Consider the following 57,671-nt stretch of genomic DNA (forward strand, 5'->3'; position numbering starts at 1 on the left):
AGGATCGTGGCCGAGCCACATCACCGTCGCGGCCGCTTTGGTTCGAAGCCTCCATCGCTGCCAGTCGGCGCCCGTTGGTGAAAAATGGCCCTGACTGTCGGTGTATTGGCCCGGGTCCAGATCGTAGCGTCTCAGGTAGGCCGGATTAAGGCGCTCATCGAGCGTAACCTGCCCACCATGGGCGATGCGTGCCCGTTCCCGTGTCTCGTCCTGATTGAAATCGCTCACCGCGCGGCTGACGACCGACAACTCGAACAGCAGCGCTGCACCAGTTGCCAGACATGTCGCGGCAATGCAGAGCATGAGCACCCAAAGAATCCGCCGTCCGACTGTCAGCGTGCGTGCCATCAAATCCCCTGGCGTCGCAATGTGATGAAACGAACCCGTGCCGTTCCAGCGCGGAATTTCAGCAAACGTTTCCGCTCCCCTCTTCAAACGATACAACTTCACGTGCCGGTGGTCCAGACCGCTGCGATGTTCCGGGGCCTCGACACGGGCGGCAATATGCACTGAAGTGGCATGCGTCAGGAAACCACGCAATGGTGAGCGCCAACGTGGAATGGCGCCGCGGATTTTGCATCGGAACGGCAGTTAGTTCGGATGGCAGCTTTTCACTCTGCGTGAGGGGATCAAGACAACGAGCATCTATCTTTATGCCGACGATGACCAACGGCATACCGAGACGGAGAAAAAGCATCGCGTCCACTGGCAATGTCTCGCGGCGTTATCCCCTTATCCCCGTCGAGGCCTTGGACAACAGCGATTGACCGCCTGGTGACGTTACCGACTATCTGGCAGTAGTCGGCCGATTCTGTTGAAAAAGTCGCCGTAGATGCGGATTGTTGGGTATCCTGGAAGACATCGAACGACGGGAGTGAATCGTCATGATGGGTCGATTGGACAGCGGACAGGACAAGCTCTTCTACTCGTTCAACCTCGACAACCACGTCCCGCAATCACACCTGTTGAGAGGCATTGATCGCTTCCTTGATCTGCGAGATCTGCGTCAGCACCTCGCACCGTTTTACAGCCCGATAGGCCGTCCATCAATTGACCCGGAGCTCATGATCCGGATGTTGATCGTGGGTTACTGCTTTGGCATCCGGTCCGAGCGACGTCTATGCGAAGAGGTGCATCTGAACCTCGCATACCGCTGGTTCTGCCGGTTAGGTCTGGAGGATGCCGTACCGGAACACTCGACGTTCTCAAAGAATCGTCACGGACGCTTTCGCGATAGCGATCTGTTGCGTCACGTGTTCGAATCTGTGCTGAGTCGCTGCATGGCCGAGGGCCTTGTCAAGGGTGAGGGATTCGCGATTGACGCAAGCATCATCAAGGCCGACGCGAGTCGTGCGAACGGAGTGCCGGGAACAGAACCTATCGACTGGGGACGTGCCGACGGCCAGAGCCGGGCTGTGCGGGAATATCTTGAGGCACTGGCGCAAACCAATCCGGTGGAAGCGGACACGTCAGAGCCAGCAGTGTCTTCGACACCTCCAAAGAAGATATCCCTGACTGATCCTGCTGCACGATGGACGGCTGCACCTGGTGGTCCCGCGTTCTTTGCCTATTCGACGAATTACCTGATTGACCTGCAGGCAGGGATCATTGTTGACGTTGAAGCGACGCCGGCGAACCAGTCCCAAGAGGTCGAATCAACCAGGACAATGATCGATCGTGTTGAACACCAACGGGACCTGAAGCCTCGCCGACTGGTAGGTGACACTGCATACGGCACAGCGGCGCTGCTTGGCTGGATGGTTGACGAGAAACACATCGAGCCGCACGTCTCGGTCTGGGATAAAACAACGCGCAAGGACAATACGTTCTCACGTAGCGAATTCATCTGGAATGAACAGGCCAACGAGTATCGATGTCCTGCGGGAAACGCGCTACGCAGCGACTGGCGTCCACTGAAGAATCCACGCACGCACATCACGAAAGCAGACACCATCGTCTACCGAGCAAGTCAGATGGACTGTGATGGCTGTTCGATGAAGGATCGATGTTGCCCGAATATGCAGTTTCGCAAAATCGTGCGCAGCATCCATGAAGCTGCACGTGATGAAGCGAGGCGCATCGCGACAACCCCAGAATACAAACAGTCGCGCCGGCAGCGAAAGAAGGTGGAAATGCTCTTCGCCCACCTCAAACGCATCCTCAAACTTGATCGCTTGCGACTGCGTGGTCCAAGCGGTGCCCATGATGAGTTTCTGATGGCAGCAACTGCGCAAAATCTGCGAAGAATGGCCAAATGGCTCATGCCTGACGGTAAGCAGACAAACCAGGCAGCTACATGACGAGAAACGGGGGCGTCGCGCCTTGCAGGAACGCCGCCTCCCTGAATTTTCCAGCTCGAAACGTATTGCCAAAGCCCGTGCCCCAAATCAAAACTCGACTTTTTCAACAGAATCGGCCAGTTTCCGTCGTTCGACCTGTCGATCTGCTTGGCCACAAAGCGGACATTGCCAATAAACCTCCTGCTCTACACCCCCGGGCACACTGATTTCTTGTAATGGGTGGCCCCATTCCTACCAGACATGCGGGATGAGACGATAGCGCACACGGCTTGCGTATTCGTTGTAGCCGTAAAGGTCGCGGCGCAAGATCTTTTCCTCATCAAGAAGCCGCCAGAAAAGCACCGGCAGGATTAGCGGGACGAGACAGATCGTGAGCCAAGAGCCGAGTGCAAGCGGCATGCCGATGAAAAGCCAGAGCGCGCCAGCGTACATCGGATGACGAACATACGCGTAGGGGCCCGTGTCGATCACTTTGTGATCATCCGCAACACTAACGTTGGCGGCTGCATAACTGTTGACCTTCAGCACCCAGAAAATAAAGAGGAATGACAATACGATCACCATTTCCCCTACAAAGGACAGGTAAGCAGGTACGGGTGAAAGTCCGACGCGATAGTCGAGTGGAGGTAGGGTGAGGAAGAGAAAAAAGGCTAGGATGATGAGCGACACGATGATCTTCTGCGACCATTCTTTCTCATGCTGTGGTCCGGCATTCATGCGGCGCTCGAGAAGCGGCCTGTCGTAGAGGGCGAGATAGACGGTGAAGCCAATGGTCGAGACGGAAAAGATTGCGATAAAGAGCCATCCTTGCCAGTAGCGCCACGTGCCCGCAGGCAAGAAAATGAAGGCGACGAATACAGCCATCCCCACTACTCCTTGGGCGATGGCTTTCTTGTAGAGCGGATCCATGACATGAATCGTATCCCCTCCGCTCCACCCCTGCAATGCGCGGCCTAAGCACGATCCGAACTCGGAGCGAACCTCGTTCGGTTCGGGTAAGCACGCGGGTTGCGCGGATAGATCTTTTCCCACATGACTTCTTGAACGGCCCCCGAGGCGCCCGAGATCTCTTTTGCCTCGCGGAAGATGGCCCGGCGCGAGTCCCTGAACGGCCGCTTCCTTGATTACCGACGACCGCTCTGGAGGGCGATGACCGATAGTTCAGGGTCGGACAGTGCCCGCTCACGACTCGCGCAGACTACATCTCCCTTCACTTGAAAGGAGATAGTCATGAAAGCAACTGACGAAGGAACCGCCGCTAGAACACCGTGGAACAAGGGCAAGCTCACTGGGCAGAAGGCTCCGCTGAAGCTTAAGGAAATCTGGGCCATTCGGATCCGTCTCCAGCTTTCGGAGCGAGTCCGCGACCTCGCAATTTTCAACCTGGCGATCGACAGCAAGTTGCGCGCATGCGATCTGACCAGGCTGCGAGTTTGCGACGTTTGCCATGGCACCAGGTCGCCAGCAGGGCTACGGTCATGCAGCAGAAAACGCAACGACCCGTGCAGTTCGAGATTACGCAGCAGACGCGGGACAGCGTAGAAGCGTGGATCAAGGCGGCGACACTGACTGCGCCCGACTTCCTGTTCCCAAGCCGTCTCCACGGATCGCCGCATATTTCGACGCGTCAGTACTCGCGGCTAGTGCACCGGTGGGTCGCATCGATCGGACTGGATGACTCCTCATACGGCACGTACACGATGCGTCGGACAAAGGCGTCGCTGATCTATCGCCGCACGAAAAACCTGCGCGCAGTTCAGTTGCTCCTTGGGCATACCAAGCTTGAGAGTACCGTGCGGTACCTTGGCATCGAAGTCGAAGATGCGCTTGAAATGGCGGAACAGACCGAGGTTTAATGTTCGCCCAGCCAGGCAGCGATCGACCCTTGGTCGCTGTCCGGCCAAAAACGGCCGGTCGACAAGCCAGGCTGAATCGTCGACAATTTAGTGCATCAGCATTTTGCCTACGTTCTCGACGATATTGACCTTTCCAAATCTACCTATGTCGTTTGAAACGGACCGTCTGGTCATCAGGTGCCCTCGGTCTGGTGACGGTCCTGAGCTATTCGACGCGACCGTCGACGCATTAACGGAACTGAGGCGCTTCCCAGCGTCCATGCCATGGGCGCTCGGAACACCATCAATTGATACGTCCGAGTCGTTTTGCCTTGCGGGTTCCGCAAATTTTCAAGCAAGAAAAGACTTTCCGTTTCTGTTTATCGATAAGACGTCACGCATCGTTGTGGGCTGCGGCGGTCTTCACCGGCCCAGATGGGCCGTTCCAGTTTTTGAACTCGGTTTTTGGGGAAGGTCGTCGCTTGTGGGGCGGGGGTTGTTCAGTGAAGCCGCCCATGGCTTGGCAAACTATGCTTTTTCCCGTTTCGGGGCGAAGCGAGTCGAGGCGATCTGCGACGATTTGAACGCAAGGAGCATTCGACTTTGTGAGCGCATTGGGATGCAACTAGAAGGTGTGTTGCGGCAGGAACGGCGCGCCCCGGACGGTAGTTTGCGAAACACGCGAGTCTATTCAAAACTAGCTTGAACTTGCGCTCGGTTGGGCAAGTGTCGGCTCATGAAGAGCCAATCATGAGGCGGCGCCGAACGGCTGATCATCGGTCCACTGGAGTCATTCAGAGTCAGGTTTCGCGCCCGTTGTCAGAGTAATTGGCAATAATCGTCCGTAGCGGCGCCATGCCGATGATCAGGGGGGGCGGCCCTTTTTTTCGGCTCTTTCACGACGCAGTTGCTCACACGACGATTTTTGGTACTTTTGAACAAGGTTGTCGGCGATCATATCCATGATGGGATACTGAGCGACGGCCACATCGGCGAGCAGCAACCCCGGTACCATCGCGAGCCATAGCAGACGCCTGTTCATCAGTTTGCGCCTGTGTCGTGATCAAACGGCTACTGGAATTAAGACGGGGTGCAGGCCCCAAAAAGCACGAACACATCTTCGCGGTTGACGAGCGTCGTGGACATCGTGCCCGCTTTTGTATCGAGCGCAACGCTCCAGGCATAGCCCAACTCGGTGCCTTGAAGAAGCAACTGCCCATCGCTGCGTTCCATGTGTTGGATTTCGGTCGTGCGCTGCGGCCCAGCAATGGTCTTCTTTGCGAAGTTGATGCGGATGAACTGCGGTGCGCCGAGCGTCGCGGGTAGCGTCCGGTAGCAAACCTCACCCACGTCACAGAAGTGCGTGTCGATGGTAGCGCACAACAACGGCTTGCTGCCGTCGAAGTCTGCGCTGAGCACCGTTGACGGCGTGGCACAAACCAGGACCGCGAGAGCGGTGGCCGACACAATCTTCAGCATGATGGCTCCTTCTGTCCTGGACGAACCAGTAAGCGAAAGCACAGTCACAGGTTCGGTGAGTGAAGTGCGACGGTTACTGGACGGTATAGCCGCGTCCGGTCATGCAAGCTGCGACTGCGCGGTTATAGGTAGCAAGCTGACTCGACGCCTGCTGCTGCATGCCTTGCTGCTGCGCGGCCATTTGTTGCTGCTCGCGCCGCATGCGCATGCCGCTCCCCATCGTGCCCACGAGCGCACCGATTCCTGCTCCCTCACCCCAGTGCCCCCCGGCCGCGCCGCCTATTAGTGTGCCGAACAGTGCGCCGCCTGCCGCGCCGCGCATCATCTGGCCCTGCTGCTGTGGGGGCGGGCTGTTCGCCATTCGCTCGGCGAGCGCGACAGGGTCGACCCCGGTAGTCTGCTGTGCCCACGAGTGGCATTCCGCCGTGTCGGTTTGCTGGCGCTCCAAGCTCTGACCGCGAGCGGGATAGATAATGGGTTGCTGCGCCTGTGATGCGAAACTGAGCGTGAGCATCGCCAGGCCAATCCAGTACCGAACAGTTCGTTGCATGGCTCAAAGTCCCATAAATCCTGGCGACCGGACGCCCACCTGAATGACCGGTGCTCATGCTCGGGCACCGATGCGAGCAACTCCAGAATGCCGCCCTCTTCACTACCCGGTGATGCACTTCGACGCAATCAACTCAATGGTCGATTGTCACGCGGCATGCCGGATCGCTCATCGATCTGAATGCATAGCGCTGCCGGTACCATTCTCAATGATGGTCGAAGAGCGTGATCTGGCCGCTTTTATAGAGCGCTCGGACCTTGGCCTTGAACGATGCCTTCGGCGTCTTTTTGCATTCGCCGACGATTAAGGCGACGGGCGTTGCGGTGTCGACTACCATCGTGTCGGTCTCGCGTACCCCGAGATGATCGACGCCCGCCACCCAGTAGACGAGGGCCGGTCGGTACACCTCATCGACCGCGACAAAGTCCTCGCATTTCATTTTCGCGGGACTTATTTCCTTGCCCGTTTGAGCCAAGGCGGAGAACTCTAAGCCAAGCCCTATGGCAAGTGCAGCAACAACGCTATATTTCATGATGCTTTCCTTACGACGGTGGTTCTGAGAGTTTGTCTGGTTGACATAAGCAATCGTCTTGCGGCCGCCGGATCTGGTCGCAGAACTTGCCGCGCTGTACGGCGACGCGGGCCGGGATCGCGTGGAAAGTTGAGGGAGGCGAGCTCGCGCGGGGGCGTCGCGATGGCAGCGGCCACCGCGAAGGTCGACTTTTTCCCGGAGTTGGAGCGAATAGCCTGACGCCCTAAGCGCTGATGCGATCGACGCCGGTGCGCTAACCTCTGAGACGCGTGATTTTCTGGCCTTGCAGCCCAAGACCGGCCATTAACCCTTGCTGCCCGAAAATGAACGCATAAACGTCGGACTGGAGCGTGGTCGTGGTCAGTGATCTCGCCTTTCCTGCATCCACGACGACGACGCTTGGGCCCATGCCGAGCGACCATCCATCGCTGCTATGGAGGTAATTCACCGCAGCGTCAGTCGTCAGGAACATGGCTTCCGCGAACGTCTGGACGCCGGCCTGCAACCCATACGACACGGCCGTGTTGTTATAAACGCCAGTGATTTTCCCGTTCTCGATCAGCACGCCGTCCCCCCCTTGCACGCCGGCGATAAAGCCTGCCTTAACCAGGTTTGGAAAGACGAGTATCGCCTTCGATCTATCGCCAATTTCTTTTGCCTTGGGTTCCTTTGCGTACAAGGTTTGCAGCGCAGCGAGACTGTCCTGCTTGAGAACGGCGTCCTCCGCCACCGGCGTGGCTGTCGTCGACTGGGACCCGGACATGGAACTCCCGCCAGTCGAACAGGCTGCGGCGACGGTCAGGAGTGAAAGAACTGCGACGTAGCGAACTGATTTAAGCATGCGCACTCCCTTTGGCGATTGCAACGCGGTAGCGAGCCGTCATCTGGCCTGCGACCCTTATTGGTTGGAATCAATATATGTAGCCGCGCCATTGAAAGGCAATTGGCCTTTGGTCTCATACAGGTCGATACGCAGTCGCACTGTGCATGCACTTCACGTACAAATTCGTGGGGGGCCTCACCAGAGGCGGCGTTATCGGCAACAGACGAATGCCGTGATACCCCTGACGCTATCCCGAATCCGGGAGGTACAGCGACAGACACAGCATCTAAATGCTGGTAGCGCACGCTACGTGGAGTGCGAACTGACGCTGACAATACGTGAACCACTGTCCGACCGCGATCCTGTTACTTCGGAAATCCCGTGGCAAATAGATGCGACAAAGCAAACTGTGTGCCGTCTGATGAGCGCGTGGACGAGGGGTACTGCTTGTTTCTATCGTATTTCTCGGAAGGCGAGCGCGTGACGGTCGGACAGACCTTCAATTGGGAAATGGTCGAACGAGCAGCCTTTGACGGTTTCAGACGAGATGTCATTTGATTTTGCCGCGTCAAAAATCAACCGGCTTCGCGTCCGCCAGTCGACGCACTCCAGTACGAAAAGCTTGCCCTTTCCGCGTTCGATTTATGTGACCGGCAGGTGGGTCAACTGGACACTTTGATCACACTTGCGTCATCGATAGTTAGAAATCCTGCGATTACACGCGACGAAAGAAAGCGTCATCGGACGCTGTTGGAATTGCTAGTGGACACGGCCGAGCAGTATCAGCAGGAACTCGAATGCGACCGCGAGTTGTTCCAGGTGATTGCACTCGACGCGAAGGGCATCCCGCGCAGCCGCCTCACGGCGCAACATGCGACGAACTTGCTGGCTGAAGCATCGCAGAGAGCAAGAGCGCCCATCGAAGAAGCAAACGCTTCGCCCCGCAAAAAGCCATCCACGAAAAGCGCGATGATCAGGTTGTCCTCCACTAGCGTGCAACAACCGTCCACTGCACCGCACTAAGCGATCAAATCAAGCACGACAGAACAGGCACAGCAGGAAGCACAAATAAAAAATGGCCGCAGCATCCGCTGCGGCCATCAACTCATCAACCAGCAATTTCAAGCTCTCAAACCAGCGCACCAACAATCACACACGCGCCGCTCAAAAAACCCTCAAACGATATTCATCGCCAACGCACTCTCGCGATAGTGCTGGCTCGCCTTGTCCGCATCGCCGAGCTGCTCATGCAAACGCGCCAACGCGCGATGCGAGCGAATCTTCAGCGTCTCGTTGTCCGCGAGTTTCAGCGCGCGTTCGAGGAACGATTGCGCCTTGCCCCACAATTGCTGATGCAGACACAAGCGGCCCAGCGCGAACATCAAGTCCGCATCTTCCGGACGATCCTTCTGCCACGCTTCGGCCTTCTGGATCAGCGGCAACGCGTCGCCTGCGGTCGTATCCGGATAGCGGCGCAGCAAGCGCGCGTCCCAGTTCTGCGCGAGCGCTTCCTCGACGATCTTGCGCGCTTCCTGCGGGCGGTTCAGCGCCACCAGCAGTTCGGCTGCGAGATCCGCGAGACGCGGTGAATGACGCTCGATGGGCGACAGCGAATTCCACAACTCCAGCAGCGCATCGGCATTGTGACGCCGGTCACGCAGCAGGTTTTCCGCCGCGAGTTGGCGCAAACGCACCGCCACCGCCGGATGAATCGCTTCGCGCTTTTCCAGCATCTTGACGAGCTTGAGCACTTCGCCCCAGTTCTTCAACTGCTGTTGCGCGCGCAACATGATCTGCTGCGCGTGAATGCGCCGCGCACCCTGCGACTGCATTTCAGTCAGCGCGGTCAGCGCGCCGTCCGCGTCACGGCCGTCGGCGCGCATGTCGGCGGTGGCCATCAGACGTGCGTCCTGCCAGTCGGCCTCGTTGATCTGAGCGAGCCATTCGTCGCGCCGCGCATATTCATGCATGCGATGCGCCGCGGTGGCCGCGATCAAACCGGCCGCGCCCTTGTTGTCGCCATTCGCGAGCGCGTCTTTGGCGGCTTTCTCAGCACGCGAAAAACGCCCGGCGTACAGGTTGCCGATCGCGTCACGCAGCGCGGCATGCGCTTTCGCGACACGCGAGCGCGCACGATAAGCGGCCACGCGTTGCGGCATGCGCCAGATATTGCGGAAGATGCGCAGCAGTGCATACATCAGGATGAATAGCACCACCAGCCCGACCACGAACAGATTCAGCGATATATCGACGCGGTACGGCGGATAGATCAACAGCACCTGCCCCATGTCGAAGCGTCCGACCACCGCCAGCACCACCGCGATGGCGAACAGCAACGCAAGCCATAGAAGTCCCCGGATCGCCATGATTAACCTCGGCTCCGGTATTGATTGACGGCCTGCAGGCTCGTGTTCAGATTCGGCAGTTCAACCGCGGCCGAGCCCGCTTGCACCTGCTTGACGAGATCCGCGACGGTCTGCGTTTTCTTCGACGAATTGTCGAAGTAGCGCGTCAATGCATTTTGCGCCGCCTGCAGGTCGGACTTCAGCGTGGTCTCGTTGCGCGAGAGCAAGGCGAGACGCGCCGACAGCAAACGCAGCTTGAGATTCTCGCGCACGAAGTAGCCCTGATCGGGCGTGACCAGCATCGCGTCGGCGTTGTCGATGCGGCGCACCTGCACGAGGCTCGTCAACTGCTGGCCGATGCCGGTGCTCACTTCACGCCACCACACCTTCCAGCGCGGCTCGCCGGTGGCGGCGGCCACCTTCGCCGTGTCGGCCCAGGTCGCGGCTTGCGGCGTGGCATGGGCGATCGGTGCTTCGCCCGAGAGCGGCAGCTCGTCGACCTGGTCGATCGCGTTGTCGAGCTTGATGGCCATGCCCGTGAGATCGGTGGAAGGCGCGGCCTTGAGTTTGTCGATGTCCTGCGCGATGGCCTTGCGCACGGTCGCCGCTTGCGGACTGTCCGAGGCGGCGAGACGCGTGTCGGCGCTTTGCAGCGCGAACAGCGCGAGCTGCGTGTTGCCGGTGAGCTGCAACTGCTGGCTGGCTGCGGAGAGCATCTGGCCGACTTCGGCGAGCGTCCAGTCGTCGCGATTGCGCGCGAGATCCGCGTACTGCTGTTGCAGCGCCTGCTGCCCGGCTTGCGCATCGGCGAGCTTGCCTTCGAGTTGCGCGACCTGCGAGTCCGACTGATGCACGGTGGCGAGCGCCTGATCCGTCTTGATGCGCAGCTCGTTGGTCTGCGTGTCGTTGGCTTGCTGGCGCTGCACGATCTGCTGCTCCGTGCGCTCCACCTTGCGATTAAGCGCATAGCCGCCCACGCCCGCGGCACAAGCAATGATCACGACGACAAACCACAGCAGCGGTCCGCTCGCGCTATGGCGCTTTTGCGCTTCGTAGGGCGTGAAGGGTTGATTCGGCGGCAACGCAGTGGTCGCGGCCGGCTGGGGTGAAGCGTTCGTGGATGCGTTCGTTTCAGTCATGCGTGATTTAGCCGGTGAATGAGCCGGATTGGACGATACCGGTTGGACTACGGGCGGGACGGCGGCAATCAGCGCTCGGGCAATGCGCTCATCGCCCGCGCCGGACACCGTCATGCTATCAAAACCCAATGCCCGCGCGGTCTGCGCGATACGGGGATGCGGCGTGACGAGCGTGGCGCGTTTGAGCTGCACGATCTCGTCGGCGGTGAGGTGGTCTTGCGCCAGTTCGTGCAGATTGCGCACGCCTTCGGAACTGGTGAGCAGCCACACGTGCGGCACGCCCGCGAGCAACTCGTGCACGCGCGCCCAGCCGCCGATCGACGGTTCCGGCACGAGGCGCCGGTACGCCGCGACCGTGTCGACTTCGGCGCCCGCTTCGCGCAGACGGTCGGCCAGCCACTCGCGGCCGCCGTCGCCGCGTACGATCAGCACACGCTTGCCTTCGAGGCTGGTCGCATCAAGCGCGGTGTCGATCGCCGCGAAGAGGCCTTCGGAATCGAAGCGCGCGGTGTCTTCATCGGCGCCAGACGGCGGACTGATCACGTTGTACGCCGGTGCCGCGACGCCGTGGCGCGCCAGCGCCTGCACGCTGCCCGGTCCGACGACGCCGATCGGCAGCGCATGCGGCCAGATCGCGTCGCTGCGGGCAAACGCGTGATCGACGGCATTCGGCGATACGAACACGACAAGCGCATAGCGTTCGAGCGAAGCCAACGCGGCGCGCAACGGCGCGTCGTCGGTGACGGGCGCGATGTCGATCAGCGGAAAGTCGAGCGTGGCGATGCCGGCCGCGGCGAGTCGCGCGATCAGTTCGTTCGACTGACCGGCCGGTCGCGTAATCACGACCGTGAACGCCGCCTTGTCGACGGATGGGGATGTGTTGCCGGGGATATCGGCCGCCATCACTCGCCGGACGCCGCGCTGTCCGCCGCGCCGTCTTCCGCCGTGCCCTGCTTCGCAGCGGCGGGACCGCCGGCGGTGCTGAGCGCGCGAACGATCTCCATCGCCCCCTGCTGCTCGAGCGCGCTCGCCACTTCCTGGCCGAGCGCAATGGCGCGTTCGACGCTGGGCGCGGGCGCCGACGCCTGCGCGCTCAACACACGCTGCCCGTCGGGCGTGGCGACGATGCCGCGCAGATGCAGCGCGCCGTCACGCCACGTGGCATACGCGGCGAGCGGCACTTCGCAACTGCCGCCGAGCGCGCGCGAGACCATGCGCTCCGCTTCGACGGCGGCTGCCGTGTGGTCGTGATGCAACGGTGCGAGCCATGCCGCAAGGTCCGCGCGGTCGGCGCGAATCTCGATGCCGAGCGCGCCCTGGCCTGCCGCGGGCAGGCTGTCTTCGGGATCGAGCAGCGCGCGGATGCGCTCGCCCAGACCCAGACGCTTCAGACCGGCTGCGGCCAGAATGATCGCCGCGTAATCGCCGCGATCGAGTTTCGACAGACGCGTGTCCAGATTGCCGCGCAACGGCCGCACTTCGAGGTGCGGATAACGCATGCGCAGCATGGCCTCGCGCCGCAGGCTGGAGGTGCCGACCACGGCGCCGGCCGGCAGCGCGGCGAGCGAGTCGTAGTCGTTGGAGACCAGCGCGTCGCGCGGATCTTCGCGCTCCATGATGGTGGACAGCGCAAAGCCTTCGGGCAATTCCATCGGCACGTCTTTGAGCGAGTGCACGGCGAGGTCGGCGCGGCCATCGGCGAGAGCGGCTTCCAGTTCCTTCACGAAGAGGCCCTTACCACCAACCTTCGACAAAGTGCGATCGAGAATTTGATCGCCACGAGTTGTCATTCCGAGGATTTTTACGTCACAAGATGGATATAATTTGTGCAGCGCACATCGCACATGCTCCGCTTGCCACATGGCCAGGCGGCTTTCTCGCGACGCAATCACAAGCGTGTGGGGTGGCGTGGAAAACGTCTCGGTGTTCATTAGCTTGCTGATCGAATGACGGGATGTAATAACGAACAATGTTAGCACGCGCCCTTGCGTCTCAAGACGCGGCCAAGCGCCGTGCTGAAGCGGTATCGATGGAGGAGACGGGCTTCGCGCGGCGCGCGCGTGCCCCATCCCAGCCTGTTCACGCACGGTCGTTCGCGCACCGGGCCGCCGCATGCGGGATGATGCAATGCGGCCTGACGTCGCTCAGGTGCCGCAGGTGCCTCGAACAAGTGTCGTGCGGATGCGCGGCACCGTTCAGGCGCACAGTCTCCTCTCAGGCGTATCGCCATCGGCGCATGCCGTTTCGCGCAGTTCCCTTTGCAGTTCACGTTGCAGTTCATAATGCAGTTCCGCAGTAGCAGTTCATCACTCAACAGACCCTGGCTTCCCTGAGGAAACCCATCGTGACGTCTTCCGGATCGGCGCGCCCTGCCCGCCGCAACACTGCATCGCCCAACGCTCGCGCGGCCGACGCCGCCAAGCCCGCTGCCTCTGCCGCCGCATCGGCTACAAACGCTGCTGAGCCGACATCGGCCAAACGCGCCGGCAAACCCGCCCAGGCTGCTCACGCCGCCAAAGCCGGCAAGGCCGCCAAAGCCTCCACGCCCGTCAAGACGGACAAGGCTGTGAAGGCAGTCAAAACGGATAAGACGACGCAAGCCGCATCCACCGCCAAGACGCAAAAACCCGCCAAGGGCGGCTCCACGAAGATCAAGGTTGTTGCCGACGCGCCGCAAGCGCCCGCGCTGCAGGCTGTGTCGGAGGAATCGTCTTCGCCCGCTTCCGCTTCCACGCCGAAGGGCAATGGCCGCACGCGCGAGGACAAGGACCATCCGCTGTTCCAGGACATCCGTTACCTCGGACGCCTGCTCGGCGACGTGCTGCGCGAGCAGGAAGGCGACGCGGTGTTCGACGTCGTCGAAACGATCCGTCAGACCGCCGTGCGCTTTCGCCGCGAAGACGACAGCGCCGCCGCGCAAACGCTCGACAAGAAACTGCGCTCGCTGAGCCCGGAACAGACGGTCAGCGTGGTGCGCGCGTTCAGCTACTTTTCGCATCTCGCGAACATTGCTGAAGACCGCCACCGCAATCGCCGCCACCGGATTCACGCGCTGGCCGGCTCGACCTCGCAACCGGGCACGATCGCCCATGCGCTCGAACGCCTCGTCGAAGCCAACGCGGCCGCCACGCCCGTCCTGCAGCAGTTCTTCAACGACGCGTTGATCGTGCCGGTGCTCACCGCGCACCCCACCGAAGTACAGCGCAAGAGCATTCTCGATGCGCAGCACGACGTCGCGCGCCTGCTCGCCGAACGCGACCAGCAGTTGACCGACCGCGAACGCGCCCACAACGAAGCGATGCTGCGCGCCCGCGTCACGTCGCTGTGGCAAACGCGCATGCTGCGCGATTCGCGCCTCTCCGTGGCGGACGAAATCGAGAACGCGCTGTCGTACTACCGCGCTACCTTCCTCGAAGAAATCCCGGCGCTCTACGCCGATATCGAAGAAGCGCTCACCGAGCACGGCATCGACGCACGCCTGCCGCCGTTCTTCCAGATGGGCAGTTGGATCGGCGGCGACCGCGACGGCAATCCGAACGTCACGGCCGAAACGCTCGAAAACGCCATCACCCGCCAGGCCGCGGTGATCTTCGAGCACTACATGGAGCAGGTGCACAAGCTCGGCGCCGAGTTGTCGGTGTCGAACCTGCTGGCCGGCGCCAGCGACGCCCTGAAGGAACTCGCCGCCGCCTCGCCCGACCAGTCGCCGCACCGTACCGACGAGCCGTATCGCCGCGCCTTGATCGGCATGTACACGCGGCTCGCCGCGAGCGCGCGCGTGCGCCTCGGCGAAGGCAGCGTGCCGGTGCGCAGCGCGGGCCGCGGCGCGGCACCGATACGCGCCAAGCCGTACGCCGACTCGTCCGAATTCGAGCGCGACCTGCACGTGCTGATCGATTCGCTCGCCGAGCATCATGGCGCGCCACTCGCCGCACCGCGTCTGTCGCCGCTCGCGCGCGCCGCCGAAGTGTTCGGTTTCCATCTGGCGAGCATCGACTTGCGCCAGAGCTCCGATATTCACGAAGCGGTGATCGCCGAACTGCTCAAGCGCGCGGGCGTCGAGGACGACTACGCGGCACTCACGGAAGAAGAAAAGCTCAAGGTGCTGCTCGCCGAACTGGCGCAGCCGCGTTCGTTGCGTCTGCCGTACGCGGAGTACTCCGATCTCGTGAAGAGCGAACTCGGCGTGCTCGAAGAAGCGCGCATCACGCGTGAAAAATTCGGCGCGCGCGCGGTGCGCAACTACATCATCTCGCACACGGAGACCGTGAGCGATCTGGTCGAAGTGATGTTGCTGCAAAAGGAAACCGGCCTGCTGCACGGACGCCTGGGCGATGCTAACGATCCGGCGCAAGCAGGGCTGATGGTGATCCCGTTGTTCGAAACGATCCCCGACTTGCGCAACGCGCCGCACATCATGCGCGATCTGATCGCGCTGCCGGGCGTCGATGCGCTGATCGAGCATCAAGGCAACGAGCAGGAAGTGATGCTCGGCTATTCGGACAGCAACAAGGACGGCGGCTTCCTCACGTCGAACTGGGAGCTGTACCGCGCCGAACTCGCGCTCGTGTCGCTCTTCAACGAACGCGGCGTGACGCTGCGTCTGTTCCATGGACGCGGAGGCACCGTCGGCCGTGGCGGCGGTCCGACCTATCAGGCGATTCTGTCGCAGCCGCCGGGCACCGTCGACGGCCAGATTCGTTTGACCGAACAGGGCGAAGTGATCGCGAGCAAGTTCGGCAATCCGGAGATCGGCCGGCGCAACCTGGAAACGGTGGTCGCCGCGACGCTCGAAGCATCGTTGCTGCCGCACGGCATCGCGCCGGCGCAACTGCCCGCGTTCGAAGAAACGATGCAGCAGTTGTCCGACGCGGCGATGGCTTCCTACCGCGCGCTGGTCTACGAAACGCCGGGCTTCAAGGAGTACTTCTTCGAGTCGACGCCGATCGCGGAGATCGCCGAATTGAACATCGGCAGCCGGCCGGCTTCGCGCAAACTGCAGGATCCGAAGCAACGCAAGATCGAAGATCTGCGTGCGATCCCGTGGGGTTTCTCGTGGGGCCAATGCCGTTTGCTGCTGACCGGCTGGTACGGTTTCGGCAGCGCGGTGGCCGCGCATCTGGACAGCGCGCCGAGCGACGCCGAACGCACGCGCCGTCTCGCGCTGCTGAAGAAGATGCACAAGACGTGGCCGTTCTTCGCGAACCTGCTGTCGAACATGGACATGGTGCTGGCGAAGACCGATCTCGCGGTCGCCTCGCGCTACGCACAGCTCGTGTCGGACAAGAAGCTGCGCAAGCACGTGTTCGAGCGGATCGTCGCGGAGTGGGAGCGTACGTCGAAGGTGTTGTCGGAGATCACGGGCAAGAGCGAGCGGCTCGCGGAGAATCCGCTGCTCGCGCGTTCGATCAAGAACCGCTTCCCGTATCTCGATCCGCTGAATCACTTGCAGGTGGAGTTGCTCAAGCGTCACCGCGGGGGTGACACCAACGCGCGCGTGCGGCGCGGGATTCATTTGAGCATCAACGGGATTGCGGCGGGCTTGCGCAATACGGGCTAAGCGCGAACGCGGTTAATCGCACGCATTTGAGCACACAAGCCGGGCGCGACGCAGTTCGTCGCGCCCGGCTTTTTTCATTGCGCTTCGATCATCAACGCGTCGAGCTTGAATGAGCCGTCTTCCTGCACGTCGAAATATTGCCGGACTTCATCCGGCGAGTGGGCCCACAGCGAGCGAATCGCCACCACACGCGGCTCCGGCGTGCGCATGCGCGCCACCCACGAACTGAACTCGATGTCGATACGCCAACGCTCGCGAATCGATGCACTGAACCCGGCCGCTGCAAACAACGCGATCCACTCGTCGGCACGGTAATCGCGAATATGCGAGCCGTCGCGCAACAACTCGATGGCCTGAATATGCGTGTCGAGCAACGGATGATCGCTGCCGGCGATATCGATGAACAACACCCTGCCGCCCGGCTTCAGCACGCGCCGCACTTCGGCGAGCGCGAGCGGCACGTCGTGCCAGTGATGCGAGCTCATCCGGCTGATCACCCAGTCGAACGAATGATCGGCGAACGGCAGCACCTCGGCCGCGCCCTGTTGCGTGCGAATGTTGGCAAGACCGCGCTCCTTCGCGGCGCCTTCCACCGTCGCCAGCATTGGCGGCGCGATGTCGTAGGCGACCACTGCTTTGGCGTGCGGCGCGACCGCGAAACTCGCGTGGCCCGCACCGCAACCCATGTCGAGCACCGTCGCATCCGCCGTCGCCGCGATCGATTCGGCCAGCGTCCGCAGATCGGCGCCGGTGGCATGGGTCTGGCTCGTCAAATACGCGGCGGCGGTCGAGCCGAAAGCGTCGGCGACCTGATCGTGATGCTTCATGGGAGGCTCCAGTTATGTATTCGGGGTAGCGCAGGAAGGCGTTGCGCCATTCCAGCCGCTACAATAGAGCCGGCTGTGTACCAGTACAAGTTAAGCAATTATTCTGGTATCTCTATTACCTCCCTCCACTTCGTCCACCTGCGCCGAACAGAATGACCACGCCGTCTTCCGCCGACAACCCGCCGCCGCTCGACGCCACCCCGGCCCGCGCGCTCGGCGACTTCATCCGCGCTCACCGGGAGCGGCTTTCGCCGCAAGCGGTCGGCCTCCCGCCCGGTCCGCGCCGCCGCACGCCCGGATTGCGGCGCGAGGAAGTGGCGCAACTGTGCGGCGTGAGTCCGACCTGGTACACGTGGATCGAACAGGGGCGCCCGGTCTCCGCTTCCGCCGACGCGCTGGCGCGCATCGCGGTCGCATTGCAACTGTCGCGCGCCGAGCGGGCCTATCTGTTCGAACTGGCCGCCCAGCGCGACCCGGCGGAGCCCGATCCGGCTGCCGCCGACGCGCCCGCTACCCTGCTGGAAACCGTGCAGCTCGTGAGCGCGCCGGCCTACGTCCTCGACCGCCAGTGGAATGCGCTCGCATGGAACGAGCGCGCCACGGACCTGTTCGTCGGCTGGCTGGACGGCGCGCACGACCGCAACCTGCTGCGCTACACCTTCACGGAGCCGGCCGCGCGCGAGCTGATCGCCGATTGGGAGACGCGCGCGCGGCGGCTCGCCGCCGAATTCCGCGCCGACTCGATCCGCCATCTGAACGACGCGCCCACCCGCGCGCTGATCGACTCGCTGACCGCCGCGAGCGACGCGTTCGCGCGCTTCTGGGCCTCGCAGGACGTGGGCGGTCGCGAAGGCGGACGGCGCGAGTTCAACCATCCGCGCGACGGCCGCATCGTGTACGACCAGATCACGTTCAAACCCGCGCATCGCGAGGATCTGAAGCTGGTGGTGCTGGTGCGCGAGTAGGCGTCGGCGGCGCGACGGCCGTGGCGTCACACGCACTCGACGTGCGCGCCCCAGCCGCCATCTGTATCGCCCGACCTGGGCTGTGCCGGCGAGGCGCCGCCCGTGTTCGCGTAAGCTGCCCGTGCCAACTTCGGCTGTGTCGCGTACGGGACTTGAAAGCCTGCCGAGTCTTTCCGGCCCGCGCCCAGTGTTAAAATCCCTGTCTTTCCTCGCTTCGGCGGCACCTTTGCACGGCACGTGCATTTGCGTCGTCAGCCTCCTCACCGCTCGCTTAACTGCCCAACACCATGACGTCCCAACTGCACAAAAAAGGCGAAGCCTGGTCGGCTCGCTTCTCGGAGCCGATGTCGGAGCTTGTCAAACGCTACACGTCGTCGGTTTTCTTCGACAAGCGTCTGGCGCTCGTCGATATCGAAGGGTCGCTCGCGCACGCCTCGATGCTGGCCGCGCAGAAGATCATCGCCGCCGACGACCTCGCCGCGATTCAACGCGGCATGGCGCAGATCAAGGGCGAAATCGAGCGAGGCGAGTTCGAGTGGCAACTCGATCTGGAAGACGTGCACCTGAACATCGAAGCGCGCCTGACCGCACTGATCGGCGACGCCGGCAAGCGCCTGCACACCGGCCGCTCGCGTAACGACCAGGTCGCGACGGATATCCGCTTGTGGCTGCGCGGCGAGATCGACCGGATCGGCGGCTTGCTGACCGAACTGCGCACGGCCTTGCTCGACATGGCGGAGAAGAACGCCTCGACCATCATGCCGGGCTTCACGCACTTGCAAGTGGCGCAGCCGGTCACGTTCGGCCACCACCTGCTCGCTTACGTCGAAATGTTTTCGCGCGACGCCGAGCGCATGATCGATTGCCGCAAGCGCGTGAACCGTCTGCCGCTCGGCGCGGCCGCGCTCGCCGGGACGAGCTATCCGATCGACCGTCACGCGGTGGCGAAGACGCTGGGCTTCGACGGCATCTGCGCGAACTCGCTGGACGCGGTGTCCGACCGTGACTTCGCAATCGAATTCACGGCGGCGTCGGCACTCGTGATGACGCACATCTCGCGCTTCTCCGAAGAGCTCGTGCTGTGGATGAGCCCGCGCGTCGGCTTCATTGATCTGGCGGACCGCTTCTGCACCGGTTCGTCGATCATGCCGCAGAAGAAGAACCCGGACGTGCCCGAACTCGCGCGCGGCAAGACCGGCCGTGTGAACGGCCATCTGATCGCGCTGCTGACGCTGATGAAAGGCCAGCCGCTCGCGTACAACAAGGACAATCAGGAAGACAAGGAGCCGCTGTTCGACACCGTCGATACGGTCGCGGATACGCTGCGCATCTTCGCTGAAATGGTCGCCGGTATTTCAGTGAAGCCGCAGGCTATGCGCGACGCTGCGCTGCAAGGCTTCTCGACGGCTACCGATCTGGCCGACTACCTCGTCAAGCGCGGCCTGCCGTTCCGCGATGCGCACGAAGCGGTGGCGCTGGCCGTGCGCGTGTGCGCGGATCGCGGTTGCGATCTGGCGGATTTGACGCTCGACGAAATGCGTCAGGAACTGCCGAACGTCGCGCATCTGATCGGCGAGGACGTGTTCTCGTATCTGACGCTGGAAGGCTCGGTGGCGAGCCGCAATCATCCGGGCGGCACGGCGCCGGAGCAGGTGCTGGCGGCGGTGAAGGCGGCACGTGCAGCGTTGAAATAAACGGCTGCTCGGCATGCGGTGAGCAGGCATCACGCGCTCGTCGCTTGCTTGTCTCTTGTTCGCATCTTGCGGATAGAAAGGCGAATTCGTTGTCGGGTTCGCCTCTTGTTTTTTGCGCCGCACGTGCCCGCGTGAACCGCGCCGCAAAAAAGAAAAAGCCCGCGCGAAGCGGGCTAAATGAAAGACTTCCACCGATGCCTCTCGAAAGAGGCCATCAAAGTGTAGGCGCGTTTTCGCCGCGCACCAACTCGTTCATATTTCAGCCTATTACAGACGGTTGGGCCACATACACCGGGCGAACGCCAATTGCTTCCTGGCGGTTTTTGACTACCATCAAATTACATCCTGCCCCGAGTTTTTCCCCGACCATGCTCACCCGCACACGTCACCTTCGCTGCCTAACCGGACGCCGTGTGCGCGGCACGCTGCTCGCAGTGGCGCTGGGCATCGCCGTGGCCGGCTGCACCATCACGCCACCGCCGCGCGCGACCGTATCGACGCCCGCGGCCGCCGTCAACAGCGCGACGCTCGATCAATACCGCGATGCCGTGGCCAGGCGCATCATCGAACGCAACCCGTCTTATGTCCTGCGCGGCACGCCGCAAGCGATGCTGCGCTCGCTGGTGGTGGTGTCGTTTACGGTCGATAGCAACGGCCACGTGGTGGAGTCGTCGGTGTATCGCACCAACGGCGACGACGAAGCCGAGAGCACCGCGCTCGCCACCTTGCGGCGCGCCGCGCCGCTGCCCCAACCGCCCGGCAAATTGCTGAACGGCCGTGGTCAGCTCGAGCTATTCGAAGACTGGCTTTTCAACGACAACGGCAAATTCCAGCTTCGCGAGTTCGCCTCGCCTCAAGCGCAGACCATCGATTGAGCGCGGTTCGTTTCGTGCAAAGCACGCGGCGAACCCGGCGCCGCCTTGCCGCGGCGCGGCCGCGCTCGCTATAATTTTCCGATTCCCTGCGCCGGAGCCTTCCGGCATGGCTCTCGCTGCCTGCTCACCCGCGGCGTGGCAAGAGCCCGATAGCAGCGCCGCCGCGCCATCCGCGAGCACCGCCTGCTTGATGCACGATGCGCGCGCCGCTGCCCTGATCGCAAATCATCAAGGCGTCGCACCGCACCGGCCACCTTACCTTGCTCGCTTCAAGCATCCCGCCTAGGTTATTCGCCTGGTTGGAACGCTTTCGCGGGCTGCCGTTGTAAGCTGTCGCATCGTCGCCCGCGCCGCGCGTGGCCACCCACCGGTCCGCGACCGACGCGAGGCGCACGAACCTGAACAAAGACGCCGCCCACACACGCGCACCACCGGCTCACGAACCGGGCGCCCAACGGCATCACGACACATGGAGACCCTGCATGTCCACTTCGCCGATTTCCGCGACCCAGCCCAATGCGGCCGGGCAGAACAAGAGTTCGCGGATCATCTTCGCGAGCTTTATCGGCACCGCGATCGAGTTCTACGATTTCTACGTCTATGCGACTGCCGCGGCGCTCGTCATCGGACCGGTGTTTTTCCCGCACGGCTCGGCGACGGCGCAGGCCTTGTCGGCCTTCGTCACGTTCGGCATCGCCTTCGTGGCGCGGCCGATCGGCTCGTTCCTGTTCGGCCACTTCGGCGACCGGATCGGCCGTAAGTCGACGCTGGTGGCGTCGCTGTTGGTGATGGGGCTGTCCACCACGCTGATCGGTTTCGTGCCGGGCTACGACTCGATCGGCAGCCTCGCGCCGATCCTCTTGTGCATCTTGCGCTTCGGCCAGGGCATCGGCCTCGGCGGCGAATGGGGCGGCGCGGCGCTGCTCGCCACCGAGAACGCACCGGCCGGCAAACGCGGCTGGTTTGGCATGTTCCCGCAACTCGGGCCGTCGATCGGCTTTCTGGCTTCCAACGGGCTGTTCTTCGCGCTGGCGCTGTCCCTGAGCGACGAACAATTCCGCAGTTGGGGCTGGCGCGTGCCGTTCCTCGTGAGCGCGGTGCTGGTCGCGCTCGGCTTGTACGTGCGCTTGAAAATCGCCGAGACGCCGGCGTTCCAGGCGGCGATCGACCGTCAGGAACGCGTGAAGGTGCCGATCGCCACGCTGCTGTCGCAACACTGGCGGCCGACTTTGCTCGGCGCGCTCGCGATGGTGGTCTGCTACACGCTGTTCTACAACGCCACCACGTTTTCGCTGTCGTACGGCGTCTCCGTGCTGCATATTCCGCGGCCGACGTTCCTCGGCCTGCTGTGCATCGCGGTAGTGTTCATGGCGCTCGCCACGCCGCTGTCGGCGTGGGCAAGCGACCGCTATGGGCGCAAGCCGGTGCTGATCGTCGGTATCATCGCGGCGATCCTGTCGGGCTTCACGATGGCGCCGCTGCTCGGTAGCGGACAGACATCGCTGGTGCTGCTGTTTCTCGTCATCGAACTGTTCCTGATGGGCGTGACCTTCGCGCCGATGGGCGCGCTGCTGCCGGAGTTGTTCCCGACCAACGTGCGCTATACCGGCGCGGGTGTGGCGTATAACCTCGGTGGGATTCTCGGCGCGTCCGTCGCGCCGTATATCGCCCAGATGCTCGCCGCGCGCGGCGGGCTGCCTTGGGTCGGCGCGTATGTGTCGATCGCCGCGGCCGTCAGCATGATCGGCGTGCTGTGCATGCGAGAAACGCGCGACACACAGCTGATGTAACGAGAGGCGCCAGTATCGGCGCCTTGACTCTTCGCTCGATGCCGCCCGGCGCGCGATTCTCACGCCACGGCGGCATCGGCCACCTCTTCCACCTCCCGCCGCTTCACGCCCTCCGCTTGCCGAGCATTCCTGAGTAAATTCCCTGCCTTGCGCGTCTTTTTGACATGCCTATACTCGACTCAAATAACCCTATCAGTAGCAGGGAGGCACGGATGAACGTTCATCTTCACAACGCGGATGTCGTGATGATCATTGCGCTGGCGCTGCTATGTTCGCTGTTGCTTGCATTGCGCTTTCGGCCGGCGACATGGAAAGGCATCGTCGTGGAAGCGCTGGCCGCGAATGCCGCTGCCATCGCCGCGGTCGTCGCGTTTGAAATGCTGCTGGCCTGACGCGGGCGGATGCCGCAGCGCCATGACAGGCGCCGCGGCGCTCAGCCCGGACGATTACCGGTAGTAATACCCGCCGTGATGGTAGTAACCGCCGCCGCCGTAGTAGCCCGGTGCCGGCGCGACGATGCAGCCGCCGAGTGCCGTTGCGAGTAGCGTGCCTGCGATCAGGCTGAGGATCAAACGTTTCATATTGTTCTCCATCGAGTCAGAGTCATTCGAGCCGAAACCCCGAATGACTCGATTGAACACGACGGCGCGTCGCGCGAGCGTTGCGATTTGTAAGGGAAGATCACCAAGGTGTTACATGATCGACGCGCGCAACACGCTGCGTCCGAGCACGATCACGACGAATTCACATCAGGGGAAAAACACCGCCTATACTGGTTTGAACGTGTCAGTCCGGCGCGTGCCTTGCTGGCGGCGTATACGCGGCGCAAGGTGAAGATGCCGGATAGCGTGCAGACGAATGCGCGCACCGCGCCAGCGCCTTTGGCGACGTGAAAAATGCGCGAGTTGGCAATTAGGCACTCAACGAAAAGCGACAGATTTAACAGGCGTGTAATGTGCGACGCCTTTTTGGATCGGCGGCTGCGGGGAAGCCGAAGCGCTGCACGACACCGTGCGGACATTCGCATCCATACCCCGCAGATGAACCTGAGATGAACCCGGCCGGCCGCCAGACGGCGGTCGTCGCGTCATCACTGAGCACGTGTGCGTTGTCACCGCTCAGTGCGTACCGGATGTGTTGTTTGCAACGATTCCTCTCCGCCCGCTGTTCCCCGACACGGGCGTTTTCGGAGGCGTTACGAGGCAGCGCTCATTTGCTTGAGCGGACTGCGCGTCACGCCTCTTTTCTTTTCGAGCAAACGATTGCGCAGGATCGCCCCGCGAGAAGACGCGCTCAGACGGCAGCGGACCCGTGCTGTACAGCGACGTCGTGCGTCTCGGTGTGAACGTAGTCGATCGCCTCGAGCGCGGCGCTGATGGGCGGCACTGACTGGCCGTCGCCGATGGAGATGGAGCGGAACGGCGATTCGATGCCGAAATGCGACGGCGGGGTCGCCACGAAGATCATCACAGTGCGCTTCTGCAGCGCGTGCGCGAGATGGACAAAGCCGGTGTCGGTGCCGATCACCAGCGAGCACGCGTCGATCATCTGCGCGATTTCCGTCACGCTCAGTTTCGGCAGGACGGTCGCGCCCGGCAATTGCGATGCGATCTGCTCCGCTTCGAGCCGCTCGCCTTCCGAGCCCCACGGCAGCACCAGTTGAAAACCGCGCTGCGTCAGCTCGCGGCCGATCGCCACCCAATGGCTCACAGGCCATTTCTTGTCGTCTTTCGAGGTGGCGTGAAAGAACGCCGCGACCGGGGCGCCGTTCGACTCGAACGGAAGCGTGGCCGGCTCCGGCAGCCGCAGATTGAAGACAGCCGGGCCTTCTATCTCGTAGCCCAGCGCCTCGCCCGCGCTGATACGCATGCCATGCCACGCATTGCATTTCGGACGCGGGCCGAATCGCCCGGTATAAGCGAACGCGGCGCCCTGCTCGCCCAGATCCGGAGCCTGGTAGCCGATGCGCCGCGACGAGCGCGCCAGAAACGCAATGATCGCGCTCTTGTACACGCCTTGAATGTCGATGATGAAATCGTAGCGATAGGCGCGCAGTTCGGCGATGGACGCCCAGATCGATTTGAAATCGGCCCAGCGGCGCGCTTTCTTGAAGCGGCGCAACGGCGCGCACAGCACGCGGTCCACGTTCTGGCTCCAGTGCACCACTTCGGCGAATGCTTCGTCGGCGGCCCAATCCACCTGAACGCCAGGAAACGCGCGTTTGATATCGGCGACCACCGGCAGGGCCTGCACGATATCGCCGAGCGAAGTGACCTTGACGATAAGGACGCGCTTCATTGAAGACCTATCAGTTGTTCGAACATCAAAGCATTTTAGCCGACGAATCGGATAATCATTGCCGAACGAGGCTGCGTGGTTCGGTCATTAATGCAGCGGGCTACGTCCAGCGGCTTACACGCAGCCCTTTTACACCATTTCAAAATACTTTCATACCGGTTTATGGACCCGGCGCGCCTTATACTGCAGCCTTTGCGCCAGCATTCGCTCATGTCCCGGCCCAACCCGCTCCGATCTTCCGCCATCGTTCGACGCGCGAGGCGACTCTGGCGCCAATATGGCATCTTCTGGCTCGGCGCGATTGCGGTCGGGCTCGTCGCGGTGCTGTACGCGAGACTGATCGACTGGGGCTACGGCGAGTTCCGCTCCGTGCAGCAACGGCATGTGTGGGCGCCCTTGATCATCACGCCCGCGGTCGCCGCGCTCGCCGTCTGGCTCACGCGCAAATTCTTCCGCGGCGCCGAAGGCAGCGGTATTCCGCAGGTCATCGCCACCCTTCACTCGAAACCCAGCGAATACGGCGCGCGGCTGCTGTCGTTTCGAATTCTGTTCGGCAAGATCGTCGTGTCGTTTCTGGCGATTCTCGGCGGCTTGACGATCGGCCGCGAAGGACCGACCGTGCAGGTCGGCGCCGCACTGATGTTCAATCTGCGGCGGCTCTATCCACGCTCGAACGCGCTGATCGAGCGGCAACTGGTGCTGGCCGGCGCGGCGGCGGGTTTGTCCGCGGCGTTCAATACGCCGCTCGCCGGCATCGTCTTCGCAATCGAGGAATTGACGCGCAGCTTCGAGGCGCGCGCGAGCGGCGTGCTGATCACCGCGATCATCATCGCCGGCGTGATCGCACTCGGCATCAATGGCAACTACACCTATTTCGGCACCATTCAGATCGGCGCGCACTTTCCTAATGTGCTGGCGCTCGCGGTGCTGCTCACGGCGATCGTCACCGGCCTCGCGGGCGGTTTGTTCGGCTGGCTGCTGCTGAATACCGCGCGCTGGATTCCGGCGCCGCTGCATCAGTTGCACAGCGAGCGGCCGGTTGCGTTCGCCGCGCTGTGCGGGTTGGTGATCGCGGTGGTCGGCCTGATTTCGGGCGGCACGACCTTCGGCAGCGGCTACGCGGAAGCGCGCGGCTTGCTCGACGGGCACGAGCAGTTGTCGGTGTTCTATCCGTTCATGAAAATGATCTCCATGGTCGGCTCGTATCTGCCGGGCATTCCGGGCGGCATCTTCGCGCCGTCGCTGTCGATCGGCGCGGGTTTCGGCGATCTGCTGCACAGAGTATTCCGCTCGATGGATCTGCCGATGCTGATCGCGCTCGGCATGGTCGGCTATCTGGCCGCCGTCACGCAGTCGCCGATCACCTCCTTCGTGATCGTGATGGAGATGATCAACGGACACGCATTGGTGATCTCGCTGATGGCCACCGCGTTGATTTCGAGCCGCGTGTCGCGGCTGTTCGCGCCGCCGCTGTATGAGTCGCTGGCGGCGCGCTATATGGCGCCGCTGCCGCAGCCCGCGCCCGCGCCAACACCGGAAGTGCCGGAAGTCGAAGCGCCGGATCCGGCCGCGGTGCAAGCTGACGGTGAGCCGCCCAGCGCGGATGCCGGCAGTGGCGCTCCGCAAGTCGACGCGCCCGGTCCGGTTGTAGAGAAAGCCGACAGCGAGCCTGCTGTAAACGCCGGTGGCAGCGCTCCGCAACTCGACACGCCCGGTCCGGCCGCTGCGCGAGTCGATGGCGAGCCGTCCGCCGAAGACGCCGACGGCGGCGCACCGCGTCAGTAAACGACGACGGCTGGCGCACGCAGATACACCGGCCGCGCCGGCACGACGACACAGCCGGCCAGCATGACCGCCAGCACGGCGATCAGAAGCAGATTCTTTTGCATCACATGGTTTCCTGAAGCGCGCGCAGGCGAGCGCTTCGCCGAATGCGTGCGCGGCGACTGCGTTTGTCTGTGCTTGTCGAAATGGAAGGAGCGGCAAGCGCGGTATTCACCACGCCGTGCCGCGTACTGTGTGAGCCTGTGGCGTTACGCCCAGTGGCCTTGAACCCAGTGATAGTTCGGGCCGTGCGCGACCCAGTGGCCCGGCACCAGTGATAGCCGACACGTTCGGCTTGCCAGTGACCGCCAACCCACACATAGCGGCCGTGATCCCAGCGCCAATGACCGTGATCCCACACGTAGCCGACGCGCGGCGCCGGCACGGCTTCGTAGCGCACCGGCGGCGGCGCGGACGGCGCGATCACGACGACTTCCGCGGCCGAAGCCGATGCCACGGCGGCTGCGCCGGCAGCGATCAATACGGTGTTGGCAAGCAGCAAACGAAAGGTCTTGTTCATGTTTCCCCTCTGTAGGTGAACACCGAAGGCGGCGTTATCCGTTTAATGCGCGAGGGAACGAAGCGGCTGACCGTGGCCGTGTAACGCCACACGCTGAAGTGCAACGGATTATTTCGACGCGCGGCCGACACGCGCGAGAAAGCCCACGCACGCGCGCACGAACACAGGGGAAGTCGGAATAACGAAGAGGCACAACAGAGCAACGCAATCGCGCCACACTGCATCACGTCATCTCGACGCAACGCAGCGAAGCGCGCAGCACGTCATAAGAAACCGGCCGCGAGAGGAAACAGACCTTGAGCGATCAGGCCTGCGGTATTTCGATCTTGACCTCGAGCACTTCGAGATCGTCCTGACGTTCGAGACTCACGCGAATATCGTCATTGGAAATCTTCACATACTTCGAGATCACGGCCACCAGTTCGCGTTGCAACGCAGGCAGATAATCGGCAGGCGCATGGCCGCCGGCGCGCTCATGCGCGATGATCAACTGCAGGCGCTCCTTCGCTACCGATGCGGACTTCTTCTTCTCGCCCAGCAAAAACGAAAGAATCGACATTACGTGCGCTCCCCTTACTTGGTGCCGAAGAGGCGCTGCAGCAGCCCGGGCTTCTGGTAGTCGGTAAAGCGAAGCGACTTCTGCTCGCCGAGGAAACGCGACACGACGTCTTTATAGGCTTCGGCCACATCGGTGCCGTCCAGGTGCACCGCCGGCAAGCCCTGGTTCGATGCGTGCAGCACCGCTTCCGATTCCGGAATCACGCCGATCAGATCGATGCGCAGGATTTCCTGGATATCGGTCAGCGACAGCATTTCGCCTTCGCTGACGCGCTTGGGGTTGTAGCGGGTGATCAGCAGGTGTTCCTTGATCGGTTCCTTGCTTTCGATTGCGCGCTTGGTCTTCGACGACAGGATGCCCAGAATGCGGTCCGAGTCGCGCACCGACGAGACTTCCGGATTCGTCACGATCAGCGCTTCGTCGGCGAAATGCATGGCGAGCAGCGCGCCCGATTCGATACCGGCCGGCGAATCGCAGACGATGAATTCGAAGTCCATCGCGATCAGGTCGTTGATGACCTTCTCGACGCCTTCCATCGTCAGGGCGTCTTTATCACGCGTCTGCGAGGCCGGGAGGATAAAGAGGTTCTCGCACTTCTTGTCCTTGATGAGCGCCTGGTTCAGATTGGCTTCGCCCTGGATCACATTGATCAGGTCATACACCACGCGGCGTTCACAACCCATGATGAGGTCGAGGTTACGCAGGCCGACGTCGAAGTCGATCACGGCGGTTTTGCTGCCACGCAGTGCGAGGGCCGATGCAAAACTCGCGCTCGTGGTCGTCTTGCCCACGCCACCCTTGCCCGAAGTCACCACAATGATTTTTGCCATTACCCTTACCTTGTGTTCGTCAAATTCGTCAATTATGTGCGGCCATATTTGCCGTGAAACGCAGCGTGCCGGAATTGATTGAGGCAGCGCGCTTCACGTCGCTTAGGTGAGCCGCAGCGGTTCGATCATCAACTTTTCTTCTTCGAGCCAGATCTGCACCGGCTTGCCGAGGACATCCGCCGGCAAAGGGTTCTCAGTCGTTCGATAGATGCCTGCGATCGAGATGAGTTCCGGCTCGAGACACGTGCAGAAAATGCGCGCGTCGTGATTGCCTTGCACGCCGGCCAACGCCCGGCCGCGCAGCGGCGCGTAAATATGGATGTTGCCTTCCGCGATCACTTCCGCGCCGTAGCTCACGAGGCCGAGCACGACCAGGTCGCCCTTGGCGTAAATGCGCTGGCCGGAGCGCAGCGGCTTGTCGACCACCATGGTTTGCGACGACGTGGCGAGCCGCACCGGCTCCGCGGCGGGAGCGGGCTCGACGGCGGCGGCCGTGGCCGGCGTGCCGCTTTCCGGCGTGGCGGCGGCGAGCTCGAACAGATCGGTCGGCGGCGCAGCCGTGGCGGCGGTGACGACCGGCGCCGCTGCGGCGGCGCTGTCTTCGTCTCCGGACTTGGCGGCGTTAGTGGCGCCACGGCGGTCGCGAGCTTCGAGCAGCGGCAACTGCGACTCCGCCGCCCACGCTTGCTGCGCGTTGGCGACCACGCCGACCGGGCGCATGCGCACGCTGTCGAGCAGTTGCGCGATGTCGGCGAGCGGCACGCGTTCGTTCTCGGCGAGACGGCGCACGTCGATTGCGACGACGTCGTTAGCGAAAAATTCGGGGGTCGCCTCGAAGCGCCGGGTCAGTTCGGCACGCATGGCGTCGAGGTCGGTTGTCTTGACCACGAACAGGAGCGTGTCGACAGAGCCGCTGCGAAGTTCGAAAAAGGGCGATTTCTTGGGCGACATAGCGTTCGGCAAAAAATTTTGCGTATTTTACAGGCGTCGACGCGCGCGGCCAGCTTTTTTGCCGGGAGAACGGGCCGCGGCGATGACGACGCGGCCCTGCACAGGCAACGCGACGGCCTCGCCGTGGCCATTCAGGCCGCGCGTCGTGCCGATGACCCGGCGACAGACCCTGAAGAGACGCGGAAGGGAATCGAGCGGCAGACTGTTGCGCCGCTCGCGAGATCACTGCTGAAATACCTGGGACGTGGTCGGCACGTGGCGCACCAGCAGGCTTTCGGCCTGATCCGGCGCACGCATGACGCGGCGGTGTTCGCCCGTCGGACCGAAGCCGAGCGCCTCGTAAAAGCGCATGGCATTGCGGTTGGCGTCGGCGACCCACGCATAGATTTCCGTGGCGCCTTCATTTGAGAGCCACGCGGCGGCCGAGTCGACCAGCAGCTCGCCACCCCGCAGATGACGCACGGCCGGCGCCACCCACAGTTCGCAGACGAATGCGCGGCGCGCCGCGGTGTCGTCGAAGTGCGCTTCGATCAGTCCCGCTGGATGGCCCTCGGTGTAGAGGATGAAGGCGGTGACGGTGAAGGAAACCGCGTGATCCGCGGCGGTGGCATCGAAACTGGCGGCGTCGGCCGACAACGCGTCCTCGAGCGTGGCGCCGAAGGCATAGGGCGCCTCCCGCAGCGACGCAGTACGGAGTTCGCGGAAAACAGCGCCCTGATCAGCGGCGATACGGCGAACGGTCAATGACGGACTCATGCAGACGAAAACCCCTTGAAACCCTAAGGCGTAGCTTTAACCGAACCGGCGCGAGAGTCAAATCATTCTTTACCGGAATGTGGCACGCGCCGCAGGAATCTCCTTGGGAGGGTACATATGGAGCGTATCCAGACTCAGCAGCATGTCGCGCGGCCGCCCCCGACGCATGTGGCCGGACGCAGTACGCGCCACGCATGGTCATGGCGCTTCGTAGCTACCGGTGCCGTCCGGCCATGGTGTCAGCAGTTCATAGCCGTCGTCGGTCACCGCGATCATGTGTTCCCATTGCGCCGACAACGAACGGTCCTTGGTGACAACGGTCCAGCCGTCGCGCTGGACCGCGGTGCCGGCGCGGCCGGCGTTGATCATCGGCTCGATCGTGAAGACCATGCCCGGCTTCAGACGCACGCCCTGCCCCGGCTGGCCGTAGTGCAGCACTTGCGGGTCTTCGTGGTAGACCTTGCCGATGCCGTGCCCGCAATAGTCGCGCACGATCGAGAAGCCGTCGCGCTGCGCGACCTGCTGAATCGCATGGCCCACATCGCCGAGCGTGGCGCCCGGCTTCACTTCGCGGATGCCGGCGAGCATTGCTTCATAGGTTGTGTCGATCAGCTGGCGCGCCACCGTGCTCGGCTGGCCGACGCAATACATGCGGCTCGTGTCGCCGAAGTAGCCGTCCTTGATGATCGCGACGTCGATATTGATGATGTCGCCGTCCTTCAGGATCTCGCCGCGATTCGGAATGCCGTGGCACACCACCGAGTTGACCGAGGTGCAGACCGTCTTCGGAAAACCCAAATAGCCGACATTTGCCGGAATCGACTTTTGCGTGTTGACAATGTAGTCGTTGCACAGTGCGTCCAGTTCGTCGGTGGAGACACCGGCCTTGACGTGCTCGCCGATCATCGCCAGCACGTCGGCCGCGAGGCGGCCGGAAATGCGCAGCTTGGCGATGTCGTCGGGAGTCTTGTAGGTAATGGCCATGAATTCGGTCGATGTGGGTCGAATGGGAGGTCGATGTTCAATCGATCGGCCAATTGTACAGAGGATCGCCGCCGAGCCTCCGCGAGCCGCGCTAGACTCGCCGCGCCGGGGATTTCGTGGCGACGTTTTCCGGAAGAATGGAGGCTTCTTTGCGTCCGCGTTTTTGGGTCGTCGCGTCGCGTGAGAAGCAGATGTCCGCGGCATCGGCATGCGAACCATTTGAGGAGCATGGCCCTGTCGGAGTCCGGCGACAAATCAGCATGACTTATTGATGCATTCGATCGAAGCACATCGCGTCTGCATCCGCTCGTGCGGTTCACGCGTACATGGTTCGGAAGCCTCTCTTCGGACGGACCCGACTCTCATGCCTCGACGCCTGCTTACCTTGACCGCCGCGCTGGCGCTCGCCGCTCTCGGCGGCTGCAGCGCCGCCGGCGTGCTCAACGCCGCCGTATCGCACAAGCATTTCCGCGCCGAGAACGGCGTTGCTTATGGCAACGCGCCGCGCCAGAAACTCGACGTGTACGTGCCCACCGGCGACGCGCCGTCAGCCGCTTCTTCACAGGGCCGCCCGGTCGTGGTGTTCTTCTACGGCGGCAGTTGGCAGAGCGGTTCGCGCAGCAGCTATCTGTTCGTCGGCGCTGCCTTGGCCTCGCGCGGCTTCATCGCCGTGCTGCCGGACTATCGGACGTGGCCCGACACCGCCTTCCCCGGCTTCGTCGACGATGCGGCCACGGCCGTGCGCTGGGCACGCGATCACGCGGCCGAGTTCGGCGGCGACCCGTCGCGAATCTTCCTGATGGGACATTCGGCGGGCGCGCATATCGTGATGCTGCTCGCCACCGACGGCCGCTATCTCGCCGCGCAGCAGATAAGCAAAAGCGACATCAGCGGCGTGATCGGCCTGGCTGGTCCCTATGATTTTTTGCCGTTGCACGACGCCACGCTCGAGGAAATTTTCCCGCCCGCGTTGCGCGCCGCGAGTCAGCCGATCGACTTTGTCGTTGGCGACGAGCCGCCGATGTTCCTCGCCGCAGGCCAGCGCGATACAACCGTCGATCCTGGCAACACCGATAGGCTAGCGGCGAAACTGCGTGCATCGGGCGACGCGGATGTCGAAGTGAAGCACTATCCGCGCGTCGGGCACGCGCTGCTGGTGGGCGCGTTTGCCGGGCCGTTGCGCGGCTTCGCACCGGTGCTCGATGATGCAAGCGCGTTTATCGATGCGCAGGCGAACAATGAAGCGCGGCGTTCGTGTGACGGTGCGGGTGGTGTGCAATCGTTGCCTGCCTCTTCCGATGCGCAGGGCAACGTTTATCAGATGCGCCGGCAGCGCGCGAAGGCAGCTACTGCGTCGTGTGACGGTTCGGCGTCCGCCGCCGACACCGATTGCCGGAAGCAAAGCAACCTGGGCCACAACGAATAAACACCGCTGCAACGCAGCCGCACAGCGACGGCGGGCTTGCGGGCGATGCTGCCGGTTCGTGGCGCGCCCCAGGTTCCGGTGCTCGATCCGGTGACCAACAGCAAGGTGGCGCAACGCGCCACGAACTACCGCGTCGCCGTGCCCAGCAATTGCTTGCGTAAAGTAGGCGCGCGCGTCGACGGATCGAGCCAGATGCCGAAGAACGCGCGCGCGAACGCGAGATCGTCGAACTCACCGGTCATACGGTCGCCGACATAGAAACGCACGCCTTTGTCCGGTAGATACACCGCACTCAACTGATCGCCGGGACCGACATCCACGAACGCCTGCAACATGTCCGCGCGCCAGCGTTCCAGCGTGTCGGCCGGAATCGGCGCATCCGCCAGACGCTTGATCTCGCTGATACCGGTGTCCGCGAGGCGCTCGCGCTTGATGCCGCGCGCGTAGACGATGTGCAGCGCGAAGCGTTCGTCGTAATCGACCGGCACGCGTTCGCTCCACATCTGCGCGCGATAGAGCCGAAAGCCGAACACGCTGAAATCGCCTTCGCCGACGAGTTGCGCGGACTGCAGGTCGCCGCGCCAATCGGCACAGGCGGCGCTTGCCCACAACATCAGCGCGAGAGCCGCGAACGCGCGCATGTTAGTCGGACTTCGAGAGCACGAACTGCATCACGTCCGTGCGTCCTTCGTCGAAGCCGGCTTCGCAATACGCCAGATACAGCCGCCACGTCCGCACGAAAATCTCGTCGAAACCTTGCGTGCGGATCGTGTCGAGTTGCGCTTCGAACGCGCCGCGCCAGCGGCGCAAGGTCTCCGCGTAATCGCGGCCGAACGCGAGCGACGTGCGCGTCGCGAGCTTGCCGCGCCGCGCCGCGTCCGCGAAACGCTGCGGACTCGGCAACATGCCGCCAGGAAAAATGTACTCGCGGATGAAGTCGCTCGTTGCGCGATAAGCGGCAAAGTGCGAGTCGTCGATCGTGATGGTTTGCACCAGCGCGTGAGCGCCCGGCCGCAGACGTTCGCGCAGAATGCGAAAGTACGTCGGCCAGAATTTTTCGCCGACGGCCTCGAACATTTCGATCGATACGATGCTGTCATACTGACCGGTCAAGCTGCGGTAGTCGCGCAATTCGAGTTGCACGCGATCGCTCAGGCCTGCTTCGTTCACGCGCTGTTGGGCGAATTCGAGTTGTACCGGCGAGATCGTCACGCCATGCACGTGGATGCCCAGACGCGCCGCGTGCAGCGCAAAACCGCCCCACCCGCAGCCGATTTCGAGCACGTGCATGCCTTCGCGCAAACCGAGCGTATCGATGATCCGTTGATATTTCGCACGCTGCGCGTCTTCGAGTGATTGATGGAAATTGCCGTCGAACACCGCGCTCGAATAGGTGAAGGTCGTGTCGAGCCACTGCGCGTAAAACGCGTTGCCGATGTCGTAATGCGCGTGAATGTTGCGCCGGCTGCCCGAACGCGTGTTGGGCCTCAGTTTATGACGCAGCCCGTACCAGAGTTGCGCGAGCCAGCCGCCGTACACCGTGCGTTGCAGCGCACGCTCGTTGCGGATCGCCACGCGCAGCAGCGCGGCCAGATCGGGCGTATCGACCCAGAAGGAGCGCCACGCGTCCGCGAAACCGATATCGCCTTTGCGCAGAATCGCGCCGCACGCGCGCCAGTCACGCAATTCCAGGCGTGCGCCGGGCGCCGCGTGCGGATCGCCGAACACGCGTTGTTGACCGTCGGGCGTGAGCAGGATCAGATGCCCCACCTGGATCCGCTCGAGCAAGGAGAGAAACAGACGGCCTGACGCGGAGGCGGTTTGGTGTCCGCTCAGGGTTCTTGAAAGCGCCATGGCTGAATCTCCTCAATCGGACGAAATGGGGCGCGCGGCGGCGGATGGTTGGCCGGCTGCGGCGTGGTCGGTGGGCACGTCGGCGGTGCGGGCCGGCGCGGGATGCTCGCCGTAAAACGGCGCTTTCTTGAGAGCAAGGCGCAAGGCCTGCCAGTGAATTCTCGCGACGACGCCAACGGTCAACAGCGGCTGACGCAGCAGCGCGGCGAGTGCGCTCGCACGTGTTAGCGGCGTCAGGCGGCCGCCCAGAGCGGTGCGGATCAACAGACCGTCGGCGTCGTGATAATCGATCGAGACCGACGCGCTGTTGCACGCTTCCTTGACGCGGAAGGTGTAGCCGCCTTCCACACGGCAAAACGGCGACACGTGCAACACTTTGCGGCACATGAGCCGCGTATTCGCGGTGATCGGCGCGTTGTCGTTTGCGCTCAGCAGATAGCTGTGGCGCTCGCCGAATGTGTTGCGCACTTCGGCCAGCAGCGCGCGCAGTTGGCCGTCGCGGTCGTGACAGAACCAGAAACTGACCGGATTGAACGCATAACCGAACACGCGTGGGAAAGCTTGCAGCCAGATCCGGCCGTTTGCTTCTTCAATGCCCGCGGCCGATAGTTGCTCGCGCATCCATGTGGCGAGGCCGCTGCCGTCGCGCGGACCGTGGTCGCGTCGATACACACTGAGCGGCCGCCAACGGTCGATGCCGAACCAGGCGCTGTCGAGCGAGGCCAGTCGATCCAGGTCGCATCGCACGCAAAACACCGGATATGTGAAGCGATGATGTTTTGGCCGCTGTCGCTCGTGCATCACCTTGCCGGTCAGAAGCCAGGCTGCCGGAACCGTGGCGGACGTGTCGCTATCACTGTCGCTCGGCGGTTTCATAGCCTGGCCCATGCCGGCGATGCGTCGAAATCGGCGGCGACGCGCAGCGCCGATTTCAGACCATCCTCGTGAAAACCATAGCCCGTCCACGCGCCCGCGAACCACGTGCGGCGCTTGCCTTGCAGTGAAGGCAGACGATACTGCGCGTCGATGGCGGCCAGATCGAACAGCGGATGATCGTAGATGAAGCGGCGCAGTTCGGTGCCCGGCGCCGGCTGGGTCACCGGGTTGAGCGTGACGACGAGCGGCGTGCTGAATGGCAGCGGCTGCAACTGATTAACCAGATAACTGACGCACACCGGATGCATGCCGTCGATACCGCGGCTGCCCAGGTAATTCCACGCCGACCACACGCGTCGGCGACGCGGCAGCAGATTCGTATCCGTATGCAGCACCGCGACGTTCGGTTGATAGCGCACCGCCGCGAGCACGCCGCGCTCGTCCCGATCGGCGTCTTCCAGCAGGCGCAGCGTGGTCGGCGCGTGAGTGGTGAGCACCAGCGCGTCGAAGCGCTCGGTGCCGGTGTCAGTGAACACGTCGACGCCGTCGGCGCCGCGCCGCACGCCGCGTACTGCCGTGCCGATGCGGACGTCGTCGAGCGTGCTTGCAATGCGCTGTACGTACTCCCGGCCGCCGCCGACCACGGTCTTCCACTGCGGCCGGCGATTCACCTGCAGCAGCGCGTGGTTCAGGCAGAAGCGCAAGAAGGTGGTGGCGGGGAACGCGAGGATGTCGGTGGTGGCGCTCGACCAGATCGCGGCGGCCATCGGCAACAAATATTGACGCTGGAATGCGCCGCCGTAGCCGCCTTCGGTCAGCAACTCGCCCATCGACGCGCGCGTTTGAATCGCCAGTTCGAGGTTGCGTTGCGCGCTGCCGTTAAAACGCACGATGTCGCGCAGCATGCCGATGAAGGTCGGCGAAAACAGGTTGCGGCGCTGCGCGAACACCGTGTTCAGACTGGTGCCGGCCCATTCGAGGCGGCCGTCGTCGAGCGAGACCGAGAAGGTCATGTCGCTCGGATGCGACCGCACGCCCAGTTCGGCGAACAGCGCGATCAGGTTCGGATAGGTGCGGTCGTTGAACACCAGGAAGCCGGTGTCGACGGGATGCGTGTGGCCGTCGAGCGTGACGTCCACTGTGTTGGTATGGCCGCCCAGGTAGCCGGCCGATTCGAACAGCGTGACCCGATGGGTGCGCGCCAGCAGATAGGCGCTGGCAAGACCCGAGATCCCGGCGCCGATGACCGCGACCCGCGAGCCGCGCGGTAGGGGTGAGGTCGGTGCGGAATGGGGCATGGGCGCGTCTCCTGGTCGGGGACGCGCGGTTGGTTAGTGGGGCGTGGCAGTGGCGGGGGTTGCGCGTCCTTGAGGGGATTTACGCAGCGAGGAAGGGAATGGATGCGTTTGGCCGCGATCGCGGAGTCGATTCAGTTTGGCGACTGGTCTGCGGCCGACAATGAGCAGTGAGTCGTTACGCTGTCAGTCGGAGCAATGGGCCGAGATCGATGTGAAGTTGGTATCGCGGAATGTTGGCGGTGCGATTGATCGCGCGGCGACCGCGAAACGAAGCTGATGAGGTAGCTGCGGGTGCTCTCGCTGCGGTCAACGGCTCGATACATTGATCGATCGCCACGAGAATTTCCAAACGCGCAGGTAGAAACGAAAACAGGCCCCGAAGGGCCTGTTTTCCAAATTGGCGGAAAGGGTGAGATTCGAACTCACGGTACCCCTAAAGGTACACTGGATTTCGAGTCCAGCGCATTCGACCACTCTGCCACCTTTCCGGGTCTTCCAACGGGTAGCGATAAGGCTGCTACGTCAGATCCAAGCGGGTCGTTGCTTGGGAGAAAAAGATTATAAAACAGCTGAATTCGATTTCCAAGCCCCTCGACAAAAATTTTTCAAAGAGACTTGGAAACGACAACGGCGACCAGCCGCGCTCCAATCAGGCAGCCGGCAATTCCAGCCGCTCCACGCCGCTGAGGTACGGACGCAACGCTGCAGGCACGGTGACCGAACCATCGGCGTTCTGGAAGTTCTCGAGCACCGCCACCAGCGTACGGCCCACGGCCAGACCCGAACCGTTCAGCGTGTGCACCAGCTCCGGCTTGCCCTGCGCATTGCGATAACGCGCCTGCATACGGCGAGCCTGGAACGACTCCGTGTTCGAGCAGCTCGAAATTTCGCGATACGTATTCTGCGCCGGCACCCACACTTCCAGGTCGTACGTCTTGGCCGCCGAGAAGCCCATGTCGCCCGTGCACAGCGTGATCACGCGGTACGGCAATTCCAGCTTCTGCAGAATCGCCTCAGCGTGGCCGACCATCTCCTCCAGCGCGTCGTACGATGCTTCCGGCGCGACGATCTGCACCATCTCGACCTTGTCGAACTGATGCTGCCGGATCAGACCGCGCGTGTCGCGGCCATACGAGCCCGCTTCCGAGCGGAAACACGGCGAATGCGCGGTCAGCTTGACCGGCAACGCGTCCGCTTCGAGGATGCTGTCGCGCACCGTGTTCGTCAGCGAAATCTCCGACGTGGAGATCAGATACTGCGTGACCGTGTTCTCGTCACCGCCCTTCTCGACACGGAACATGTCGTCGGCGAATTTCGGCAGTTGGCCGGTGCCGTACAGAATTTCCGGATTCACGATGTACGGCGTGTAGATCTCCGTATAGCCATGCTGCTGCGTATGCGTGTCGATCATGAACTGTGCGAGTGCGCGATGCAGCCGCGCAATCTGGCCGCGCAGCATGGTGAAACGCGCGCCCGAGAGCTTCGCGCCGGTCTCGAAGTCGAGCCCGAGCGGCGCGCCGACGTCGACGTGATCCTTCACCTCGAAGTCGAACTGGCGCGGCGTGCCCCAGCGGCGCACTTCGACGTTGCCGGTTTCGTCATCGCCCATCGGCACGCTTTCGTGCGGCAGGTTCGGCACGCCGAGCAGCAGGTCCGACAGACGCTTCTGGATCTCGTCGAGCTTGGCCGCCGACGCCTTCATTTCGTCGCCGATACCGCCCACCTCGGCCATCACCGCCGACGTGTCCTCGCCCTTGCCTTTCATCGCGCCGATCTGCTTCGACAGGCTGTTGCGGCGCGCCTGCATCTCTTCGGTACGGGTCTGGGTATCGCGGCGTTCCGCTTCGAGCGCGGCGAAGGCCGCCACGTCGAGGGTATAGCCGCGGTCGGCGAGGCGTTTGGCGACGCCGTCGAGGTCTTTGCGCAGCAGCTGAATGTCGAGCATGGAATGGGGCGGGTGTTCGTTGTATGAAGGTGGGATTTTAGCGCACCGGCGCGGGCGGCCGGTGCGTTAGATGGTGAAGGCGTGCGGATGCCGCCGCAAAACCTCAACCCTTCTTCGGCTTGTTCTCGCTGCGCCACTGCGCGTCGAGCTCGGCCAGCCGCGCCATCTTGTCGCCGATCTTTCCTTCGAGACCGCGCGGCGTCGGCTCGTACCAATGTGGATCGCGCATGTTCTCCGGCAAATAGGTCTCGCCGGCCGCGTAGGCATCGGGTTCATCGTGCGCGTAGCGGTACTCGTGACCGTAGCCGAGTTCCTTCATCAGCTTGGTCGGCGCGTTGCGCAGATGCACCGGCACGCCGCGCGACTGATCCTTGCTCACGAAGCGGCGCGCCTCGTTATACGCGTTGTACCCGGCGTTCGACTTCGGCGCGACCGCCAGATAAATGATGGCCTGCGCCAACGCCAACTCGCCCTCGGGTGTGCCGAGGCGCTCGTAGGTTTCGGCGGCGTCGAGCGCGATGCGCGCGGCGCGCGGATCGGCGAGACCGATGTCTTCCCACGCCATGCGCACGATGCGGCGCGCCAGATAACGCGGGTCCGCGCCGCCGTCGAGCATGCGGCAGAACCAGTACAGCGCGCCGTCCGGGCTGCTGCCGCGCACCGATTTATGGAGCGCGCTGATCTGGTCGTAGAATGCGTCGCCGCCTTTGTCGAAGCGGCGCAGATTTTCTGCCAAAGCGCTGCCGAGCAAGGCGCCGTCGATCTCGGTGGTCTTTTGCTGCGAAGCCGCCCGGGCGACGATTTCGAGGTTGTTCAGCAGCTTGCGGCCGTCGCCGTCGGCGGAACCGATCAGCGCGTCGCGGGCTTCCTCGGTGAACGTGAGGCCGCCGAGTTCCTGCTGTGCGCGCTCGAGCAGCTCGCGCTGCTCTTCGTCGGTCAGGCTTTTCAGCACATAGACGGCGGCACGCGAGAGCAAAGCGCTATTCACCTCGAACGACGGATTCTCGGTCGTCGCGCCGACGAACACGAACAGTCCCGACTCGACGTGCGGCAAGAACGCGTCTTGCTGACTCTTGTTGAAGCGATGCACTTCGTCGACGAACACGAGCGTCTGATGCCCGTTCGCGCGATGAATCTGCGCGGTCTCGACGGCCTCGCGGATATCCTTCACGCCCGAGAGCACGGCGGACAGCGCGATGAACTCGGCATGAAACGCATCGGCCATGAGCCGGGCGAGCGTGGTTTTACCGACGCCGGGCGGACCCCACAGGATCATCGAATGGGCTTCGCCGGATTCGAACGCGACCCGCAGCGGCTTGTTCGGGCCGAGCAGGTGCTTCTGGCCGATCACTTCGTCGATATTGCGGGGCCGCAGGCGTTCGGCGAGCGGAACATTGGCACGGGTTTCTTCAAACATGACGTTTTGGGGATAATCTCGGCTTTTCCGGACGCGGTCCGTGTGAAGGCGGCGTACTGCCGGTGAGCCACGCCAGCACGCGAAAGTGCGGGCAACGTCCTGCATTATGACAGTGACGGCGCCCGGACGAAGGCCGCGCGGCGCGCCGGGACGACTCGGGCGGCTTAGCCTGAGAGAAAATCCGGCAATGAAGACGCGACTGAGTACGCAAGCCAGGACAAAGCAGCAAACGCAACCGCCGACGCAACTTCGCAGGTAAATTGCCAAACGAGTTGGCAAGCAACACCAACAGGGACAAGACCAGATGGCACAAGATCCACTCGCCGGCGACGCCGGTTCCACCTACGCACCGCTCACGCCGGTGCCCGACGCGCGCCGCGCGTTCCGCACCGGCGACGCGTTCGCGCTCTGGTTCTCGCTCGGCATCGGCCTGCTGGTCGCGCAAGCGGGCGCGCTGCTGGTGCCGGGGCTGTCGCTGCCGCATGCGTTGCTCGCCATCGTGATCGGGAGCGTGATCGGCGTGGTGCTGCTGGCGCTGGCCGGCGTCATCGGCACGGATACGGGGCTCGCGGCGATGTCGTCGCTGCGGCCGACGCTCGGCGTGCGCGGCGCGTCGGTGCCCGCCGTGCTGAACGCGGTGCAACTGGTCGGCTGGGGCTCGTTCGAGGTGATCGTGATGCGCGATTCCGCCGACGCCCTCGCCAAACAGGCCTTCGGCCTCTCCATGCCGCTCATCTGGACCGTGATCTTCGGCTTACTCGCGACGCTGCTGGCGATCAGCGGCCCGCTCTCGTTCGTGCGGCGCTTTCTGCGCACGTGGGGCATCTGGCTGCTGCTCGCGGGCGCGGCGTGGCTCACGTGGAATCTGCTCGCCAAGCACGATCTGGCCGCGCTGATGCGCCGCCCGGGCACGGGTGAGATGTCGTTCGGAGGCGCGATCGATCTGGTGGTGGCCATGCCGCTGTCATGGTTGCCGCTGATCGCCGACTACACGCGCTTCGGCCGGCGCCCCGGCGAAACGTTCCGCGGCACGCTGCTTGGCTACGGCATCGCCAACATCTGGTTTTACGCGCTCGGCGCGATCTACGGCCTCGCGGCGGGCGGCGGCGACGCGCTGCTCACGGGCGCGCTGGCGCAAGCCGGCGGCGGCCTCGCCTTGCTGCTGATCCTGATCGACGAAGTCGACAACGCCTTCGCCGATATCCACTCGGCGGCGGTGTCGACCGGCACGGTCTGGGCGCGTGGCAGCGTACCTCTGTTGTCGGCGGCGTTCGGCGCGCTGTGCACGCTGATCGCCGTGGCCGTGCCGATGGCGAAGTATCAGAACTTCCTGCTGCTGATCGGCTCGGTGTTCGCGCCGCTGTTCGGTGTGGTGCTGGTGGATCACTTCATCGTGCGCAAGCGCCGTATCGAAACCGCCGCGCTCGCCGACGTGCGCGGCCGTTATGGCTTCTCGGGCGGCTGGCATCTGAGCGCGTTCCTTGCGTGGGCCATCGGCATCGTCGCGTATCAGGCGATCAATCAATGGCTGCCGAATCTCGGCGCGACGCTGCCCGCGCTGGTGATCGGCGCAGTGTGTTATCTGATGTTCGTGTCGACGCGCAAGACGGCGTATGCCTGAGGCTTGAGCGAGTCTCATCCGGAAGCCAGAAACGCGAAAAGGCCTGCAAATGCAGGCCTTTTCTTATCACGCAAGTCGCTTCAGCGGGTGGACGCCCGATACTCGACGCCTGGCAGCACACACAATAATTCGAACGCGAGATTCGCACCGAGCAGCGCGGTCGTGCCGAACGGATCGTACGGCGGTGCGACCTCGACCAGATCACAGCCGACGATGTTCAGCCCACGCGAGCCGCGAATGATTTCCAGCGCCTGCGGCACCGTCAAGCCGGCGATTTCCGGCGTGCCCGTGCCCGGCGCAAAGGCCGGATCGATCCCGTCGATGTCGAACGTGATGTACACCGGGCCGTCGCCCATGCGCTCGCGAATACGCGTCATCAACGGCACGAGCGACTGGTTCCAGCACGCCTCGGCCTGAACCACTTCGAAGCCCTGATCGCGGCACCAGTCGAAGTCTTCCGCCGCGTAACCCGTGCCGCGCAAACCGATCTGCACGACACGATCGCAATCGAGCAAGCCCTCCTCCACCGCGCGGCGGAACGGCGTGCCGTGCGCGATCTTCTCACCCATCATGGTGTCGTTGACGTCGGCGTGCGCGTCGACGTGAATCAGGCCGACCTTGCCGTGCTTGCGATGAATCGCGCGCAGGATCGGCAACGCGATGGTGTGATCGCCGCCCAGCGTGATCGGCTTGCAATCGTGCTGGAGGATTTCGTCGTACGCGGTTTCGATGCGCTTGATCGAATCGTGCAGGTTGTACGGATTGATCGCGACGTCGCCAAGATCGGCCACGCGCAGCGAATCAAAAGGCGCCGCGCGCGTCGCCATGTTGTACGGGCGCAGCAGCACCGACTCGCTGCGGATCTGACGCGGACCGAAGCGCGCGCCGGTACGGTTCGAGGTGCCGAGATCGAACGGCACGCCGACGAAGCAGGCGTCGAATCCTTCGGCCGAGCCGACGTTCGGCAGCCGCATCATCGTCGCGATGCCACCGCAGCGGGGCATGGCGTTGCCGGACAGCGGTTGCGGCCGTTCACCGGCTTCTGGGGAAATGAAGGAAGAGGTATTCATCGTGTCTCGGCAATGAAAAGGGGGCAGCAAGCAAAATCGTGCAGACCGGCCGAGGAGAAGCATCAGAACCACACCTTGCCGGGCGAATCTCGATTCTTGAGCAGTTTTCGAGAAGTTAAAATACCGACGGAATAAACTTCACATTGATTCTCAGCGATGTATCCTGACGCATGTTCTCTCAACTCACCGATCTCGACCTGCGGCTGATCCGCGTATTTCTCGCCATTGTCGACGCAGGCGGCGTGTCGCCGGCCCAGGCGACCCTCAACGTCGGCCAGTCGACCATCAGCACGCAGCTTGCCACGCTGGAAACGCGCCTCGGCTACCGGCTGTGCGAGCGCGGCCGCGGCGGCTTCAGCCTGACCGCGCGGGGCGAACAGTTCATCGACGCCGCCCGCGCCCTGCTCTCAGCCGTCGATACCTTCGGCATGCAGGCGCGCAACGTGGGCCGCAAGCTGGTCGGCACGCTCGATATAGGCATGATAGGCCACACGCCGGTGTCGGCGAGCGCGCGCATCAGCGACGCGATCGGCCGGTTCCGGGCGCGCGATCAATCGGTGCGGTTTTCGATTCTGGTGCGCTCGCCGGGCGAACTCGAGGAATTGCTGCTCAATGGGCGGATTCAGATCGGCATCGGCTATTTCTGGCATCGCGTGCCGTCGCTCGAATACACCGAGGTGTTCGCGGAAGATCAGTTCGCTTATTGCGCGAAAGGGCACCCGCTGTTCGCTCAGGCCGGCGAGGTGCCACCCGCCGAGGCCGCGCAGCATGAATGGGCGTGGCGCAGCTATCCGCTGCCCGAAGCCGAGAGCTCGACCACGCCGCAGAACGTCACCGCTCTCGCCGACAACATGGAAGCGGTCGCGATGCTGGTGCTCTCCGGGCATCACCTCGGCTATCTACCGGGGCATTTCGCGGCGCCATTCGTCAAGCAAGGGCTGCTCGCCGCGCTGAATCCGGCGCAGATGCGTTACCGCGTCGCGTTTCACATGGTCACGCGGGCGCGGCAGCATCGAACGGATATCGTCGAAGCGTTTATCGACGACATGAAGGCCGCGCATCCGGTGCAGGTTCTGGAAGTGGACGAATAAAGCGCGCAATGAAAAGCCGCGCTCTGGGGCGCGGCTTTTGTGCCAATCACACGCTACCTGCGTAGCGGCTTATCCGTTGATCACGTCCGCGCCCTTCGGCACCGTGAACTTGAATGCATCGGCAGGCAGCGGCGGGTTCTTCTGAATGTTCGAGAAGGTCAGCAACGTCACGTTGCCGAACACGTCGTGCAATTCCATCGCTTCGAGATTGCCGTCCTTGAAGCCGATACCCACGCGCTGAAACTGCGTGTCCTTCGCCTTCGGCGTCAGTTCGAGCCAGTCGATGCCGGCCTTTACGCCCGCATCGCGCAGCGTGAAGTTCTTGTCGAGATCGTTGCTGCCGAACAGGATCGCCGCCGGGCTCGCGCCAAGCGCGCCGCCGAGGCTGCGCACCGTCACCTGATTCAGATCCTTGTCGTACACGTAGAGCTTATCGCCGTCCGCCTGCAGCAGTTGGGCATACGGCTTCTCGTATTGCCAGATGAATTTGCCGGGACGCGCGAACGTGAAAGTGCCGCTCGACGTGCCGGTCTTGCCGGTACCCGTGGTCGACAACGTACCGCTCGCGCCTTGCGCCTTGCTCGGCGCCCGCACTTCCTGCTGCACGAAGGTGCCGCGCGCCGAATGCACTTGCGCGACGAACGCCTTAAGTTGCTCGGTGCCGCTCGCGAACGCCTGCGACGCGAACAGCACCGACGCGCCGATCGCCACGCTGCCGACGCTACGCACGAGGGTGCGGGCGAACTGGCCGAAACGGCTGGATTGAGCATTCTCTCGAGCGTGCTGCTGCGCGAATAGCTGCATGTGGTTTTCTCCCTTGATTGAATTCGTTGAACGGCCGTGACCGCCGGCGCACGGGCGATGCTTGCGTGCCCGTGGCGGTAAGCGTCTGGCGCTAAACCCGGTGGCTTGTCTTCGGCCGGCCGTGCTTACCTGTCACACCAGCTTAGGCACTCAGCCTTAAATGAGCCTTAGAGAGTCGGCCGGCACCTCAACGCCGAAAAGCTCGGCTTGCCGTCCGCTCCTCCGCTGCGGTAATGCAGGCGCTCAGCTTCGCGACCGACGGCGCCCTGCCCGCCTCACCGCGGAACCGAGGCCCGACGGCCTATTCCGCTTCCCGCGCGGGCGCGAGAATCTCGCGATTGCCGTTCGACGACATAGCCGACACCACGCCCGAGTTTTCCATCTGCTCGAGCAGGCGGGCGGCGCGGTTATAGCCGATGCGCAAATGCCGCTGCACCAGCGAGATCGACGCACGGCGGTTCTTCAGCACCACATCGACCGCCTGGTCGTACAACGGGTCCGACTCGCCGTCGCCCGAGCCGGCTCCCCCGGCGCCCGCGGAGCCTTCGTCGCCCTCGCCCGTCACGCCGCCTTCGAGAATGCCCTCGATGTAGTTCGGCTCGCCCTGTTCCTTGAGTTTGTCGACGACGCGATGCACTTCCTCGTCCGACACGAACGCGCCGTGCACGCGCACCGGCAAGCCGCTGCCCGGCGGGAGATACAGCATGTCGCCCATGCCGAGCAGCGATTCCGCGCCCTGCTGGTCGAGAATCGTGCGCGAGTCGATCTTCGACGAGACCTGGAAGGCCATCCGCGTCGGTACGTTGGCCTTGATGAGGCCGGTGATCACATCCACCGACGGACGCTGCGTGGCCAGAATCAGGTGGATGCCGGCCGCGCGCGCCTTCTGCGCGATCCGCGCGATCAGCTCTTCGACCTTCTTGCCGACCACCATCATCAGGTCGGCCAGTTCGTCGATCACGACAACGATGTTCGGCAGACGCGTGAGCGGCTCCGGATCGTCCGGGGTGAGGCTGAACGGATTCGGCAGTTTTTCTTCGCGCTTGGCGGCTTCGTCGATCTTGTTGTTGTAGCCGGCGAGGTTACGCACGCCGAGCTTGCTCATCAGCTTGTAGCGGCGCTCCATTTCGGCGACCGCCCAGTTCAGCGCGTGACCGGCCTGGCGCATGTCCGTGACCACCGGACACAGCAGATGCGGAATGCCTTCGTACACGCTCATTTCGAGCATCTTCGGATCGATCAGGATCATGCGGACCTGCTCGGCGCTCGCCTTGTAGAGCAGCGACAGGATCATGGCGTTGATACCCACCGACTTGCCCGAGCCCGTCGTACCCGCCACCAGCAAGTGCGGCATCTTCGCGAGGTCGGCGCACACTGGCTTGCCGCCGATGTCCTTGCCGAGGCCCATGGTCAGCGGCGACGCGGCATCGGCATAAACCGCCGAGCCGAGAATCTCGGACAGGCTCACAGTCTGACGACGCTGGTTCGGCAACTCCAGCGCCATGAAATTCTTGCCCGGAATGGTTTCGACCACGCGGATCGACACCAGCGACAGCGAACGCGCGAGGTCCTTGGCGAGACCGACGATCTGGCTGCCCTTCACGCCTGTGGCCGGCTCGATCTCATAGCGCGTGACCACCGGCCCCGGATACGCCGCGACCACACTCACTTCGACGCCGAAGTCCTTGAGCTTCTTCTCGATCAGACGCGAGGTGAATTCCAGCGTGTCCGCCGAAATGGTTTCCTGCGCGACCGGCGCGGCATCGAGCAGCGAGATGGGCGGCAAGGTGGAATCGCCTGGCAGGTCGGTGAAGAGCGGCACTTGCCGCTCCTTCTCGACGCGCTCCGACTTGGCCGGCGTGACGACCGGCGGCACGATCATGACCGGCTCGTGCTCCTCGATCCGCACGCGGCCCTTCTCGACCTTGCCTTCGCGCTTGACGGCGGCCGCTTCACCGAGTTTGCGGTCACGGCCGGCTTCACGGCGCAGCTTGGCGAAAGTCACCGCGGAAATGATCGATTCGCCGACCTTTTCCGATACCGACAGCCACGAAAAACGGAAATACAGCGACAAGCCGATGCCGAGCACGATCAGGAGCGCCAGCGTGCCGCCCGTGAAACCCAGTGCATGCGACACGCCGCGCGCGACCGCCTCGCCGATCACGCCACCCGGCGCGCGCGGCAACTGCACTTTCAGCGACCACATGCGCAGCGCCTCGATGCCGTCGCAGGCCAGCAGCACGAGCATGAACGCGAAGGCGTCGGCGAGCCAGCTCTCGCGCGGCACGTCTTCCTGCTCTTCCTCGTGACGGGTGATGCGCTTGTAGTTCGCGGAGATATGGCGGCCGAGCAGCACGATCCACCAGTAGGCGGACAGGCCGAACAGCAGCAGCAGGATGTCGGATGTCCACGCGCCGACGCGGCCCGCCCAGTTGGCGATATGGTCGACCTGCGCGGCATGGGTCCAGCTCGGATCGCGCCGGCTGTAGCTGACGAGCGCCATGAGCAGGAATACGCCGAGCGCCACCTGCAGGATCCAGCGGATTTCGGTGAAAAGGCGCGACATGCGGTGCGGCAATGCCTGCGCGCTCGCGGAATAGGGAGCTTTTGCCATTGATCCTGTTGCGTGTGTGCCCGATTCCCGGCCTGAGTCGTGGCCAAGCCTCGCCCAGCGCGGCTTCGGGCCCGATCCCGGCTTCCGGGAACTTCGATCCGGCCTATTGTAAACGCAGTGTCCCGCGCGAGGCTGTAAATGACGGTAACTTGGCCGTTTGGCCACAGAAAGGCGTTGCGCGGCGCGCCGCCGACGCTATCGGCGTGATCGGAAAGCTTCATGGAGCAGGCCGGCGCCCCGCCCTTTATAATGTCGCGCTGATACCCATCTACAGTTTCAGCTCAAGTCGCACGGCCTCGCATGGGCGAGCCGGGCGCCGTAAAAGGATTCGATCATGCCCGCAACTTCCACGAAACACGCCAAGGTTCTAATTCTCGGTTCCGGTCCCGCCGGCTACACGGCCGCGGTCTACGCGGCGCGCGCCAACCTCGCGCCGGTGCTCGTCACGGGTCTGGCCCAAGGGGGTCAGCTCATGACCACGACCGACGTCGAAAACTGGCCTGCGGACCCCAGCGGCGTGCAAGGCCCGGAATTGATGACGCGCTTCCTGGAGCACGCCGAGCGCTTCAACACCGAAATTATTTTCGACCACATCCATACGGCCAAGCTGGATGAGAGGCCGATCCGCCTGATCGGCGACTCGGGTGAATACACCTGCGACTCGCTGATCATCTCGACCGGCGCATCGGCGCAGTATCTCGGCCTGCCGTCGGAAGAAGCGTTCATGGGCAAGGGTGTGTCGGCTTGCGCCACTTGCGACGGCTTCTTCTACAAGCAACAACATGTGGCCGTGATCGGCGGCGGCAATACCGCGGTCGAGGAAGCCCTCTATTTGTCCGGCATCGCCAAGAAGGTGACCGTGATCCATCGCCGCGACAAGTTCCGCGCCGAGCCGATCCTGATCGACCGCCTGCTCGCGAAGGAAAAGGAAGGCCTGGTCGAGATCAAGTGGAACCACACGCTCGACGAAGTGACCGGCGACCAGTCCGGCGTGACCGGCCTGCGCATCAAGAACACGCAAACCGGCGCCACCGAAGACATCGCGCTGCAGGGTCTGTTCGTCGCGATCGGCCATAAGCCGAACACGGACATTTTCGCAGGCCAGCTGGAAATGAAGAACGGCTACATCATCACCAAGGGCGGCCTGAACGGTTTTGCTACCGCTACCAGCGTAGCCGGCGTGTTCGCCGCGGGCGACGTGCAGGATCACGTCTATCGTCAGGCAATCACCAGCGCGGGCACGGGCTGTATGGCCGCGCTCGACGCGCAACGCTATCTGGAAACCATCGACGAGATGGTCGGCGAGCATGCCATGAGCCAGGAAGCCGAGCGTTGATCGGCCGCGCCGGTCTGCGAACCGGTCGGGAAAATTAGCGCAACGGTAAAATGGCGGCTGGGCATGACCCGGCCGCCAGCTTGAAAGAAGGCCGCGGCTGCCAAGCCGGCGGCCTTTTTTGCATTCAGGTCTTCCGGTCGCAAGAAAACCTCGCGCGACCGATCTACTTTTTCTGCGTGTATTACCCAATATGCCGAAGAACCAGCCTCATCCGAGCGAACCGAAGCGCGCGCGAGCCGTCGCGCGGCCCGCGCCCGAACCGGCTGCGCCCGCCGCCAAACCGCAACTCGATTCAGCGGCCGGTCTCGCCGGTCTCGGCGCACTGCGCAATGCGCTCAAAGTCGACACGCAACGGCGCGAACGTGAACGGGCGGCTGCCGCGGCCGCGCAGCGCGAAGCCTCGGCGGACGCCGATCTGTTTCGCCGCGAGATCGGCGCGGTCGCGCCGCTAGCCGTGCCACCGCGCGCCACGTTGCCGCGCAATCCCCCGCCGCCGCTGCCGGTGCAAACCAAACTCGACGAAGAAGCCGTGCTGCACGAGGCGATCTCCGACGAGTTCGATCCGGAAATCCTGCTCGAAACTGACGAGACGCTGTCCTATTGCCGCCCCGGCGTGAGCCAGGAAGTCGTGCGCAAATTGCGGCGCGGCGACTGGATCGTGCAGGCGCAAATCGACCTGCACGGCATGCGGCGCGAGGAAGCGCGCGAGGCGCTGGCGGAGTTCATCCGCGAATCGGTGAAGCGCGGTTTGCGGTGTTTGCGCGTGATTCACGGCAAGGGGCTGGGATCGGTCGGCAAGGAGCCGGTGTTGAAGGGCAAAGTCCGCGCGTGGCTCGTGCAGAAGTCCGAGGTCATCGCGTTCTGCCAGGCGCGCCCGCATGACGGCGGCGCCGGCGCGGTGGTCGTGCTGTTGCAGCCGGGCGCGTCGCCGGCTCACGCCAGATCCTGACGGAGCCACGGTGATCCATCCGAGGCTGACGCTCGCGCTGACCATCATGGAGGCGCTGGCGATTTTCGCGTACGCCCTCTCCGGTTTCATCGAGGCCAAAACCCGCCGGCTCGACGCGGTGGGGACGTTTCTGGTGGCGATCGCCACGGCCTTCGGCGGCGGCACGTTGCGCGACGTGCTGCTGGAACGGCGGCCGTTTTACTGGGTCGAGCATCAGGATTATCTGATCGCGATCTTCGTGATGTCGCTGTTCGCGCCGACTCTCCTGAAAATGACCTCGCGGCTGTTTTCCGAGCGGGTTCTGCTGGTGGCGGATGCGATCGGGCTGGGGCTGTTCAGCATAGGAGGCACGTCGATCGCGCACGATGCGCAAATGCCGTGGTTCACCTCGGTGATGATGGGCGTGCTGACAGGGGTTTTCGGCGGCGTGATTCGTGACGTGCTGTGCAACGAAGTGCCGCTGATTCTGCGCGACTCGCGGCCGTACGCTACGTGTGCGTTCGTGGGCTGTTGGCTGTATGTGCTGCTGGATTACATTGATTTCGACACGGTGTATAGCGTGTTGATTGCCACCGCTTTTATCCTTCTCGCGAGGTTGCTGACCTTCAGGTTCAATGTGCGTTTGCCGCACTGAGCCAGCATGAGTCGCTAAACGGCGCGCTGCCCCCAAGTAGGCAACGCGCCGCCCTTCATTCAAGCTTATTTGTTGGTCGCCAGCGCACCCGCGCTCTTCGAGCCGCCGAACAGCGCCGTCAGGTAAGCCGAGTTGTTGTTCATGGTCGCCATCAACGTGTTCAGCGCGGTGAACTGACTCTGATACTGCTTCGTCAATTGCGTGGCGTAGTCGCTTAGCTTGCTTTGCTGCGCTGTGACGCTCTTCAGGTCGGCGTTCAGCGCGCTGTTGCGCGTGTCGATGATGCCGCCCGTCCGCGTAAACTCGTTGATGCTCTTGTTCAATTTGGCGCCGACACCGTCGGTCGAATTGAACAACGCGGCAACTTGCGCCGGACTGGTGTTGAGCGCCGTAGTGAGTTTCGCGCTGTCGACGACCAGCGTGCCGTCCGCCGGATCGCCCTTCAGCGTGATGCCGATATGCCCGAGGCTCACCACCGACGTGCCCGTACCCACCCCGCCGCTCACGATCGACGCCAGCGCGTTCTTGACCGTCAACAGCGTCGAGTCGCCGAGCAGCGCGCCGCCCGTCTTCGACGATTTGTCGAACGAGGACAACTTGCTGATCGTGGTGACGACGGTGTTGTACAGGTTGGCGAAGTTCGTGATGGCCGTGTTCTGCGCGGTGGTATCGGGCGCGATCGTCAGCGTTTGCGGATTGCTGACCGAAGCGCTCGACAGATTCAGCGTGACGCCGGCGATCGCATCAGCGACGGCATTGCTGGCGCTGCGCGCCGCGATCCCGCCGATGGTGAGCAACGCGTCCTGCGCCACTTCGCTCTGATGCCACGCATTGCCGGCATCCGACGATACGATCGTGGACGCCCCGCCGTTCGCGCCGGGCGTCGACGTCACGCCGAGGCTCGACAGGCCCGCGTCGTCCTGCACGTTGCTGGTAGTCACGTTGATCGTGTTGGCCGAACCGGTGGTCGCCGAGCGCAACACGAGGTGAGCGCCGCCGGTGCCGGTCACGATCGTCGCCGTGACGCCCGGATTGTTGGACGCCTTGTTGATCGCGCTGGCGATGCCACTCAGCGTGTTGTTGGTGCTGTCGATCGAGACATCCATCGACTTGCCGCCAACCGAGATCGTCAACTTGCCGGTGCCGAGTTGCGTGGTCGCACCGAACGCCGCCGAAGACAGGCTTTGCGACGAAGCGATCTGCGTCACGTCGATCGTATAGCTGCCGGCGACCGCGCCCGGGCCCGATTTCGGATCCAGGCCCTTGCCGCTCGCGGTGGCCGCGAAGGTGGACAACGTGGTCCCGTCCGACAGATTCTTGATCGCCGCCTGCAAGGCGGACAACGCCGAAGTGAGCGCGCCGTAGGCGGACAGGGTGGTGTTGTCGCTGGTCTGCCTGGCTTGCAGCGCCGCCGCTTGACCCGCCGTTTTGGCGTTGACGAGGGCGGAGACCAAGGTCGCCACATCCATCGACGAATTGCCCGTCGAACCGCTGATAATGGATTGCGCTGCTTGCTGGACCTGGCTTTGCGCGTTGGCCGTCGCGCTATTCACCGAGGACGTGATCGTAGACATGTAAAGCTCCCCGCGCGTCGGATTTATTCGTTATTCATTGAGTGACGCCCCGGTCACTTCTGTTGCGCCATTTATCCGGTCACATCGGCGTCTCTTACAAAGTTTTCAAATGTTACACCATCTTTCTTCATAACTTTGTGACGTTTTAACGTAGCGAATATTGGTTAGGGCAATCGTCGTGGCTGTCGATTTGCGCGGCTCCCGCTCGTCGTGAGATAAAACGGTCGCTCCGGCCGTTCTCGTGCCACAGCACACTCGCCAACCGCCCAAGGTGACCACGATGACCCTGAAGCTCTACGCCCATCCCTTCTCCTCTTACTGCCAGAAGGTCCTGACCGCGCTCTACGAAAACGGCACGCCGTTCGAACTGCGCCTGCTGGCGCACGACGACCCGCAAGTCATGGCCGAATTCGCCGCGCTCTGGCCGATCAAGCGCTTTCCGGTGCTGGTCGACGGTAGCCGGACCGTGATGGAGGCGAGCATCATCATCGAGTATCTGGGCCTTTATCATCCCGGGCCGGTGCCGCTCTTGCCGGCCGACGCGCGCGCCGCGCTGGAAGTGCGCAGCATGGACCGCTTCTTCGACAACTACATCTCGACGCCGCAGCAAAAGATCGTCTACGACAGCATGCGCGCTGAGGCGGAGCGCGACCCGCACGCCGTCGCCGACGCGCGCGCCATGCTCCACACCGCGTACGGCTGGCTGGACAAGGTGATGGCGGAACGCGAATGGGCCGCCGGCGACACCTTCAGCCTCGCGGATTGCGGCGCCGCGCCGTTCCTGTTTTACGCCGACTGGACGCACGCCATCGGGCCGGCGTTTCCGCACGTGCTCGCCTATCGCAAGCGCCTGCTGGCGCGGCCGTCGTTCGCACGCGCAGTGGACGAAGCGCGCCAGTATCGCGCGTATTTCCCACTCGGTGCGCCGGACCGCGATTGAGGAACGGCAGCGCGGCCGCGTCGGCCGAAAGACGACGGCCGGCGCCCCGTCCGCCCTAACCGTTTGCGACAACAATTTTTCCAGCCTATACACTTCACTTCGAAACCTACTTCCGCCACTCACCCTTAAGGCAAAACATGGACCGTTTCGAAGCGATGGAGATATTTACGCGTGTGGTCGAAGCGAACAGCTTCACCAAAGTATCCGAGTCGCTCGACCTGCCACGCGCCAAAGTCAGCCGCACCATTCAGGCGCTGGAGGAACACGTCGGCGTGCGTCTGCTGAACCGTTCGACGCGCCAGGTCAGCGTCACCGAAGACGGCGCGCTGTTCTACGAACGCTGCGTGCGCATCCTCGCCGAAGTCACCGACGCCGAATCGTCGCTGTCGAACAAACGCGAAAATCCGGCCGGCACGATCCGCGTGGATACGTCAGGCACGCTGGCCCGCGCGCTGCTGCTGCCCGCACTCGACGATTTCTACCGACAATACCCCGAGATCGACGTGCGGCTCGGCCTCGCCGACCGCAACATCGATCTGATTCAGGACGGCGTGGATTGCGTGATCCGCATGGGCACGCCGGAGGAGTCGAGCCTCGTCGCGCGGCGGATCGGTCAAGCGCGGATCGTCACGTGCGCGTCGCCGGCGTATCTGGAGAAATATGGCGAGCCGACCACGCTCGAGGAATTGAGCGAACACCGCGCAGTCAACTACGTGTCCGCGCGCACCGGCAGAACGTTCCCGTTCGAATACCAGGTGGACGGCGAGATCGCCAAGGTGTCGCTCAAGAGCGTGCTCGCAGTGAACGACGGCTCGGTCTACATCGGCGCGGCCGCGCTCGGTCACGGCATCATCCAGCCGTCGCGTTTCATGGTCGCAGATCTGATCGCGCAAGGCGCGCTGAAGGAAATCCTCACCGACTATACGAGCCCCGGCACGCCGCTCTCGGTGCTCTACGCGCATCGCCGCAATCTGAGTTCGCGGCTGCGTGCGTTCATCGAGTGGGTGACCGAACTGGCGCGCAACAATCCGGATCTGCGCATCACGGACTAGCGAAGCGAAGCGCGCAAAACAAAAACCCCATGCGTTGTGAAACGCATGGGGTTTTCTTTTCTAATGCAGCAAAACTTGGCGCTTAGGCAATCCGCTCTTCGTTCGACGGATCGAACAACACCGCCTTCGACGTATCGAACAGCAACGTCGTGTTCGTCAGCGGCTGCGGATTCGACGCCGGGTGCACGCGGCTCACAATGCGCTTGCCGTTGACCTGCGCGAACACCAGCGTGTCCGGACCGGTCGGCTCGATCACGTCGACCTTCACTTCGATCGGCTGCAGTTTCGCGTTGTCGCCATGCGCGCCGCGCGCGTCGGTGATGCGCTCCGGACGCAGACCGAGAATCACGTCACGGCCCACATGCGATTTCACCTTCGCCGAGTCGAACGGCAGGTTCACCGCCGCGCGGGCGACACCGGTATCCAGTTCCAGCGCGACGCCCGCGCCCTGCTCCACCAGCTTGCCCTGGATGAAGTTCATCGGCGGCGCGCCGATGAAGCCGGCCACGAACAGGTTCGACGGCGAGTCGTAGATTTCCTGCGGTGCGCCGAACTGCTGCACGATGCCGTCTTTCATCACCGCGATACGGTCGCCGAGCGTCATCGCTTCGATCTGATCGTGCGTCACGTAGACGATCGTCGTGCCGAGGCGTTGATGCAGCAGCTTGATTTCCGAGCGCATCTCGATACGCAGCTTCGCGTCGAGGTTCGAGAGCGGTTCGTCGAACAGGAACATGACCGGATCGCGCGCCAAGGCACGGCCCATGGCCACGCGCTGACGCTGGCCGCCGGACAGTTGACCCGGCTTGCGGTCGAGCAGGTGCGTGATCTGCAGCGTGTTCGACACGCGGTCGACGATCTGCGTCTGCTCCTGCTTCGGCACCTTGCGGATGTTCAGGCCGAACGAGATGTTCTCGCGCACCGTCATGGACGGATACAGCGCGTACGACTGGAACACCATCGCGATGTCGCGATCTTTCGGCGACAGGTTGTTCACTGTCTTGCCGTCGATCTGGATCTCGCCCTTGGTCACGGTTTCGAGGCCGGCAATCATGTTGAGCAGCGTCGATTTCCCGCAGCCCGAACCGCCGACGAGAATCAGGAACTGGCCGTCTTCGATGTCGATGTTGACACCCTTCAGGACCGGCACCCCGTTCGGGTAAGTCTTGTACACGTCACGGATGGAAAGGCTTGCCATGCTGTGAATCCTCTTGTCTCTGGTACTGCTTGAAAACGTCTTCGGGTGACGGCGGCGCTTCATGAAGCGCCGCCGCGCTCGGATGGTTTAGCTTGGCGTCTAGCCCTTCACTGCGCCCGCCGTCAGGCCGCGCACGAAATAGCGTCCGGCGATGATGTAGACCAGCAGCGTGGGCAACGCGGCGATGATCGCGCCGGCCATGTCCACGTTGTATTCCTTCACGCCGGTCGAGGTGTTCACGAGGTTGTTCAGCGCCACCGTGATCGGCATCGAATCGACGCCGGAGAACACAATCCCGAACAGGAAGTCATTCCAGATCTGCGTGAATTGCCAGATCAGGCACACCATGAAAATCGGCAGCGAGACCGGCAGCAGAATCTTCGTGAAAATCGTGAAGAAACCCGCGCCGTCGATACGCGCCGCCTTCACGAGTTCAGCCGGAATGCTGACGTAGAAGTTGCGGAAGAACATCGTGGTGAAGGCGATACCGTAGATCACGTGCACCACCACCAGACCGGTCGTCGTATTCGACAGGCCGAGGAAGCCTTCGAAACGCGCCATCGGCAGCAGGATCGCCTGGAACGGAATGAAGCAGCCGACCAGGATCATCGTGAAGATCGGATCCGCGCCACGGAAACGCCAGTGCGTGAGCACATAACCGTTGAACGCGCCGATGATCGACGAGATCAGCACGGCGGGAATCACCATCCGCACCGAGTTCATGAAGAACGGCTGCATGCCGTCGCAACGCACACCCGTACAGGCGCCGCTCCATGCCTTGATCCACGGATCGATGGTCCAGTGCGTGGGCGGCGTGAGCAGGTTGCCGGTGCGCAGCTGATCGATGTCCTTGAACGACGTGGACAGCATCACGTACAGCGGGAACAGGAAGTACAGGGCGAACAGAATCAAGGCCGCATAAATGACGGCACGGCTGATCGTCATCTTAGGCTGCATTGCGGGTGCTCCTCGATTCCAGATACATCAGCGGCACGAGCACGGCTACGACAGTGGCGAGCATCATCATCGACGATGCCGCGCCGACGCCCAGCTGCCCGCGATTGAACGAAAACGTGTACATGAAGATAGCCGGCAGCGACGACGACGTGCCCGGACCGCCCGCGGTCAACGCGACGACCAGGTCGAAGGTCTTGATCGTGATGTGGCAGAGAATCAGCAGCACGGAGAAGAACACCGGGCGCATGCTCGGAATCACGATCTTGCGGTAGATGGTGGGCAAGCCCGCGCCGTCCATCTGCGCTGCCTTGAAGATTTCAGCGTCGACACCGCGCAAGCCCGCGAGGAACAGCGCCATCACGAAGCCGACGGATTGCCACACGGCCGCGATCACGACGCAGAAGATCGCCTTGTCCGGGTCGCCCAGCCAACCGAACGAAAAGCTCGTCCAGCCCCAGTCGTGGAACACCTTCTCGAGGCCGATGCTCGGCGTCATGATCCATTGCCACGCCGTACCCGTCACGATGAACGAGAGCGCCATCGGGTACAGGAACACGGCGCGCAGCGCGCCTTCGTTGCGGATCTGCTGATCGAGCAGGATCGCGAGGAACAGACCGAGGCCGATACAGACACCGATAAACGGGATGCCGAACCAGCCGAGGTTGGCAGCCGACGTCCAGAACACATCGTTATCGAACAACTCGCGATAACGATCCAGACCGACAAATTCATAACGTGGCATCAGTCGCGAATTGGACAGCGACAGAAAGCCGGTAATGGCGATGAAGCCATACACGAAGATCAGGCTGATCACGACGCTGGGTGCGAGCACCAGCTTCGGAATCCAGCGATCGGCAAGGGCCGCCATCGGCGATGTGCGGCGGGTCACGGTAGCCGTTTTCCCGTTTCCGCTGATAGAAGCAGTCACTACTCGACTCCTGCTGAAACTGTACCGCCGGAAGACTCACGCCTGAAAAGACGCGAGGCCGCAACGGCATAGGTGTGACTCTATGAAACCAGGGTGAAGCCGCCTGTTACCAATACAACCAGTGCAATCGGCGACGTGAAGGGCGCGCCCGGCGCCCGTTGCTGAACCGCCGGGCGCGCCGCTTCGCTTACTTCACTTACTTGGTCTTCGCTGCCTTCGCGAGCGCGGCAACCGCGCTCTTCGAATCCTGCTGCGAGTTCATGAACTTCGTGACCACGTCCGAGATCGCGCCGGCTGCTGCATCCGGTTGCGCCATGCCGTGTGCCAGCGAAGGCACATAGCCGCCCGACTTGATCGCCACTTGTTCATCCGCGTACGACTTCTTCGCGCAGTCGTCGAACTTAGCCATCGACACGCCCAGACGAACCGGGATGGAACCCTTGTTCAGGCTGAACTGTTCCTGGAACTCCGGCGACATGATCGTCTTCGCCAGTGCGAGCTGACCCGGCGTTGCCGCCTTCGCGCCCTTCTGCTGGAAGAACACGAACGAGTCGACGTTGAACGTGTAGGACTTTTCCGTGCCCGGAACAGCGGCGCAGATGTAGTCCGAGCCCGACTTCTTGCCGGCGTTGGCGAATTCGCCCTTCGCCC

49 protein-coding genes, 1 tRNA gene and 3 pseudogenes (1 of these 53 running past the window's edge) are annotated in these 57,671 nt (G+C 63.1%); 19 read left to right on the forward strand and 34 right to left on the reverse strand.

Annotated elements, in window-relative coordinates; all coding sequences use genetic code 11:
* Window positions 1–540: hypothetical protein (locus PQR42_RS13810; RefSeq protein ID WP_408493652.1), on the reverse strand; the 540-nt coding region annotated here is incomplete at its 3' end.
* Window positions 541–884: 344 nt separating this feature from the next.
* Here PQR42_RS13810 and PQR42_RS13815 point away from each other — a divergent pair.
* Window positions 885–2,300: an IS1182 family transposase gene (locus tag PQR42_RS13815; protein ID WP_144140717.1), complete on the forward strand. Its 1,416-nt coding sequence runs from the start codon at window positions 885–887 to the stop codon at window positions 2,298–2,300.
* A 231-nt stretch (window positions 2,301–2,531) separates the two neighbouring features.
* Here PQR42_RS13815 and PQR42_RS13820 read toward each other — a convergent pair whose 3' ends face one another.
* A complete protein-coding gene (locus PQR42_RS13820) occupies window positions 2,532–3,209 on the reverse strand; it encodes a methyltransferase family protein (protein WP_408385524.1) in 678 nt (225 codons plus the stop codon).
* 321 nt (window positions 3,210–3,530) lie between these two features.
* On the opposite strand from PQR42_RS13820, the pseudogene PQR42_RS13825 reads away from it, so the two are divergent.
* Window positions 3,531–4,156 (forward strand): annotated as a pseudogene (locus PQR42_RS13825) (tyrosine-type recombinase/integrase).
* 145 nt (window positions 4,157–4,301) lie between these two features.
* Complete coding sequence (locus tag PQR42_RS13830) at window positions 4,302–4,841, forward strand: GNAT family N-acetyltransferase (protein WP_408385522.1); 540 nt, start codon at window positions 4,302–4,304, stop codon at window positions 4,839–4,841.
* 159 nt (window positions 4,842–5,000) lie between these two features.
* Here the strand turns inward: PQR42_RS13830 and PQR42_RS13835 are convergent, their stop codons facing one another.
* The 5 genes from PQR42_RS13835 to PQR42_RS13855 form a co-directional block, all read right to left on the reverse strand.
* Complete coding sequence (locus tag PQR42_RS13835; protein WP_408210082.1) at window positions 5,001–5,177, reverse strand: hypothetical protein; 177 nt, start codon at window positions 5,175–5,177, stop codon at window positions 5,001–5,003.
* 38 nt (window positions 5,178–5,215) lie between these two features.
* Window positions 5,216–5,614 carry a hypothetical protein gene (locus PQR42_RS13840; protein WP_408210080.1) on the reverse strand — a complete coding sequence of 133 codons (399 nt, stop codon included), beginning with the start codon at window positions 5,612–5,614 and terminating at the stop codon, window positions 5,216–5,218.
* Between the two features lie 73 nt (window positions 5,615–5,687).
* Window positions 5,688–6,164 (reverse strand): glycine zipper family protein, encoded by a 477-nt coding sequence (locus PQR42_RS13845; protein WP_408385520.1) that lies wholly within the window; start codon window positions 6,162–6,164, stop codon window positions 5,688–5,690.
* Window positions 6,165–6,369: 205 nt separating this feature from the next.
* On the reverse strand, window positions 6,370–6,696 hold the full coding sequence (locus PQR42_RS13850; protein WP_408210076.1) for an HdeA/HdeB family chaperone: 327 nt from the start codon (window positions 6,694–6,696) through the stop codon (window positions 6,370–6,372).
* Between the two features lie 253 nt (window positions 6,697–6,949).
* The gene (locus PQR42_RS13855; protein WP_408385518.1) at window positions 6,950–7,459 is read right to left on the reverse strand and encodes a lipid-binding SYLF domain-containing protein; all 510 of its coding nucleotides are present in this window, start codon (window positions 7,457–7,459) and stop codon (window positions 6,950–6,952) included.
* Window positions 7,460–8,086: 627 nt separating this feature from the next.
* Between PQR42_RS13855 and PQR42_RS13860 the strand changes: the two are divergent.
* Window positions 8,087–8,542, forward strand: a pseudogene (locus PQR42_RS13860) (hypothetical protein); the annotation flags it as partial.
* A 152-nt stretch (window positions 8,543–8,694) separates the two neighbouring features.
* Here PQR42_RS13860 and PQR42_RS13865 read toward each other — a convergent pair.
* Genes PQR42_RS13865 through hemC form a run of 3 tightly spaced genes read right to left on the reverse strand, consistent with a single transcriptional unit; the run spans window position 8,695 to window position 12,934 of the window.
* The gene (locus PQR42_RS13865) at window positions 8,695–9,885 is read right to left on the reverse strand and encodes a heme biosynthesis protein HemY (protein ID WP_408210070.1); all 1,191 of its coding nucleotides are present in this window, start codon (window positions 9,883–9,885) and stop codon (window positions 8,695–8,697) included.
* A gap of 2 nt (window positions 9,886–9,887) precedes the next feature.
* Window positions 9,888–11,906 carry a fused uroporphyrinogen-III synthase HemD/membrane protein HemX gene (gene hemDX, locus PQR42_RS13870; RefSeq protein WP_408385516.1) on the reverse strand — a complete coding sequence of 673 codons (2,019 nt, stop codon included), beginning with the start codon at window positions 11,904–11,906 and terminating at the stop codon, window positions 9,888–9,890.
* Window positions 11,906–12,934 (reverse strand): hydroxymethylbilane synthase, encoded by a 1,029-nt coding sequence (gene hemC / locus PQR42_RS13875; RefSeq protein WP_408236295.1) that lies wholly within the window; start codon window positions 12,932–12,934, stop codon window positions 11,906–11,908. The genes hemDX and hemC overlap by 1 nt, the downstream gene beginning before the upstream one ends.
* Before the next feature lie 413 nt (window positions 12,935–13,347).
* On the opposite strand from hemC, the gene ppc reads away from it, so the two are divergent.
* Window positions 13,348–16,563, forward strand: a complete 3,216-nt coding sequence (gene ppc / locus PQR42_RS13880; protein ID WP_408385513.1) for a phosphoenolpyruvate carboxylase — start codon at window positions 13,348–13,350, stop codon at window positions 16,561–16,563.
* 74 nt (window positions 16,564–16,637) lie between these two features.
* Here ppc and PQR42_RS13885 read toward each other — a convergent pair whose 3' ends face one another.
* Window positions 16,638–17,390: a class I SAM-dependent methyltransferase gene (locus PQR42_RS13885; protein ID WP_408385511.1), complete on the reverse strand. Its 753-nt coding sequence runs from the start codon at window positions 17,388–17,390 to the stop codon at window positions 16,638–16,640.
* Window positions 17,391–17,542: 152 nt separating this feature from the next.
* Here PQR42_RS13885 and PQR42_RS13890 point away from each other — a divergent pair, with 152 nt between their 5' ends.
* From PQR42_RS13890 to PQR42_RS13910, 5 genes are all read left to right on the forward strand, one after another.
* A complete protein-coding gene (locus tag PQR42_RS13890; RefSeq protein WP_408210056.1) occupies window positions 17,543–18,355 on the forward strand; it encodes a helix-turn-helix transcriptional regulator in 813 nt (270 codons plus the stop codon).
* A gap of 287 nt (window positions 18,356–18,642) precedes the next feature.
* On the forward strand, window positions 18,643–20,049 hold the full coding sequence (argH, locus tag PQR42_RS13895; protein WP_408210053.1) for an argininosuccinate lyase: 1,407 nt from the start codon (window positions 18,643–18,645) through the stop codon (window positions 20,047–20,049).
* A 368-nt stretch (window positions 20,050–20,417) separates the two neighbouring features.
* Entirely contained in the window at window positions 20,418–20,924 is a 507-nt protein-coding gene (locus PQR42_RS13900) for an energy transducer TonB family protein (RefSeq protein WP_408385509.1), read from the forward strand.
* A gap of 482 nt (window positions 20,925–21,406) precedes the next feature.
* Window positions 21,407–22,714 carry an MFS transporter gene (locus PQR42_RS13905; RefSeq protein WP_408385507.1) on the forward strand — a complete coding sequence of 436 codons (1,308 nt, stop codon included), beginning with the start codon at window positions 21,407–21,409 and terminating at the stop codon, window positions 22,712–22,714.
* A 212-nt stretch (window positions 22,715–22,926) separates the two neighbouring features.
* Window positions 22,927–23,106: a hypothetical protein gene (locus tag PQR42_RS13910; RefSeq protein WP_132375620.1), complete on the forward strand. Its 180-nt coding sequence runs from the start codon at window positions 22,927–22,929 to the stop codon at window positions 23,104–23,106.
* Between the two features lie 54 nt (window positions 23,107–23,160).
* On the opposite strand, the gene PQR42_RS13915 is transcribed toward PQR42_RS13910, so the two are convergent.
* Both PQR42_RS13915 and waaC read right to left on the reverse strand, forming a co-directional pair.
* The gene (locus PQR42_RS13915; protein WP_012432108.1) at window positions 23,161–23,295 is read right to left on the reverse strand and encodes a hypothetical protein; all 135 of its coding nucleotides are present in this window, start codon (window positions 23,293–23,295) and stop codon (window positions 23,161–23,163) included.
* A 712-nt stretch (window positions 23,296–24,007) separates the two neighbouring features.
* Window positions 24,008–25,012, reverse strand: coding sequence for a lipopolysaccharide heptosyltransferase I (gene waaC, locus PQR42_RS13920; protein ID WP_408210043.1), 1,005 nt, complete (start codon window positions 25,010–25,012; stop codon window positions 24,008–24,010).
* 210 nt (window positions 25,013–25,222) lie between these two features.
* Between waaC and PQR42_RS13925 the strand changes: the two genes are divergently transcribed.
* Window positions 25,223–26,797 (forward strand): chloride channel protein, encoded by a 1,575-nt coding sequence (locus PQR42_RS13925; protein ID WP_408210040.1) that lies wholly within the window; start codon window positions 25,223–25,225, stop codon window positions 26,795–26,797.
* Window positions 26,798–27,045: 248 nt separating this feature from the next.
* On the opposite strand, the pseudogene PQR42_RS13930 reads toward PQR42_RS13925, so the two are convergent.
* From PQR42_RS13930 to map, 6 genes and pseudogenes are all read right to left on the reverse strand, one after another.
* A pseudogene (locus PQR42_RS13930) lies at window positions 27,046–27,356 on the reverse strand (YXWGXW repeat-containing protein).
* A gap of 304 nt (window positions 27,357–27,660) precedes the next feature.
* Entirely contained in the window at window positions 27,661–27,915 is a 255-nt protein-coding gene (gene minE, locus PQR42_RS13935) for a cell division topological specificity factor MinE (RefSeq protein ID WP_091796304.1), read from the reverse strand.
* 14 nt (window positions 27,916–27,929) lie between these two features.
* A complete protein-coding gene (minD, locus tag PQR42_RS13940; RefSeq protein ID WP_063495093.1) occupies window positions 27,930–28,745 on the reverse strand; it encodes a septum site-determining protein MinD in 816 nt (271 codons plus the stop codon).
* Between the two features lie 102 nt (window positions 28,746–28,847).
* Window positions 28,848–29,696, reverse strand: coding sequence for a septum site-determining protein MinC (gene minC / locus PQR42_RS13945; RefSeq protein WP_408385506.1), 849 nt, complete (start codon window positions 29,694–29,696; stop codon window positions 28,848–28,850).
* A gap of 222 nt (window positions 29,697–29,918) precedes the next feature.
* The gene (locus PQR42_RS13950) at window positions 29,919–30,452 is read right to left on the reverse strand and encodes a GNAT family N-acetyltransferase (protein ID WP_408210032.1); all 534 of its coding nucleotides are present in this window, start codon (window positions 30,450–30,452) and stop codon (window positions 29,919–29,921) included.
* A gap of 198 nt (window positions 30,453–30,650) precedes the next feature.
* On the reverse strand, window positions 30,651–31,436 hold the full coding sequence (gene map, locus PQR42_RS13955) for a type I methionyl aminopeptidase (protein ID WP_408385504.1): 786 nt from the start codon (window positions 31,434–31,436) through the stop codon (window positions 30,651–30,653).
* Between the two features lie 364 nt (window positions 31,437–31,800).
* On the opposite strand from map, the gene PQR42_RS13960 reads away from it, so the two are divergent.
* A complete protein-coding gene (locus tag PQR42_RS13960) occupies window positions 31,801–32,862 on the forward strand; it encodes an alpha/beta hydrolase (protein WP_408385502.1) in 1,062 nt (353 codons plus the stop codon).
* Window positions 32,863–32,987: 125 nt separating this feature from the next.
* Here PQR42_RS13960 and PQR42_RS13965 read toward each other — a convergent pair whose 3' ends face one another.
* From PQR42_RS13965 to PQR42_RS13995, 7 genes are all read right to left on the reverse strand, one after another.
* Window positions 32,988–33,503 (reverse strand): chalcone isomerase family protein, encoded by a 516-nt coding sequence (locus PQR42_RS13965; protein ID WP_408210025.1) that lies wholly within the window; start codon window positions 33,501–33,503, stop codon window positions 32,988–32,990.
* 1 nt (window position 33,504) lies between these two features.
* Window positions 33,505–34,716 (reverse strand): class I SAM-dependent methyltransferase, encoded by a 1,212-nt coding sequence (locus tag PQR42_RS13970; protein ID WP_408385500.1) that lies wholly within the window; start codon window positions 34,714–34,716, stop codon window positions 33,505–33,507.
* A 12-nt stretch (window positions 34,717–34,728) separates the two neighbouring features.
* Window positions 34,729–35,592: a DUF1365 domain-containing protein gene (locus tag PQR42_RS13975; RefSeq protein WP_408385498.1), complete on the reverse strand. Its 864-nt coding sequence runs from the start codon at window positions 35,590–35,592 to the stop codon at window positions 34,729–34,731.
* Window positions 35,589–36,890: an NAD(P)/FAD-dependent oxidoreductase gene (locus PQR42_RS13980; RefSeq protein ID WP_408385496.1), complete on the reverse strand. Its 1,302-nt coding sequence runs from the start codon at window positions 36,888–36,890 to the stop codon at window positions 35,589–35,591. The genes PQR42_RS13975 and PQR42_RS13980 overlap by 4 nt, the downstream gene beginning before the upstream one ends.
* 398 nt (window positions 36,891–37,288) lie before the next feature.
* Window positions 37,289–37,378: transfer RNA gene (locus PQR42_RS13985), tRNA-Ser, on the reverse strand.
* A gap of 161 nt (window positions 37,379–37,539) precedes the next feature.
* On the reverse strand, window positions 37,540–38,835 hold the full coding sequence (serS, locus tag PQR42_RS13990) for a serine--tRNA ligase (protein WP_408493653.1): 1,296 nt from the start codon (window positions 38,833–38,835) through the stop codon (window positions 37,540–37,542).
* A gap of 103 nt (window positions 38,836–38,938) precedes the next feature.
* Window positions 38,939–40,252: a replication-associated recombination protein A gene (locus PQR42_RS13995; RefSeq protein WP_408385492.1), complete on the reverse strand. Its 1,314-nt coding sequence runs from the start codon at window positions 40,250–40,252 to the stop codon at window positions 38,939–38,941.
* A 304-nt stretch (window positions 40,253–40,556) separates the two neighbouring features.
* On the opposite strand from PQR42_RS13995, the gene cytX reads away from it, so the two are divergent.
* Window positions 40,557–41,873, forward strand: a complete 1,317-nt coding sequence (gene cytX / locus PQR42_RS14000; protein ID WP_408385490.1) for a putative hydroxymethylpyrimidine transporter CytX — start codon at window positions 40,557–40,559, stop codon at window positions 41,871–41,873.
* Between the two features lie 80 nt (window positions 41,874–41,953).
* On the opposite strand, the gene speB is transcribed toward cytX, so the two are convergent.
* Window positions 41,954–42,943, reverse strand: coding sequence for an agmatinase (speB, locus tag PQR42_RS14005; RefSeq protein ID WP_408209988.1), 990 nt, complete (start codon window positions 42,941–42,943; stop codon window positions 41,954–41,956).
* A 170-nt stretch (window positions 42,944–43,113) separates the two neighbouring features.
* Between speB and PQR42_RS14010 the strand changes: the two genes are divergently transcribed.
* Window positions 43,114–44,034 carry a LysR family transcriptional regulator gene (locus tag PQR42_RS14010; protein WP_408236222.1) on the forward strand — a complete coding sequence of 307 codons (921 nt, stop codon included), beginning with the start codon at window positions 43,114–43,116 and terminating at the stop codon, window positions 44,032–44,034.
* 69 nt (window positions 44,035–44,103) lie between these two features.
* On the opposite strand, the gene lolA is transcribed toward PQR42_RS14010, so the two are convergent.
* On the reverse strand, window positions 44,104–44,838 hold the full coding sequence (gene lolA / locus PQR42_RS14015; RefSeq protein ID WP_408209983.1) for an outer membrane lipoprotein chaperone LolA: 735 nt from the start codon (window positions 44,836–44,838) through the stop codon (window positions 44,104–44,106).
* Between the two features lie 301 nt (window positions 44,839–45,139).
* On the reverse strand, window positions 45,140–47,452 hold the full coding sequence (locus tag PQR42_RS14020; RefSeq protein ID WP_408385485.1) for a DNA translocase FtsK: 2,313 nt from the start codon (window positions 47,450–47,452) through the stop codon (window positions 45,140–45,142).
* A gap of 334 nt (window positions 47,453–47,786) precedes the next feature.
* Between PQR42_RS14020 and trxB the strand changes: the two genes are divergently transcribed.
* From trxB to PQR42_RS14035, 3 genes are all read left to right on the forward strand, one after another.
* Window positions 47,787–48,788, forward strand: a complete 1,002-nt coding sequence (gene trxB / locus PQR42_RS14025) for a thioredoxin-disulfide reductase (RefSeq protein ID WP_408385483.1) — start codon at window positions 47,787–47,789, stop codon at window positions 48,786–48,788.
* Window positions 48,789–48,978: 190 nt separating this feature from the next.
* Complete coding sequence (locus PQR42_RS14030) at window positions 48,979–49,737, forward strand: Smr/MutS family protein (protein ID WP_408385481.1); 759 nt, start codon at window positions 48,979–48,981, stop codon at window positions 49,735–49,737.
* Window positions 49,738–49,750: 13 nt separating this feature from the next.
* The gene (locus PQR42_RS14035; protein ID WP_408385602.1) at window positions 49,751–50,371 is read left to right on the forward strand and encodes a trimeric intracellular cation channel family protein; all 621 of its coding nucleotides are present in this window, start codon (window positions 49,751–49,753) and stop codon (window positions 50,369–50,371) included.
* A gap of 65 nt (window positions 50,372–50,436) precedes the next feature.
* Here PQR42_RS14035 and fliD read toward each other — a convergent pair whose 3' ends face one another.
* The gene (fliD, locus tag PQR42_RS14040; protein ID WP_408385479.1) at window positions 50,437–51,945 is read right to left on the reverse strand and encodes a flagellar filament capping protein FliD; all 1,509 of its coding nucleotides are present in this window, start codon (window positions 51,943–51,945) and stop codon (window positions 50,437–50,439) included.
* 280 nt (window positions 51,946–52,225) lie between these two features.
* Here fliD and PQR42_RS14045 point away from each other — a divergent pair, with 280 nt between their 5' ends.
* Window positions 52,226–52,885: a glutathione S-transferase family protein gene (locus tag PQR42_RS14045; protein WP_408385477.1), complete on the forward strand. Its 660-nt coding sequence runs from the start codon at window positions 52,226–52,228 to the stop codon at window positions 52,883–52,885.
* A 137-nt stretch (window positions 52,886–53,022) separates the two neighbouring features.
* Window positions 53,023–53,937, forward strand: coding sequence for a LysR family transcriptional regulator (locus PQR42_RS14050; protein ID WP_132375660.1), 915 nt, complete (start codon window positions 53,023–53,025; stop codon window positions 53,935–53,937).
* An 82-nt stretch (window positions 53,938–54,019) separates the two neighbouring features.
* On the opposite strand, the gene PQR42_RS14055 is transcribed toward PQR42_RS14050, so the two are convergent.
* From PQR42_RS14055 to PQR42_RS14070, 4 genes are all read right to left on the reverse strand, one after another.
* Window positions 54,020–55,135, reverse strand: a complete 1,116-nt coding sequence (locus tag PQR42_RS14055; protein ID WP_408385475.1) for an ABC transporter ATP-binding protein — start codon at window positions 55,133–55,135, stop codon at window positions 54,020–54,022.
* Window positions 55,136–55,234: 99 nt separating this feature from the next.
* Complete coding sequence (locus PQR42_RS14060; RefSeq protein ID WP_408209966.1) at window positions 55,235–56,092, reverse strand: carbohydrate ABC transporter permease; 858 nt, start codon at window positions 56,090–56,092, stop codon at window positions 55,235–55,237.
* On the reverse strand, window positions 56,082–57,020 hold the full coding sequence (locus tag PQR42_RS14065) for a carbohydrate ABC transporter permease (RefSeq protein WP_408209963.1): 939 nt from the start codon (window positions 57,018–57,020) through the stop codon (window positions 56,082–56,084). Before PQR42_RS14065 ends, PQR42_RS14060 begins: the two co-directional genes overlap by 11 nt.
* Window positions 57,021–57,216: 196 nt before the next feature.
* Window positions 57,217–57,671: the final stretch of an ABC transporter substrate-binding protein gene (locus PQR42_RS14070; protein ID WP_408209960.1), read on the reverse strand. The gene runs 793 nt beyond the window's last position; the window shows 455 of its 1,248 coding nt (coding positions 794–1,248); the start codon falls outside the window, past its right edge — the gene reads right to left on this strand; it ends in the stop codon at window positions 57,217–57,219.

It is taken from the genome of Paraburkholderia sediminicola (genome assembly GCF_046027355.1).
In the GTDB taxonomy this organism is placed as follows: domain Bacteria; phylum Pseudomonadota; class Gammaproteobacteria; order Burkholderiales; family Burkholderiaceae; genus Paraburkholderia; species Paraburkholderia sediminicola_B.

Coding starts and splice junctions, on each gene's coding strand:
- PQR42_RS13815 (WP_144140717.1), top strand. CDS start 885: ATGATGGGTCGATTGGACAGCGGACAGGACAAGCTCTTCTACTCGTTC.
- PQR42_RS13820 (WP_408385524.1), bottom strand. CDS start 3,209: ATGGATCCGCTCTACAAGAAAGCCATCGCCCAAGGAGTAGTGGGGATG.
- PQR42_RS13830 (WP_408385522.1), top strand. CDS start 4,302: ATGTCGTTTGAAACGGACCGTCTGGTCATCAGGTGCCCTCGGTCTGGT.
- PQR42_RS13835 (WP_408210082.1), bottom strand. CDS start 5,177: ATGAACAGGCGTCTGCTATGGCTCGCGATGGTACCGGGGTTGCTGCTC.
- PQR42_RS13840 (WP_408210080.1), bottom strand. CDS start 5,614: ATGCTGAAGATTGTGTCGGCCACCGCTCTCGCGGTCCTGGTTTGTGCC.
- PQR42_RS13845 (WP_408385520.1), bottom strand. CDS start 6,164: ATGCAACGAACTGTTCGGTACTGGATTGGCCTGGCGATGCTCACGCTC.
- PQR42_RS13850 (WP_408210076.1), bottom strand. CDS start 6,696: ATGAAATATAGCGTTGTTGCTGCACTTGCCATAGGGCTTGGCTTAGAG.
- PQR42_RS13855 (WP_408385518.1), bottom strand. CDS start 7,459: ATGTCCGGGTCCCAGTCGACGACAGCCACGCCGGTGGCGGAGGACGCC.
- PQR42_RS13865 (WP_408210070.1), bottom strand. CDS start 9,885: ATGGCGATCCGGGGACTTCTATGGCTTGCGTTGCTGTTCGCCATCGCG.
- hemDX (WP_408385516.1), bottom strand. CDS start 11,906: ATGGCGGCCGATATCCCCGGCAACACATCCCCATCCGTCGACAAGGCG.
- hemC (WP_408236295.1), bottom strand. CDS start 12,934: ATGAACACCGAGACGTTTTCCACGCCACCCCACACGCTTGTGATTGCG.
- PQR42_RS13885 (WP_408385511.1), bottom strand. CDS start 17,390: ATGAAGCATCACGATCAGGTCGCCGACGCTTTCGGCTCGACCGCCGCC.
- PQR42_RS13890 (WP_408210056.1), top strand. CDS start 17,543: ATGACCACGCCGTCTTCCGCCGACAACCCGCCGCCGCTCGACGCCACC.
- argH (WP_408210053.1), top strand. CDS start 18,643: ATGACGTCCCAACTGCACAAAAAAGGCGAAGCCTGGTCGGCTCGCTTC.
- PQR42_RS13900 (WP_408385509.1), top strand. CDS start 20,418: ATGCTCACCCGCACACGTCACCTTCGCTGCCTAACCGGACGCCGTGTG.
- PQR42_RS13905 (WP_408385507.1), top strand. CDS start 21,407: ATGTCCACTTCGCCGATTTCCGCGACCCAGCCCAATGCGGCCGGGCAG.
- PQR42_RS13910 (WP_132375620.1), top strand. CDS start 22,927: ATGAACGTTCATCTTCACAACGCGGATGTCGTGATGATCATTGCGCTG.
- PQR42_RS13915 (WP_012432108.1), bottom strand. CDS start 23,295: ATGAAACGTTTGATCCTCAGCCTGATCGCAGGCACGCTACTCGCAACG.
- waaC (WP_408210043.1), bottom strand. CDS start 25,012: ATGAAGCGCGTCCTTATCGTCAAGGTCACTTCGCTCGGCGATATCGTG.
- PQR42_RS13925 (WP_408210040.1), top strand. CDS start 25,223: ATGTCCCGGCCCAACCCGCTCCGATCTTCCGCCATCGTTCGACGCGCG.
- minE (WP_091796304.1), bottom strand. CDS start 27,915: ATGTCGATTCTTTCGTTTTTGCTGGGCGAGAAGAAGAAGTCCGCATCG.
- minD (WP_063495093.1), bottom strand. CDS start 28,745: ATGGCAAAAATCATTGTGGTGACTTCGGGCAAGGGTGGCGTGGGCAAG.
- minC (WP_408385506.1), bottom strand. CDS start 29,696: ATGTCGCCCAAGAAATCGCCCTTTTTCGAACTTCGCAGCGGCTCTGTC.
- PQR42_RS13950 (WP_408210032.1), bottom strand. CDS start 30,452: ATGAGTCCGTCATTGACCGTTCGCCGTATCGCCGCTGATCAGGGCGCT.
- map (WP_408385504.1), bottom strand. CDS start 31,436: ATGGCCATTACCTACAAGACTCCCGACGACATCGCCAAGCTGCGCATT.
- PQR42_RS13960 (WP_408385502.1), top strand. CDS start 31,801: ATGCCTCGACGCCTGCTTACCTTGACCGCCGCGCTGGCGCTCGCCGCT.
- PQR42_RS13965 (WP_408210025.1), bottom strand. CDS start 33,503: ATGCGCGCGTTCGCGGCTCTCGCGCTGATGTTGTGGGCAAGCGCCGCC.
- PQR42_RS13970 (WP_408385500.1), bottom strand. CDS start 34,716: ATGGCGCTTTCAAGAACCCTGAGCGGACACCAAACCGCCTCCGCGTCA.
- PQR42_RS13975 (WP_408385498.1), bottom strand. CDS start 35,592: ATGAAACCGCCGAGCGACAGTGATAGCGACACGTCCGCCACGGTTCCG.
- PQR42_RS13980 (WP_408385496.1), bottom strand. CDS start 36,890: ATGCCCCATTCCGCACCGACCTCACCCCTACCGCGCGGCTCGCGGGTC.
- serS (WP_408493653.1), bottom strand. CDS start 38,835: ATGCTCGACATTCAGCTGCTGCGCAAAGACCTCGACGGCGTCGCCAAA.
- PQR42_RS13995 (WP_408385492.1), bottom strand. CDS start 40,252: ATGTTTGAAGAAACCCGTGCCAATGTTCCGCTCGCCGAACGCCTGCGG.
- cytX (WP_408385490.1), top strand. CDS start 40,557: ATGGCACAAGATCCACTCGCCGGCGACGCCGGTTCCACCTACGCACCG.
- speB (WP_408209988.1), bottom strand. CDS start 42,943: ATGAATACCTCTTCCTTCATTTCCCCAGAAGCCGGTGAACGGCCGCAA.
- PQR42_RS14010 (WP_408236222.1), top strand. CDS start 43,114: ATGTTCTCTCAACTCACCGATCTCGACCTGCGGCTGATCCGCGTATTT.
- lolA (WP_408209983.1), bottom strand. CDS start 44,838: ATGCAGCTATTCGCGCAGCAGCACGCTCGAGAGAATGCTCAATCCAGC.
- PQR42_RS14020 (WP_408385485.1), bottom strand. CDS start 47,452: ATGGCAAAAGCTCCCTATTCCGCGAGCGCGCAGGCATTGCCGCACCGC.
- trxB (WP_408385483.1), top strand. CDS start 47,787: ATGCCCGCAACTTCCACGAAACACGCCAAGGTTCTAATTCTCGGTTCC.
- PQR42_RS14030 (WP_408385481.1), top strand. CDS start 48,979: ATGCCGAAGAACCAGCCTCATCCGAGCGAACCGAAGCGCGCGCGAGCC.
- fliD (WP_408385479.1), bottom strand. CDS start 51,945: ATGTCTACGATCACGTCCTCGGTGAATAGCGCGACGGCCAACGCGCAA.
- PQR42_RS14045 (WP_408385477.1), top strand. CDS start 52,226: ATGACCCTGAAGCTCTACGCCCATCCCTTCTCCTCTTACTGCCAGAAG.
- PQR42_RS14050 (WP_132375660.1), top strand. CDS start 53,023: ATGGACCGTTTCGAAGCGATGGAGATATTTACGCGTGTGGTCGAAGCG.
- PQR42_RS14055 (WP_408385475.1), bottom strand. CDS start 55,135: ATGGCAAGCCTTTCCATCCGTGACGTGTACAAGACTTACCCGAACGGG.
- PQR42_RS14060 (WP_408209966.1), bottom strand. CDS start 56,092: ATGCAGCCTAAGATGACGATCAGCCGTGCCGTCATTTATGCGGCCTTG.